The sequence below is a fragment of the Streptomyces sulfonofaciens genome, assembly GCF_014656295.1.
GTDB classification, from domain to species: domain Bacteria; phylum Actinomycetota; class Actinomycetes; order Streptomycetales; family Streptomycetaceae; genus Streptomyces; species Streptomyces sulfonofaciens.
Genome location: NZ_BNCD01000018.1, coordinates 115,344 through 169,035, shown reverse-complemented (window position 1 = coordinate 169,035; position 53,692 = coordinate 115,344). Strand labels below are relative to the sequence as shown.

Sequence of the window (53,692 nt, the reverse complement as noted above, 5' to 3'; positions counted from 1 at the left end):
GTATCAACATATCTGGCGTTGACTTTTGGCACGCTGTTGAGTTCTCAAGGAACGGACACTTCCTTCGTACTCACCGCTACCCTCCGCGGCTTTCCTCCGGGCGTTTCCCTTCGGTGTGTTTGTGACTCTATCAGACTCCCTCTCGGTGGTCTGACACCCTGTCACCGGGCTGTCCTCGCCGCTTGGAGCGGTTCGAACGAGATGAGACTTTAGCGGAACCCCTGCCTCCCGAGCCAATCGGGCGGCGCGTTCTCTCGAACGCCGATTCCTCATTCGCAAGGACACAGCAGAAAGACCGACGAGGATGTCGTCGAACTCGTGATGGGCTCTTGCGGAATGGTGTCCGGGGACCGGCCTGGACCGGCGCTCACGTCGGACAACCCGGAAAACACTACGGAGCGGCCCCGGGCGTGTCAACTTCGCGCTTCGGCTCCCCGGACGCACCCGGCTGTCGTACGGTGGTGCCATGACGACGCATACGCACACCCAGTGGTGGGCCGCCTGACGGCGGCCGGACTGACGTATGCATCCACGGCCGCCGCCTCGGCGGCCGTTCTCGTATCTCCGCTCCGGAGGTTTTGAAGCCCGGCCGGCGGGCCGCGGCGGTCCTCGACGGAAGACGGAGAGCGGAGAGATGACACGGATCTTCAGCGGGGTCAAGCCGACCGGGCACCTGACGCTGGGAAACTACCTGGGCGCGATCAGGCGCTGGACCTCGGTCGACCAGCACCGGGCGGACGCCCTGTTCTGCATCGTCGACCTGCACGCCCTGACCGTGGCGCACGACCCGGCCCGGGTGCGGCGCCTGACGCGCCAGGCGGCGACGCTGCTGCTGGCCTCGGGACTCGACCCCGAGCAGTGCACCGTCTTCGTGCAGAGCCATGTGGACGAACACGCCCGGCTCTCGTACCTGCTGGAGTGCGTCGCCACTGACGGCGAGATGCGCCGGATGATCCAGTACAAGGAGAAGTCGGCGCGTGAGGGGACCAGGGGCAGGAGCGTACGGCTCTCGTTGCTGACGTACCCGGCGCTGATGGCGGCGGACATCCTCGCGTACGGCACGGACGAGGTGCCCGTCGGGGACGACCAGGTCCAGCACGTCGAGCTGAGCCGGGATCTGGCGGTGCGGTTCAACCAGCATTACGGCCGGACGTTCGTCGTGCCGCGCGCGACGTACCCCGGTGTGGCGGCGCGGGTCATGGACCTACAGGATCCGACGTCGAAGATGGGGAAGTCGTACGAGTCCGGCGCGGGCATCGTCTACCTGCTCGACGAGCCGGACGTGGTGCGGCGCAAGGTCCTGCGGGCGGTGACCGACAGCGGGCAGGACGTCGTGTACGACCGTGCCGCGAGGCCGGGGGTCTCGAACCTGCTGGAGATCCTCTCGGCCTGCTCGGGTGACGCCCCGGAGGCACTGAGCAGCTCGTACCGGTCCTACGGGGCGTTGAAGAAGGACACCGCCGAGGCCGTGGTGGAGGTGCTCAGGCCCGTGCAGCAGAGGCATCGGGAGCTGGTGGCGGACCCGGCGTACGTGGAGAGGGTGCTGCGGTCCGGCGCGGAGCGGGCTCGGGCGGCTGCCAGACCCCGGGTGGACGCGGCCCACCGGGCGATCGGGCTGCTGCCGCCCGGCTGAAGGGGCTGGGCGAGGGCCGCGGGCTCGGCGGGGTGCGGATCAGCCGGTGCCGGAGGCGAGGGCGCGGCTGCGGTCGCGGGCGGCTTCCAGGGCCGCGAGGAGGGCCGCGCGCACGCCGTGGTTCTCCAGCTCGCGGATGGCGTTGATGGTGGTGCCGGCCGGTGAGGTCACGTTCTCGCGGAGCCTGACCGGGTGTTCACCGCTGTCGCGGAGCATCACGGCGGCGCCGATCGCGGCCTGCACGATGAGCTCGTGGGCCTTGTCCCGGGGCAGGCCGAGGAGGATGCCGGCGTCGGTCATGGCCTCGACGAGGTAGTAGAAGTAGGCCGGGCCGGAGCCGGAGAGGGCGGTGGCGGCGTCCTGCTGGGCCTCGGGGACCCGCAGGGTCTTGCCGACGGCGCCGAAGACGGCTTCGGCGCGGCTGAGGTGCTCGTCGGTGGCGTGGCTGCCGGCGGAGATGACGGACATGGCCTCGTCGACGAGGGCGGGCGTGTTCGTCATGACCCGGACCACGGGGGTGCCCTCGGCGAGGTGCTGTTCGACGAAGGAGGTGGGGATGCCCGCGGCGCCGCTGACGATCAGGCGGCCGGCGGGGGTGTGCGGGGCGAGTTCGTCCAGCAGGGCGCCCATGTCCTGCGGCTTGACCGTGAGGATCAGGGTGTCGGCGGTCTTGGCGGCCTCCGGGTTGCTGACGGGTGCGACGCCGTAGCGGGCGCGGAGTTCCTCCGCGCGCTCGGCCCGGCGGGCGGTGACCAGCAGGTCGGCCGGGGCCCAGCCGGCCCGGATCACTCCGCTGAGCAGGGCCTCGCCGATCTTTCCGGTGCCGAGAACTGCGACTTTGTGGGTCATGAGCCATGTCCTTCGCTGCGTCTTACGCCTCCATCCTCGCACCGGGCGGCGCATCGCGGCCGTGATGTCCGGTGGTCGGGACGGCGTGGCGCAGGGCGCAGGGCGCGTACCCGGGTCAGGGGGTGCGCCGGCGCAGTGTGGCGGCGCCGAGGCCCAGTACGAGGACGGCGCAGCCGGCGACGATCGCGCAGTCGCGGATGAAGGTGCCGGTGACGTCGTCGTGCCGGAGCACCTGGTTCATGCCGTCGACGGCGTAGGACATGGGCAGCACGTCGGAGATCGCTTCGAGGACCGGATGCATGGTGGAGCGCGGGGCGAAGAGGCCGCAGAGGAGGAGCTGGGGAAAGATCACCGCGGGCATGAACTGGACCGCCTGGAACTCGGAGGAGGCGAAGGCCGAGACGAAGAGGCCGAGCGCGGTGCCGAGGAGGGCGTCGAGCAGGGCGACCAGGAGCAGGAGCCAGGGCGAGCCGGTGACGTCGAGGCCGAGGCCCCACCGGGCGAGGGCGGTGGCGAGCGCCGACTGGAGCACGGCGAGGCCGCCGAAGGCGAGGGCGTAGCCGCCGATCAGGTCGGCCTTGCCGAGGGGCATGGCGAGGAGGCGTTCGAGGGTGCCCGAGGTGCGCTCGCGCAGGGTGGCGATGGAGGTGACCAGGAACATGGTGATCAGCGGGAAGATGCCCAGCAGTGAGGCGCCGATGGAGTCGAAGGCGGCCGCGTTGCCGTCGAAGACGTAGCGCAGCAGGAGGAGCATCACGCAGGGCACCAGGATCATCAGGGCGATGGACCGCGGGTCGTGGCGGAGTTGGCGCAGGACCCGGGCGGCGGTGGCGAGGGTCCGCGGGACGAGGAGCGCGGGGCCCGGGCGGGGTGGTGCGGGGGCGGTGGCCGGGACTGCGGTCATCGGAGGAGGTCCTTTCCGGGGCGGACGGGTTCGGCCGGGGCGGTGCGGCCCGCGGCCCGGTCGACCAGGTGCAGGAAGGCCGCTTCGACGCTGTCGGCGCCGGTGCTGCTGCGCAGGGCGTCCGGGGTGCCCTCGGCGAGGATCGCGCCGTCGCGCATCAGGAGGAGCCGGTGGCAGCGTTCGGCCTCGTCCATGACGTGCGAGGAGACCAGGAGGGTGGTGGCGCGCTCGGCGGCCAGGGAGTGGAAGAGGTCCCACAGGTCGCGCCGGAGCACGGGGTCGAGGCCGACGGTGGGTTCGTCGAGGACGAGGAGTTCGGGGGCGCCGAGGAGTGCGACGGCGAGCGAGACGCGGCTGAGCTGGCCGCCGGAGAGGTTGCCGGCGAGAGCGTCGGTGTGTGCGGTGAGGTCGACGTCGGCGAGGGCGCGGGTGACGTCCGTCCTGCGCCGGTCGGCGTTGGCGCGGCCCGGGGCGAGCACCGCGGCGAAGTACTCCAGGTTCTGACGTACGGTCAGATCGGTGTAGACGGACGGCGCCTGGGTGACGTAGCCGATCCGGGGCCGCAGCGCCGCGCTGCCCGCGGGGTGGCCGAGGACGTCGAGGGTGCCGGTGACCCTGTCCTGGGTGCCGACGACCGCCCGCATCAGGGTCGACTTGCCGCATCCGGAGGGCCCCAGGAGTCCGGTGATCCGACCGCGGGGCACGGTGAAGTCGAGGCCGCGCAGGACGGTGCGGGTGCCGCGCACGACCGCGAGGTTCGCGGCTCGCACGGCCGGGAGCGGGGAGGGGGCGCCGGGGGACGGGGCGTCGCCCGGCGAGTAATTCATCATGTGATGAATACTGGCGGTGGGCCGGCCCTGCGTCAAGGCGTCCGCGCGTCCCGCGGGGCAGCGGCACGGAACCGGGCCGGACCAGTTCAGCTCGGCCCATGTCAGCCCGGCTCAGGTCCGGTCAGCTCAGGCCAGCCCAGCTCAGGCCAGCCCAGCCCAGGTCCGATCAGGTCAGGTCAGCTCAGGTCAGGTCAGGTCAGGTCAGCTCAGGGACGGTGGGCGGTGAGGAGGTCGACGACGTAGGTCTCCTCGACGGTTTCGTCGGGGAACGCCGCACGGAGCAGCGCACGCTCGCGGGTGAGGAAGTCGGCCGCCGCCCCGTCCGCCTGGACCAGGAAGATCGAATGGCTCGCGAGGTTGGCGAGGTGGTCGTCGAGGGGCAGCCGGCGGCTCCAGCGCACCTGGCGGTGGGTGAAGTCCGGTCCGCCGCGTGAGCCGCGCACACGGGTGGCGGTGCCGTGGGCGCCCGCTCCCGCGCCGAACCGCTCCTGGATCCTCGCGTGCTGCTCGGCCAGCCACGCGACGTCGTGGTCGAGGACGTTCCACCAGAGCGCGAGGGTGCCGCCGGGGCGCAGGACGCGCAGGGCCTCGGGGACGGAGCGCGCCGGATCGGTCCAGTGCCAGGACTGGGCGTAGGTGACGAGGTCGGCCGAGGCGCCCGCCAGGGGCAGGGCATTGCCGTCACCGCGCACCAGCGGCACCCGGGGCAGGGTCCGGCGGAGCCGCGCCGCCATGCCCGCACCCGGTTCGACCGCGAGGACGCGGGCACCGCGGGCGGCCAGCAGCGCGGTGGAGATCCCGGTGCCCGCTCCCACGTCCACCACCCGCGCCCCCGACAACGGGCGGCCGGCGCACTCCTCCACGGCGTCCAGGAGGGCGGGCGGGTAGGACGGCCGGTGCGCGGCGTACCCGTCCGCGACCGCGTCGAAGGAGCGGGCGCGGGACGGCGGGGGCCCGTTGGCGGCCATGCCGCGCTACCCCTTCCGCTTCTTCCTGCGGGCGGCCGGGTTGCCGGTGCGGCGTGCCGTACGGCGTTCGTGCTCCTCCCGGGCCGTCTCGTACCGGGTGCGGAGCAGCCGCTCACCGGGGGCCTCGACGAGGCAGCGGGCGGCGTAGGCCAGCAGGACGCCGAGGAAGCCGATGGCCGTGAAGCCGCGCATGGACGTCTGTGCCGTGGCGTCGGGCGCGCTGGCGAACCCCGTCCAGGTGCGCCTGAAGGAGACCGCGCTGCACATCGCGAACGCCACCACGACCAGCAGGTTCACCAGCGAATCCGGCTCACCGGCGGTCAGCCCCTGGTAGGCGAGGCGGAGCACCAGGGCACCGGCGGCGGCCGCGACGAGGGCGCCCGCGGCGAGGCCGAGGCGGCGGGCCGCGTAGCCGCCGTCGTGGTCCACCCAGCTCGTGCCGAAGAACCGGAGGGGTTCCGGTTCGGGGGCGCCGGCGGGTTTCGGGGCGGCCGGGTCGGAAGCTGCCCGCGGTGCCGGGGCCCGCCCGGTGCCCGCGGTACCGGCGGCGCCGGCGGCCGAGGTTCTGGGAGTACCGGATGCGTTGCTCACACGTCGATTATCCGCCCCGCCGCCGCACGGCGCCGGGGGCCCGGGGCCCCGCACGGCCGGGCGGCGCGGCACGCGGAGCGTTCCGTACGGCGCGGGCGGCGTGGCGTCCGGGCGGGGACAGGCTAGTTTTGTCAGGGCACGACGGTACGGAACGCCCGGGGGAGGTCGACCAGAGTGCAGCTCCGTGCGGGAGATCCCGAGACGATCGGCGGCTACGCGCTGCGGGAACGTCTCGGTTCCGGTGGCATGGGCACGGTCTTCCTGGCGCGCACGCCGTCCGGGCGGCCCGTCGCGATCAAGCTCATCCACCAGCAGTTCCTCGACGACGACGAGTTCCGGACCAGGTTCCGGCAGGAGGTGGCCGCGGCCCGGCGGGTCAGCGGCGCGTTCACGGCGGCCGTCGTCGACGCCGATCCCGACGGGCCCCACCCGTGGATGGCCACCACCTACATCTCGGGGCCCACCCTCGCCCAGCGGATCACGGAGGACGGCGCGCTCGGCGGCGCGGAGCTGCGCACGCTCGCCATCGGCCTGGTGGAGGCGCTGCGCGACATCCACCGCGCGGGAGTGGTGCACCGCGACCTCAAGCCGTCGAACGTCGTGCTCTCCCCCGAGGGCCCGCGCGTGATCGACTTCGGCATCTCCCGCGCCACCGACCACCAGACGCTCACCATGACCGGCCGTGTCATCGGGACGCCGCCCTTCATGTCGCCCGAGCAGTTGCAGGCGCCGCGCGAGGTCGGGCCGGAGTCCGACGTCTTCTCGCTGGCGACCCTGCTGGTCTACGCGGCCACGGGCCAGGGGCCCTTCGACGCCGACAGCCCCTATATGACGGCGTACCAGGTGGTGCACGAGGCGCCGGTGCTCGCCCAGGTGCCCGCCCCGCTGCGGGCGGTCATCGAACCCTGCCTGGCCAAGGAGCGCGAGGGGCGGCCCAGCGCGGACGAACTGCTCGACCAGTTGCGCGCCCTGCCCGAGGAGCTGACCGTCTCGGCGGACGCCGCCGCGGCCGCCGCCGCCCGTGACGCGGACCCCGACACCCGGCTGCTGTCCCCGCAGACGCGCGAGCGGCTGCGCAGGGCGCGCAGCGGCGAGCAGGGCGCCCCGGGCGACGGCGGCCCGACGCTTTTCGGCTACTCCGTGCACCAGGCCGGTGCGGACGGCGCGGAGGACGCGGACACCCATCCGGGGCGCGGTGCGGGTGCGCTCCACGGAGACGGGACGGGCGCGGTCCACGGAGACGGTGGGGGCGCGGTCCACGGAAGCGGTGCGGGTGGCGTCCACGCAGGCGCGGGCGGTGCCCGTCCGGCAGGCGCCGCCCCGCCGCCCCCGGCCGCCGTCCACCCGGCCGCCCATGCGAAGGCTCCCCGCCACCCGGAGGGGGCCGCCCGTGCGGGGGCCGCGGACCCCTCCGCGCGCCCGGACCCCTCCGCGCGCCCGGGCACCCCGGACGTCGCGGACGTAGCGGACGTAGCCGACGTCCCGGGCACGCCGGCCGCCGCGCCGGTCCGCGCCGGAGGTCCCGCGCGTTCCCCCGGCGGCACCCGCGCCACCGGGCCCCTCCTCCGCCCGCTCTCGTCGCGCGGTCTGCGCAGCCGCTGGCGGACGGTGGTCGCCGTCGCGGCCGCGGTGGCGGCGATCAGCACCGGGGTGGCGCTGCTCGGTTCGGGCGGCGCCGAGCGGGACAGCACGGGCAGCGGCCTGGCGGACGGCGCGGACCGCGGCTCCGTCGCCGCGGTGCAGGCGCCGCCGCCCGCGGGCTTCCGGCCCTGGCACACCACCGTGCAGGGCGGGCTGAAGATCACCGACGAGCTGCGCTGCGTGGCCGGCGGCGACTCGGTCTACTGCGGTGGTGGCGGGGTGCTGGCGGCCCGGCTCAGGGCCGCGGACGGCAGCCAGGTGTGGCGGCGCACCAGCCCGGGGGTGCCCACCCAGAGCCTGTACATGGTCGGCGCCACGGGCGGCACGGTGGTCGGTTACCGGATCGCGGCGGACAGCACGGAGAAGGTCGTCGCGCTCTCCGCCCGGGACGGCGGGGAACTGTGGTCGGCGCCCCTCGCGTCGCGGTCGACGATCTTCACGGGCCGCACGCAGGACGCGGTGCTGCTCGGTTCCCGGGTGTTCACGGTCGACCCGGCCCGCACCCGGATCGAGGCACGGGAGGCGGGCTCCGGCGCGCGGAGCTGGGCCACGGACTTTCCCGCCGGGGACGAGTGCAGCCCGATCGCCGCGGGAACGCGCCTGTACGCGATGTGCGCGCCGCGTGCCGAGGTCGCCGCGATCGACATCACCCATCCCGACGTCCGCACCGTCGATCCGGCCACCGGCGCGCTGGGCAGGCCGGTCGCGGTACGCGGGGACGTGTGGCCGGTGGGCGGGGCCGACGGCGCGCTCGTGCTGCTGAGGCGGCATCTGGTGGGTCCCGCCTTCGACGGCTACACCGATGTGCTGTGCCTCGACCCGGCCACCGGCGAGGTCACCTCGTCACCGCTTCGCCACGGCACCGGGACGACGGCGGAACTGGCGGGCGGCACGCTCTACCTCACCAACGCCGACGGGCAGATCAGGGCCGTCGACCCCGCGACCGGCCGGGCGCGCTGGTCGGCCCGGACCAGCCTGGAGGCGGCCTCCGGCCCCGTGCTCTCGCACGGAGTGCTGTACTTCAGCTCCGCGAGCGGCCGGGTCCTGGCCCTGGACGAACGCACCGGCCGGCAGTTGTGGAGCACGCTGCCGCGCACCGACAGCGCCTTCGGCGAGACCAACGCGGCACCGCGCGTCACCCTGTCCGGCGGCGCACTGATCGCGACGGCAAGCCACAACACGGTCTTCGCCTTCGCCACGTCCAGGCCGCCGAAGGCGCCCTGAGCCTTCAGGAGCCCTCAGAGAAAGGGGCGCGGACGGTGACACCGCGCCGCGCCCTCCCCGCCCCCGCCCGGCGGGCGCCGGCGCCGCCGGTGCCCGCCGTCCCGCTCCCCCGGCGGGTGCTCCGGCAGATGTCTCAGCAGCGGGGTGCCACGTATCCGTCGCTTCCGGTGCGGACATAGGTGTCGGACACATAGCGGCCGCTGCCGATGCGGTCCCAGACGTTCGAGGTGCCGAGCGGGCCGACGACGGTCTGGCCCGGGGTCTGGCAGCCGATGGTGACCATGCTGCCGGCCGCGAGGGTGCCCACCTTCGCGTACGACGTGCCCGGGCCCGAGCGGACGTTCACTTGGGCGACCACCGGATAGCTGACCGCGGCCAGGGCGAGCACCGCGGCCTCGGTGGCCGTCGTGTCCTGCGTGCCGTCGTCTCTCGTGTCGCGCGTCGTGATGCTGTCGGTCATGCGTCCTCCCCCGGCACGGCGCTCCGGCGCTCGGGTGAGCGCCGTGCCGTGCCTCCACATTGGACCTGTTTTCTGGCTTGTTCGCCACAGATAAAGACGCCCCCCGCGGCGCGACAGTTGCACCGAGGGGGGCGTCGAAAGGTGAGGGAGGGTCAGGGGATCCCCGGCCGGGGTGTCAGCCGAGCTTGGACACGTCGCGGACTGCGCCCTTGTCGGCGCTGGTCGCCATCGCGGCGTAGGCCCGCAGGGCGGTCGGCACGTGCCGGTCGCGGTTCGCCGCGACGTAGTCCCCGCCGATCGCGGCGCGGCGGGCCTCCAGGGTGGCGTCGTCCACCAGGACGTCGATCGTGCGCCCGGGGATGTCGATGCGGATCGGGTCGCCGTCCTCGACGAGCGCGATGGTGCCGCCGGACGCCGCCTCGGGCGAGACGTGGCCGATGGACAGACCCGAGGTGCCGCCGGAGAAGCGGCCGTCGGTCACCAGGGCGCACACCTTGCCCAGGCCACGGCCCTTCAGGTACGAGGTCGGGTACAGCATCTCCTGCATACCGGGCCCGCCCCTGGGGCCCTCGTAGCGGATGACGACGACGTCGCCCTCCGTGATCTCCTTGCGCAGGATCTTCTCGACGGCCTCCTCCTGCGACTCGCAGACCACCGCGGGACCCTCGAACGTCCAGATCGACTCGTCGACGCCCGCGGTCTTCACCACGCAGCCGTCGACGGCCAGGTTGCCCCTCAGCACGGCCAGGCCGCCGTCCTTGGAGTAGGCGTGGGCGACGTCGCGGATGCAGCCGGAGGCGGCGTCCACGTCCAGGCTCTCCCAGCGCTCCGACTGCGAGAACGCCTCAGCGGAGCGCTTGCAGCCCGGTGCCGCGTGCCACAGCTCCACGGCCTCGTCGGACGGCGAGCCCCCGCGCACGTCCCAGGTCTCCAGCCATGCCTTGACCGAGGGCGAGTGGACCGTGTGCACGTCCTCGTTGAGCAGGCCGCCGCGGTACAGCTCGCCGAGGATCGCCGGGATGCCGCCCGCGCGGTGCACGTCCTCCATGTAGTACGTGGTGGTGGGCGCGGTGTTGGGGGCGACCTTGGCCAGGCAGGGCACCCGGCGCGAGACGGCGTCGATGTCGGACAGGTCGTAGCCGACGCCGGCCTCCTGGGCGGCGGCGAGCAGGTGCAGGATCGTGTTGGTGGAGCCGCCCATGGCGATGTCGAGCGCCATGGCGTTCTCGAAGGCGGCGTGCGTGGCGATGCTGCGCGGCAGCACGGACGTGTCGTCCTGCTCGTAGTACCGCCGGGTCAGCTCGACGAGGGTGGTGGCGGCCCGCTCGTAGAGGGCGCGGCGGGCGGTGTGGGTGGCGAGCACCGAGCCGTTGCCGGGCAGGGCGAGGCCGATGGCCTCGGTGAGGCAGTTCATCGAGTTGGCGGTGAACATGCCGGAACACGAGCCGCAGGTCGGGCAGGCGTTCTCCTCGATGCGCAGCATGTCGGCGTCGGAGACGGACTCGTTCACGGCGTCGGACATGGCGTTGATCAGGTCGAGCTTGCGGACCGTGCCGTCGACGAGGGTGGCGCGGCCGGCCTCCATGGGGCCGCCGGAGACGAAGATCGTGGGGATGTCGAGCCGCAGGGCGGCCATCAGCATGCCCGGGGTGATCTTGTCGCAGTTGGAGATGCAGATCAGGGCGTCCGCGCGGTGCGCCTCGACCATGTACTCGACCGAGTCGGCGATCAGGTCGCGGGACGGCAGGGAGTAGAGCATGCCGCCGTGGCCCATGGCGATGCCGTCGTCGACGGCGATGGTGTTGAACTCGCGCGGCACCGCGCCGGCCGCCTTCACGGCCTCGCTCACGATCCGGCCGACCGGCTGGAGGTGGGTGTGGCCGGGCACGAACTCCGTGAAGGAGTTGGCGACCGCGACGATCGGCTTGCCGATGTCCTCGCTCGCTACACCGGAGGCGCGCATCAGGGCGCGGGCGCCCGCCATGTTGCGGCCGTGTGTGACTGTGCGGGACCTCAGCTCGGGCATCGTCGCTCGCTCCTTCTCAGGGGTGACTCCCCGCCGAGCCTACGCCGCCGCTCCAGGATTCGGACAGGGAGTCCGGGATACGGGATGCAGATCTCGTCCGCGGGCCGCCGGCGGGGCCCCGGGCGGGATGTCCGGGTGGGATGTGCCGGGTGGTGCGGGAAGGCCGGGTGCGGGGCGTGCCCGCGCGGGGGGCTCAGGGCTTCGTGCCGGGGGCGCCGTCGCCGAAGCCGGTCAGGTGCCCCTGCACCACGGGGGCGACGCGCGCGATGATCTCCTCCGCGGTCACGGACGCCAGCGGCTCGACCTTGATCACGTAACGGAGCATGGCGATGCCGACCAACTGGGCCGCCGCGAGTTCGGCCCGCAACTCCGCGTCCGGCAGGTCGAGCTGCCGGACGATCCTGCCCAGCAACTGGGCGGCGACGAGCCGGCGGAAGACGGCCGCGGCGGTCTCGTAGCTCACCGCGGAGCGGACGATCGCCAGCAGCGGCGCACGGGTCGCCGGGTTCTCCCAGATGCCGAGGATGAACCTGGTCAGCCGTTCGCCGACGGCCTCCGGCGGCCCCGCGGCCAGGGCGTCGGCGCCGGTCAGCGCGGGCGCGAAGGCGTCGGTGATCGCGGCTTCGAAGACCTGCTCCTTGGTGCCGAAGTAGTGGTGGACGAGCGCCGGGTCGACCCCCGCGGACTTGGCGATGCCGCGCACGGACACCTTCGCGTAGCCGCGCTCGGAGAACTCCTCGCGGGCCGCCTCCAGGATGCGGTCACGGGTGCCGGGGCCCTGTGCCGCCCCGGCGCGGGGCGGGCGCCCGCGGCGGCGGGGCGCGGGATCCGTCATGAACGGGCGGCGTCCTGCGCGCCGCGCGGGGAGGCGAGGTGCAGCCGAGTGAAGGCCAGGGCCTCGGCGAGGTCGGCCTCGCGCTCGGCGCCCGACATGGCACGGCGGGTGTTGACCTCCACCACGATGTGCCCGTCGAAGCCGCTGCCCGCCAGGCGCTCCAGCAGCTCGGCGCAGGGCTGGGTGCCGCGGCCCGGCACCAGGTGCTCGTCCTTGCCGGAGCCCTGGCCGTCGGCGAGGTGGACGTGGCCGAGCCGGTCGCCCATGCGGTCGATCATCTTCAGGGCGTCGGTGCGGGCGGTCGCGGTGTGCGAGAGGTCGACGGTGAAGTGGCGGTAGTCGTGCTTGGTGACGTCCCAGTCGGGCGCGTAGGCGAGCATCTCGCGGTCGCGGTAGCGCCAGGGGTACATGTTCTCGACGGCGAACCGGACGTCCGTCTCGTTCGCCATCCGCCATATGCCGTCGACGAAGTCGCGCGCGTACTGCCGCTGCCAGCGGAACGGCGGATGGACGACGACGGTGCCCGCGCCCAGCCGCTCGGCGGCGGACCTGGCGCGCTGCAGCTTGGTCCACGGGTCGGTGGACCACACCCGCTGGGTGACGAGCAGGCAGGGGGCGTGGATGGCGAGGACCGGGATGCGGTGGTAGTCGGCGAGGCGGCGCAGGGCCTCGATGTCCTGGCTGACGGGGTCGGTCCAGACCATGACCTCCACACCGTCGTAGCCGAGGCGTGCGGCCATGTCGAAGGCCGTTGCCGTCGACTCCGGGTAGACGGAGGCCGTCGACAGGGCGACCTTCGCGTCCGGGACGCGTACGACGGTTTCTGCCACGGGGACCAGGTTACGGGGGCGTTGGGGGTGGTGGAGTGTGGGGCTCTTCACGTCCGGGGGTCCGGGGGCCCGTCCGCCGCCCTCAGGACCGCGGCCGGGCCGGCGCGAGGCTGTCGAGGCGGCGCAGGATGACCCCCTCGCGCAGCGCCCACGGGCATATCTCCAGCGTCTGCACCCCGAACAGGTCCATCGCCCCCTCGGCGACCACCGCCCCCGCGAGCAGTTGCCCGGCCCGGCCCTCGGAGACGCCGGGCAGCTCGGAGCGCTGCCGCGCGGTCATCGCGGCGAGCCGCGGCACCCAGTCCTCCAGGGACTTCCGCTTCAGCTCCCGCTGCACGTACAGCCCCTCGGCCGAGCGCGCGGCCCCCGCGATCCTGGCGAGCTGCCGGAACGTCTTTGAGGTGGCGACCACGTGGTCGGGCCTTCCGAACCGGCTGAACTCCCCCACGACCTGCGCGATCCTCGCACGTGCGTGCTTGCGCAGCGCCCGGACGTCCGCGGGGTCCGGCGGGTCGCCGGGCAGCCGGCCCGCGGTCAGCCGGCCCGCGCCGAGCGGCAGCGACGCGGCGGCGTCCGGCTCCTCGTCGATGCCGAACGCGATCTCCAGCGAGCCGCCGCCGATGTCCAGGACGAGCAGCCGGCCCGCGGACCAGCCGAACCAGCGGCGGGCCGCGAGGAAGGTGAGCCGCGCCTCCTCGTCGCCGGCCAGCACCTGGAGGGCCACGCCGGTCTCCCGCCGCACGCGGGCCAGCACCTCGTCGGCGTTCCTGGCGTCGCGCACCGCGGAGGTGGCGAACGGCAGCAGGTTCTCGACGCCCTTGTCCTCCGCGATCCGGAGCGCGTCGCGGACCGTGCCGACCAGCCGCTCGACGCCCTCGGGCCCTATCGCGTCCCGTTCGTCGAGGAGCTGGACGAGGCGCAGGTCGGACTTGTGCGAGTAGGCGGGCAGGGGCCGGGCCCCGGGGTGTGCGTCCACCACCAGCAGATGCACTGTGTTCGAACCCACATCCAGGACACCGAGTCTCATGCGCGGAACGCTACTGTGCACGGTGCCGCCGACCGCCGCCAGGGCCGTGCGGGCCTGGGTGGCAGCCCCGTCGGGAGCGGTGCGGACGCATACTCTGGAAGCGTGCCAAAGACGAAAAAGGCAAAGGACCACAAGTCTGCCGACCCCGCCCACGCCGCCAAGCGGCGGCGGAAGGAGCCGAAGCAGCGGGAACAGCGTGAGCGCGACCGTGGGCCGCAGGGGCCCGGGCAGCAGAAGCTGCCCCGCGAGGCGCCGCCGCAGCGGCCCGGCGAGCCGGACGAACAGGGCCTCGACTTCGCCCGCGCCTGGGTGGAGTTCCCGGACCCGGCGGACGACGAGCAGGTCTTCCGGTGCGACCTGACCTGGCTGACCTCCCGGTGGAACTGCATCTTCGGCGCCGGCTGCCAGGGTATCGAGGCGGGGCGCGCCGCGGACGGCTGCTGCACGCTCGGCGCGCACTTCTCGGACGAGGAGGACGAACAGCGCGTCGCGTCCCATGTGGCCCGACTCACACCGGACATCTGGCAGCACCACGACGTCGGCCGTGCCACGGGGTGGGTGCAGGAGGCCGACGACGGCGAGGGCGGCCGCGAACGGCAGACCAGGCGCTGGCAGGGCACCTGCATCTTCCAGAACCGCGCCGGCTTCGACGGCGGCGCGGGCTGCGCCCTGCACATCCTCGCGCTGCGCGAGGGCCGGGAGCCGCTGGAGACCAAGCCGGACGTCTGCTGGCAACTGCCGGTGCGGCGCACCTACGACTGGGTGGACCGGCCGGACGACACCCGTGTGCTGCGGGTCTCGATCGGTGAGTACGACCGCCGCGGCTGGGGCCCCGGCGGCCACGACCTGCACTGGTGGTGCACGTCCGCGCGGTCCGCGCACGGTGCGGGGGACCCGGTGTACGTGTCGTACCGCGCCGAGCTGACCGAGCTGATGGGCGAGCAGGGGTACGGGCGGCTGGTCGAGCTCTGCGAGCAGCGGCTGGCCAGGGGCCTGCCGCTGCTCGCGGCGCACCCCGCGGATCCGGCGGCTCCGGTGGCTCCGGCGGCTCCGGCGGCTCCGGTGGCTCCGGCGGTGGACGCGGTGGGCGCCGTGGACCAGGTGGACGCCGCGGGTCCGGCGGAGACGGTCTAGGACGCCGCGAACACCGGGGGTGCCGCGGGCGTCGGGAACGCCGGGAACGCGGGCCGGCCCACCGCCGCCGATGGCGACGCCCCTGGGACGAGTGCCGGGGCACGGGCCCCGGGGCGAACGGCTCCGACACGGGTCCCTGGGCGAACGGTTCGGACGTCCTCCCTGAGGCGAACGGTTCGGACGCCCTCTCCGGAGCGAACGTTTCGGCGTCGCCCCCGGGGGCGGGGCCGTTCAGACGGCGGTGGCCCCCTGGTACACGGGTGTCGGCGGAGGTGCCGACGGCGGGATCGCGAGGTGCGGAATCTCGGTGGGCGGAATCTCGGTGGGCGGGATCACCGTGGGCGGGATCGGTGGGCCGCACGGGGTGCCGTCGCTGCCGGGGGACGCGGGGGCCGGGCCCGTGGCCGTGCGGCCCGCGGTGGCCCCGGTGGGCGCCGGGCCCACCGGTGCGCGGAGCACGCCCGCGTGCCCGCCGTCCGACGGGTGGCGCGCTCCGTGACCGTCGACCAGGAGGACGGCACCGGCCGGCGGGAAGGCGAGACGTGCGCTCCGGTGGCCTCGCGGTGCGCGGCTCCCCTCGGCGTGGACCCGCACGCCGGTGCTCTCGCCGGGGCCTGGCGCGCCCGGGGACCGGCTCGGGGGCGGCCGGTGGGCGCCTCCGGCCCCCGGCGACCCGTGCACGGGCGTGCCGCGGGCCGCGGTGAGCGCCCGGGAGCCGGTGCCACCGCCCTGCCGCGCGGTCGTACCGAGGCCGGTGGCGGGCGGCGGACCACCCGGGCCGAGCACCCCCGCCCGACCGCCGGGCGCACCACCGCCCCGGGCGGGGCCGGAGCCCGGGACACCGGGCCCCGTGGCCTCCCGGGTCCTCCCGGGGGCGGGCACGGGCCCGTCGTGCTGGATGAAGCGCTTGTCGACCGCTCCGACGGGGACGGTCGAGGCGCCGTCCCGGTCGCCGGCGGGAACGGCGTCACCGCGGTAGGCGGCCCACAGGGAGAGCAGCGGCGCGGCCAGCACCGCGGCCACGACGGTGGTGGTCACGGCCCGGGCGCGCAACCGGTGGCAGCGCCCGACGTGGTCCTTGGGCTCCACCGGGTAGCCGCGCCGGTCGAACCGCGGTCCCCTGCCACGCGCGCGCGTGGCGGCCACCATCGCGGCGTGCAGCGCCGCCCTCGGCGCCGCGACCAGCGGCAGCTTCACGGGCAGGACGCTGGTGCCGGGCCAGACGCCCTCGACCAGCCGCTCTGCGGTGCCGCGGCAGCGCGGGCAGGCGTCGACGTGCCGGACGAGCCGGCGGCACAGCACGGCGCCCAGCGGATCGCCGCCGGTGAGCCCTCCCGCCACCGGGCAGGCTCCCCCGGCCATGACGGCGAGGGCGGCGCGGGTGCGCTCCACCTCGCAGGCGGCCGAGGCGATCACTTCCCGCGCGGTGGCCGGTTCGACGCGCAGCACGGCGGCCACCTCGTCCGCGCCGAGCCGGTGCCGGGCGGTGAGCTCCAGCGCCTCCCGCTGCTCGGGGCTGGTGCCCGCGGCCTCGGGCCACGCCAGCACGGCCAGTTCCGCGCGGCGCCTGCGCCGGACCGGGTCAGGCAGGCCGGCCCGCTCGCCCCGGGCACCCGTGCGCGGCTCACCGTCCGTGCGCGGCTCACCGTCCGCGCGGCCCGCCGCGCCCGAGGTGCCGTCTCCGCGCCGCCGCGGCCCGCGGGCGGGCGCCCTGCGGTGCGGACGGCGCGGGTGCGCGAGGTGCCGGAGGCACGCCCAGCGGGCGAGCGCGTACAGCCAGGCGCGGTGCTCCTTCGGGTCCGCGGGGACGCGGGAGCGGCGGTGCTCGGCGGCGGCGAGGGCGTGGCCCAGGGCGGTCGTCGCGGCGTCGTGGTCGCGGAGGACGGACAGGCAGTACGTGAAGAGGCCGTCGAGGTGGGGACCGTGAGGCGCGGGCGGGCACCGCGGCCCGGCCTCCGGCACCGGTGGCACCGCCGGCGCCCGCGGGCTTCGGTGCGCCTGGTGTGCGCGGGTGGGGTGTGCGAACGTCTCCGACCGGCTGCTCATCACCCGTGCGACCGTAGGCGGGGCGTGGCGAATCCTTCCTCCGCTGAGGGCACTTTTAGCCCTTACGGGTGATGACATCCCCCAATAGGGGACACCGGCCGGGGGTGACGCCAAGCTCGATCGGTTGACGCCCGTCCCCCGATCGGGGCCGGCGACCACCGGCGTGCGGACGGCACGACCCGGTACACGGCACGACCCGGTGGGCGTCGCGGTGTCAGTGGCGGGCGCTAACGTTCCGTGTCATGGCTGCCCGTACGAAATCCGGCAAGGACCGGCCGTCCTACCGCTGCACCGAATGCGGCTGGCAGACGGCCAAATGGCTCGGCCGCTGCCCCGAATGCCAGGCGTGGGGCACGGTCGAGGAGTACGGAGCCCCCGCCGTGCGCACCACGGCCCCCGGCCGCGTCACCACCTCCGCGGTCCCCATCGGCCAGGTCGACGGCCGCCAGGCCACGGCCCGCAGCACCGGCGTCCCCGAGCTGGACCGGGTACTGGGCGGCGGCCTGGTACCCGGTGCGGTGGTGCTGCTGGCCGGCGAGCCCGGCGTGGGCAAGTCGACGCTCCTGCTGGACGTCGCGGCCAAGGCGGCCGACGAGGAACACCGCACGCTGTACGTCACCGGCGAGGAGTCCGCGAGCCAGGTGCGGCTGCGCGCGGACCGCATCAAGGCGATCGACGACCACCTGTACCTGGCCGCCGAGACCGACCTCTCGGCCGTGCTCGGGCACCTGGACGAGGTCAAGCCGTCCCTGCTGGTGGTGGACTCGGTGCAGACCGTGGCCTCGCCGGAGATCGAGGGCGCGCCGGGCGGCATGGCGCAGGTCCGCGAGGTGGCCGGCGCGCTGATCCGCGCGTCCAAGGAGCGCGGCATGGCCACGCTCCTGGTGGGCCACGTCACCAAGGACGGCGCCATCGCGGGCCCCCGGCTGCTGGAGCACCTGGTCGACGTCGTCCTGCACTTCGAGGGCGACCGGCACGCGCGCCTGCGCCTGGTCCGCGGCGTCAAGAACCGCTACGGCACCACGGACGAGGTCGGCTGCTTCGAGCTGCACGACGAGGGCATCATCGGCCTCGCCGACCCGTCCGGCCTCTTCCTCACCCGCCGTGACGAGCCGGTGCCGGGCACCTGTCTGACGGTCACCCTGGAGGGCCGCCGCCCGCTGGTCGCCGAGGTGCAGGCGCTGACCGTCGACTCCCAGATCCCCTCCCCGCGGCGCACCACCTCCGGCCTGGAGACCTCGCGGGTGTCGATGATGCTTGCGGTACTGGAGCAGCGCGGGCGGATCACCGCGCTCGGCAAGCGCGACATCTACTCGGCCACGGTCGGCGGCGTACGGCTCACCGAGCCCGCCGCCGACCTCGCCGTGGCGCTCGCGCTGGCCAGCGCGGCCAGCGACACCCCCCTGCCGAAGAACCTGGTGGCCATCGGCGAGGTGGGGCTGGCGGGCGAGGTGAGGAGGGTCACCGGCGTCCAGCGGAGGCTGGCGGAGGCGCACCGGCTGGGCTTCACCCACGCCCTCGTCCCGGCGGACCCCGGAAAGATACCGACCGGTATGCGGGTCACCGAAGTGGCCGATATGTCCGATGCGCTGCGCGTACTGCCGCGGAGCCGTCGGCGGGAGGCCCCGCAGGAGGCGGTGGAGCGCCGGTAGACTTTGCCCCGGTCTCGCCCATCCGTACGAATGCGGGGTACGAAAGCAGGGGCGGGCCGGACCCGCGACCGGAGGAGTGCAGTGGCAGCCAACGACCGGGCGTCAGCTCCCGGCAAGACCGGCGGGAGCTCCGGCGCCGACGGGCTGATGCGCGCCTCGCTGAGTGCGGTCGCACCGGGCACCGCGCTGCGTGACGGCCTGGAGAGAGTCCTGCGCGGCAACACCGGAGGGCTGATCGTCCTCGGCTCCGACAAGACCGTCGAGGCCATGTGCACGGGCGGCTTCGTACTGGACGTGGAGTTCACCGCGACGCGGCTGCGCGAGCTGTGCAAGCTCGACGGCGGGATCGTGCTGGACAAGGACCTCACGAAGATCCTGCGCGCCGGAGTGCAGTTGGTGCCCGATCCGACCATCCCCACCGAGGAGACCGGCACGCGGCACCGCACCGCCGACCGGGTCAGCAAGCAGGTGGGCTTCCCCGTCGTCTCCGTGTCCCAGTCGATGCGGCTGATCGCGCTGTACGTGGACGGGCAGCGGCGGGTGCTGGAGGACTCGGCGGCGATCCTGTCCCGCGCGAACCAGGCGCTGGCCACCCTGGAGCGGTACAAGCTGCGGCTCGACGAGGTGGCCGGGACGCTGTCCGCGCTGGAGATCGAGGACCTCGTGACCGTACGGGACGTCACGGCGGTGGCGCAGCGCCTGGAGATGGTGCGGCGGATCGCGACCGAGATCGCCGAGTACGTGGTCGAGCTGGGCACGGACGGGCGGCTGCTCGCGCTGCAACTGGACGAGCTGATCGCCGGGGTGGAGCCGGAGCGGGAGCTGGTGGTCCGGGACTATGTGCCGGCACCCACGGCCAAGCGGTCCCGGACGGTGGACGAGGCACTGTCCGAGTTGGATGCGCTGTCGCACGCGGAGCTGCTTGAGTTGCCCACCGTGGCCCGGGCGCTGGGGTACACCGGGGCCCCGGAGACGCTGGACTCCGCCGTGTCGCCGCGTGGCTTCCGGCTGCTGGCGAAGGTGCCCCGGCTGCCCGGGGCGATCATCGATCGGCTGGTGGAGCACTTCGGGGGGTTGCAGAAGCTGCTGGCGGCCAGCGTGGACGATCTGCAGACCGTGGACGGGGTCGGGGAGGCTCGGGCCCGGAGCGTGCGGGAGGGGCTGTCCCGGCTGGCGGAGTCCTCGATCCTGGAGCGCTACGTATAGCCCCCGGTAGCCCCGGTAGGCGCGGTAGCCCCCGGCCCGGCGGGCGTACGTGCGCACCGGGACACCGGGCTCCCGCCTGAACGGCCGGGAAGGCGCCGCGTCCGGCACGGCGCTGCCGCACCCCGACGGGGACGGCCACCGCCCTCGCCCCCGCTGCCGCGGTGGGCTCACAACGGGAAGCCGAAACCCGTGAGCTGTTCCGACCGGGTCCACAGGGCCCGGGCCTCGGCGGGATCGTCGGCTCCCGCCGGCAGCCGGACGGTGCTTGGCGTGCCGGAGGTCTGATCACGACCCGCCGGACCGATGAACTGCCCGCTGCCCGCCTTCGGACTGGTCGCCGCGTACAGCGACGGCCACGCCGCCCCAGCTCGTCGCGCCGTGACCGGGCCCCTCACCCGAGGACCGTGGCCGCGCTTCCTCGCCCGCGGCCCCGGTCAGTCCTCGTCGAGCACGAATGACGCCTGGGTCTTGGGAAATCCGGGTGTCCGGGCCTCGACGAGATAGCTGCCGGCCGCCGCCGGGGCCGAGGAGTGCCTGGCGCAGTGCGGTGCGCTGGACGCGCGGTTCCAGGTGACCGTGTGGGTGATGCTGGAACCCGCGGGCACGCGCAGGAACAGGCTGCTGCCGTCCTCGGGGCAGTCGTCGGAAGCCCAGACCCGCTTGTCCGAGTCCGCCTGAGTGACCGTCAGAACGGCGTTCCTGGGGCCGAGGTCGATCTTGCAGGCGCTCGCGGAGGAGTTCTTCGCGACGAGTTGGAAGCGGGGATCGCGGTCCGGCGCATAGGTGTTGGCGACACTGCGCAGGGTGAGCCGCACCGTGCTGTGCGAGCAGGTCGGCAGGCTCGTGCCGGCCGGGATCTCGTCCGCGGAGTCGCCGCCCACCTGGGAGCCGCCGCCCGCCGCGGAGCCCCCGCCGCCCGCGGCTCCGCCGACGCTCCCGGCGCCGCCCGCACCGGACCCCGAGCCATCCGCACCGGCCGTGTCACCGGCACCGCCCGACGATCCGCCGCCGTCCGACTCGTCACGTCCGCCGGGGCGTTGGCTGATCGCGGGGCCGGACCCGGACGGCCCCGGGGTGATGGACGGAACGGGGTTCTTGCCCTCGGCACGGCCGGTGTCCTTCTTGCCGCCCCCGCCGCCGGACGTCATGAACCAGAAGACGAGCAGCGCCGCGACCGCGAGCGTGCCCAGCATGATGGCCCTCCGTCGCCAGTAGATGGTGGAGGGAAGCGGCCCGACCGGATTGCGCAGAGATCCCACGGCCCAAACTGTACGAGAGATCCGCGCGCAGTCCTGCCGCACCCGCCGTACCCGGCCAAGTTTTGCCGATCATCATCACGGCCGGCGCCCCGAAGGCGCCCGAACTGCCCGTTCCGGCCCTGTCCTTCGGCGGGGGCCGGACCCGACGCGGGCCGGATGTGCCGGAGCGTGTCCGGTTCGTCCTGTTCCCGGCTCCGGATGGCTTCGACGCCGATCTCCACATCGGCGTCACAGACTTCGCGCACGGCGCTCCCGGCCTGCTGCGGGGGTTCGGCGAGATCTGGACGACGGCCGGACCGTGGCTGTTCTGCGGGGTGTTCGCGGGCGACGGGGGTCGGCGGGTCGGCGGGTCGGCGGGTCGGCGGGTCGGCGGGTCGGCGGGTCGGCGGGTCGGCGGGGAACCGTCGACCGGTGGCGGAAGTCGGGACCGTGGCGGAAGACGTGGACCGGTGGCGGGCGACGCGCACTTGCGGCGGGAGGCGGGAACCGGCGGCCGGCGCGGGGGGCCGGGACGGGAGTTGGCCGTCGCGCTGCCGCCGGTGCCGGTGGCCGCCGCCGTGGCGTATGCGGCGGGCGGAGTATTCAAGTCGCCGGTGGCGGACGGGAAGTGTCCGTGCCGGACGGTGACCGGGCCGGGCGTGGCCTTGTCGTGACGGTGACCGGGGCGGACGGTGACCCGGGCGGACGGTGACCGGGGCGGACGTGCCACCGGTGGCCCGTGCGGCCGGTCCGCGTCGTCCGGCACCGCGGCCGCCGCTCCGCCCGCGGTGGCCGGTTGCCCGGATGCCGCCGGAAGCGGTCGGCCGGGCGCGGGCGGCGCGGGCGGGCAGCGTGGCCCTCGGCACGATCCACGCGCCCCCGACGTCCGCCTCGCGCGCCACGGCCCCGCGGTCCGGCGACCGCCAGAACCGAAAGCCCCTAACTCCCGATCACCACCCGCACGCCCCGCACCCGCACCCGCACCCGCACCCGCACCCGCAGCGGTAGCGGTAGCAGTAACGCGAACGCGGCCGGTGCTCCGCCCTGCGCCACGGTGCACGGCTCCGCCCCACGCCCCGCACAGCGAGGCGTAGGCCACCATCCGGCAACCACGGCCGGCAGGCGGCCGCCCGGGGCCGTGCCCGGCGTGCCGCTACGCCGCCGCTCCGTCGGGGCTCGCCGTTACGCCACGGCTCCGTCAGACGGCGGACCCGGCCCGGCGCAGGCCCCCGCGCCCCCGACCGCAGGCACGCCACGTCCCCCACACCGCAGGCACGCCCCGCCGCCACACCGCGTGCGGGGCGGTCGCCGCCGCACCCAAGAGGCCCACATCCCGGCCACGTAAACCACTCGCGTCCCCACACCCGTGCGAGGATCGCTGTGTCATGACTGCGCCCACACAGAACACCGCCCCCTCCATGCCCGCGCCCGCGCCCACCCCCTCCGAGCCCGCCCCCGTGGCCCCGCGGGCCCACCAGGACCTGCACACCCCCGTCCTCGGCTGGTTCGCCCAGCACGCCCGCGACCTCCCCTGGCGCCGTCAGGAAGCCGGCCCGTGGGGTGTCATGGTCAGCGAGTTCATGCTCCAGCAGACCCCCGTCAGCCGTGTCCTACCGGTCTACGAGCAGTGGATGGCCCGCTGGCCGCGCCCCGCGGACCTCGCGGCCGAGGCGCCCGGCGAGGCGGTCCGCGCCTGGGGCCGGCTCGGCTACCCGCGGCGCGCCCTGCGCCTGCACGGTGCCGCCGTCGCCATAACGGAACGGCACGGCGGCGACGTGCCCACCCAGCACGCCCAGCTCCTCGCCCTGCCCGGCATCGGCGAGTACACCGCCGCGGCCGTGGCCAGCTTCGCCTACGGACAGCGGCACGCGGTGCTGGACACCAACGTCCGCCGGGTGCTGGCCCGCGCGGTGACCGGAGTGCAGTACCCGCCGAACGCCACCACCGCGGCCGAGCGGAAGCTGGCCCGTGCGCTGCTGCCCGAGGACCCCGGGACCGCGGCGCGCTGGGCGGCGGCCTCCATGGAACTCGGCGCGCTGGTCTGCACCGCCAAGAACGAGAACTGCGCCCGCTGCCCCGTCGCCTCGCAGTGCGCCTGGCGCCTGGCCGGCAAGCCCGAGCACGACGGCCCGGCACGCCGCGGCCAGACCTATGCGGGCACCGATCGCCAGGTCCGCGGAAAGCTGCTCGCCGTCCTGCGGGAGGCCACCGGGCCGGTGCCGCAGGCCGCGCTCGACCGGGTGTGGCACGAGCCCGTCCAGCGGGCCCGCGCCCTCGACGGCCTGGTGGCCGACGGCCTGGTCGAACCCCTCGCGCACGGCGCCTACCGCCTGCCGCTCACCTAGAGCCTGCCACCGCCCACCCGCGCCCCGGCCTCGGAATCGGGACGTCCACGACCGGTCCGGTACCGGCGCGCCGAACGCGCCGGCCCGGGCCGCCTCGTCCGTCCCCTCCGCACCTGCGTGCTGTCTCCGTCACACAACCACCTGTTACACAACCGACGGACAGCCGTGCGTCCGCCGCAGGCTGCCCCGCACGAGCCCGTGACAACACCGCCGTAGCGTCATCCCCGACGCCGTGGACCACCACCGCGCCCCGTACCGCACAACGGCGGCGGGACCGCGGAGCGCACGGCGGATCACGAGCAGGAGTGAGCGGCGCGACCACGCGAGGGGGCGTGGCGGACGGCGCGGGGACAGGCCGCGAGCGGCGCACGGCGGGGCCGGGGGAACAACACGACGGCACCGGGCGGGCCCGCCGCGAACGGCAGGCGAAGGTTTGAGCGGAGGCGGTTGGAATGGTGCACGGCGAGGTGCTTGAGTTCGAGGATTACGTACGCACCCGGCACGACGCCCTGCTGCGCAGCGCCCGTCGCCTGGTCCCCGACCCGGTCGACGCGCAGGACCTGCTGCAGACCGCGCTGGCCCGCACCTACGGCCGCTGGGAGGGCATAGCGGACAAGCGGCTCGCCGACGCCTATCTGCGCCGCGTCATGATCAACACCCGTACGGAGTGGTGGCGGGCGCGGAAGCTGGAGGAGGTCCCGACCGAGCAGCTTCCCGAGGCGACCATCGACGACTCCACCGAGCAGTACGCGAACCGCGCGCTGCTGATGGACGCCATGCAGGTGCTGGCACCCAAGCAGCGCAGTGTCGTGGTGCTGCGACACTGGGAGCAGATGTCCACGGAGGAGACGGCCGCCGCCCTCGGTATGACCGCGGGAACGGTCAAGAGCACGCTGCACCGCGCGCTGGCCCGGCTCCGCCAGGAGCTGGAGAGCCGCGCCCGCGACGCGCGCGCTCAGGACGGGGAGCGGGAGCGTTGCGCGGCCTAGGCAGACGGCACCTCGGGGCGGACGGCGTCCGCGAGCCTGCGATGACAAGCCCGACGGCACGGCGGGCGGCCCCCGCGAGAACCGCGCGCGCGGGCCGCGGAGCCACCGCGGGCGCGATCAGGGCCGCCGCCGCGCTGGCCGCGGCGACCGGGCTGGCACTCGTCGCAGGCTGTTCCACCGGCGGCACGGGCGCACGTGACGAGGGCCCCGCGCACACCGACCCGGTGGGCCACGCCGCCGCGCCCTCCCCCACCCCCAGCACCGTGCCCCTGCCGAGCCGGCAGCGGGTCAACCCGGTGAAGCTCGTGATGGGCGACCCGAAGGTGAGCGAGGAGGTCAAGAAGGGGCTGAAGCCCTGCATGACCAACGGCTACCCGGTCGACGCCTCCTACGGCAAGCTCACCGGCACGGCGGCCACCGACGTCCTGGTCAACGTACTGACCTGTGATTCGGTCGGCGTAGGGTCTTATGTGTACCGCGAGGAGAAGGGCCGGTACGAGAACGTCTTCCAGGACGAGGAGCAGCCCGTCTACGCGCAGATCGACCGCGGTGACCTGGTGGTCACGCAGAAGGTCTACGAGCGCGGCGACTCGGTCACCTACCCGTCGAGCGAGGACGTGATCACCTATCGCTGGTCGGCGTCGGCGAACCGTTTCACGGAGCAGGACCGCACGCACAACGACTACAGCAACGCGGTGGGCGGCGAGAAGACCCCCACCGCCGACAACTGAACCGTCCGCGCGGCGTCCGGGATCCCGGACGGCACCGGCGGACGGCACGGACCACAGCAGCGGCCGGCGGCGCCAAGCGGCGGCGCCCGGTCATGAGGGAGCGGCGGAAGCGGATGACGCAGCGGACGGCAGAGCCCACCCATGTCCTGTTCGTCGAGGACGACGACGTCATCCGTGAGGCCACCCAGTTGGCCCTGGAGCGCGACGGCTTCGTGGTGACCGCCATGCCGGACGGCCTGTCGGGTCTGGATGCCTTCCGTGCCGACCGCCCGGACATCGCCCTGCTCGACGTGATGCTGCCGGGCCTCGACGGTGTGAGCCTGTGCCGCAGGATCCGTGACGAGTCCACCGTCCCGGTGATCATGCTCTCGGCACGCGCCGACTCGATCGACGTCGTGCTGGGCCTGGAGGCCGGCGCCGACGACTACGTGACCAAGCCGTTCGACGGCGCGGTGCTGGTCGCCCGGATCCGCGCGGTGCTGCGGCGGTTCGGGCACGCGAGCGGTGCCGGGGCGGGCGCGCGGGCGGGGGCGGCCGCGGGCCCACCGGGGCAGGGACCGGACGGCACCGCGGACGGGCGCCGCGGCGTACTGCGGTTCGGCGACCTGTCGGTGGACACCGAGGGCATGGAGGTGCGGCGGGCCGGTGAGCAGGTGGCGCTGACGCCGACCGAGATGCGGCTGCTGCTGGAGTTCTCCACCGCGCCCGGCACGGTGCTCTCCCGCGACCGGCTGCTGCAGCGCGTCTGGGACTACGGCTGGGGCGGGGACACCCGTGTCGTCGACGTCCATGTGCAGCGGCTGCGCACCAAGATCGGCCAGGACCGGATAGAGACGGTCCGCGGTTTCGGCTACAAGTTGAAGGCATGAGCTGGGCATGCGGGATCTGACGACCTCGACCGGCTCCGAGCCGCGCGCGGCCGCGCGTACGGGCTCCGCCGGGCCGTCCCGTGCCGGGCTGCGCACCCGCCTGCTCGGCGGGCTCAGGGTGCGCACCGGTGTGCGGTGGAAGCTGAGCGCGGCGATCGCCCTGGTCGGCGCGCTGATCGCGCTGGCGCTGAGCCTGGTGGTGCACAACGCCGCGATGGTCTCGATGCTGGACAGTTCCCGTGACGTGCAGGACGAGCGCATCCAGTTCGCCCAGCGGATCTACGAGACGACGAGCCGGATGCAGTTCGGCACCACGGTGGACGACCCCAAGCTGCCGCATGTGCTGCGCCAGCGGGCGGAGCAGGGCCGGCGGGCGACGTACGTCTCGGACGGCGGCCCCGGCGGGCCCGACGTGTGGGCCGCCGTGCCGCTGAAGGACGGCCGTGTGCTGTCGCTGCACACCAAGTTCACGGAGGGCAGCGCGCGGGTGATGAAGGACCTCGACCAGGCCCTGCTCATCGGCTCGATCGCGGTGGTGCTGGGCGGCTGCGCGCTGGGCGTGCTGATCGGCGGCCAGCTCTCGCGGCGGCTGCGGAAGGCGGCAGCGGCGGCCGGCGAGGTCGCACAGGGCCAGACGGACGTCCGGGTGCGCGAGGCGATCGGCGGCATGGTGCGCGACGAGACGGACGACCTCGCGCGGGCCGTGGACGCGATGGCGGACACCCTGCGGCAGCGCCTGGAGGCCGAGCGCCGGGTGACGGCGGACATCGCGCACGAGCTGCGCACCCCGGTGACCGGCCTGCTGACGGCGGCGGAGCTGCTGCCGCCCGGGCGGCCGAGCGAACTGGTCAAGGACCGGGCGCAGGCGCTGCGCACCCTGGTCGAGGACGTCCTGGAAGTGGCCCGGCTGGACAGCGCGGCCGAGCGTGCCGAGTTGCAGGACATCATGCTGGGCGAGTTCGTCGCCCGGCGGGTGGCGCTGCTGAACGGGGACGTGCGGGTGGAGGTGCTGCACGAGTCGGAGGTCACCACCGACCCGCGTCGCCTGGAGCGCATCGTGGGCAATCTGCTGGCGAACGCCGCCCGGCACGGCAGGCCGCCCATCGAGGTGACGGTGGAGGGGCGGGTGATCCGGGTGCGGGACCACGGGCCCGGTTTTCCGGCGGAGCTGGTCGCCCGGGGGCCGAGCCGGTTCCGCACCGGCAGTGCCGACCGCGCAGGGCACGGCCACGGACTGGGGCTGACCATCGCGGCGGGCCAGGCGCGGGTGCTGGGCGCCCGGCTGACCTTCCGCAACCTCCGCCCGGCGGGCGCCCCCGACGACGCCCCCGCCGAGGGGGCGGTCGCCGTGCTCTGGCTTCCTGAGCACGCGCCGACCAGTACGGGCAGCTACCCGATGCTCCAGATCCCGCAGCAGCCGCAGGTGTGAAGGCGGGGCTGCCGGCCGGCGCTGGGCCCCGGGTCCAGCCCCGGCCCCGGCGGCCCACGCCCCCACCGCCCCCACCGGCCCCGGCGCCCCGTGCTCCCCGCCCCGCGCCTTCGCGACTCCGCGCCTTCGCGCCTTTCGCGACTGCGCGACTCGTGAGCGTCCGGGGTCGTCAGCCCCAGGTCTTCTCCGGGTCCAGCCCGCCTTCGCGGGGCTGGGTGAACGAGAACCAGTTCCCCGAGTCGTCACGGAAGAGGGCCTCGGTGCCGTAGGGGCGCTCCTGGGGTTCCTGGATGAACTCCACGCCGCGTGCCCTCAGCCGCTCGTAGTCTCCGCGGACGTCGTCGGTGGCGATCACTCCGGCGCCCAGCAGGCCCTTGCTGACCAGCTTCTTCAGCGCCTCGGCGGACTCGGGGTCCATGGCGCCCGCGCCCGGCACCATCAGGGTGAGCTGTACATCGGGCTGGTCCTTCGCGCCCACCGTGAGCCAGCGCATACCGCCCTCGCCCATGGTCATGTCCTGGCGGACCTCCAGGCCCAGCTTCTCGGTGTAGAACTCCTTGGCCCTTTCCTGGTCCAGGACCCAGACGGTGGCAATGGCGAGTCCCTTGATCATCTTGTGCTCCAGCAGGTCAGAGGGTGTGGCTTGCCCCGTCACCGTAGCCAGCGGGCGCGCCGGGCCGCTTCTTCAGAATTGCGCTGTCCCGCCGGGCCCGGCCGGGCGGCCCTCCGCCGGCCCGCCCGGGTCGGACCCCGGCTCCCGGCGGCGGGCCGGGAAGCCGCGGGCCAAGAGCATCACGTAGCAGCCGGGTACCAGGGCGCCGGCACTGCCGACGTGCTTGGCGCGGTACTCGCTCGGGGTGAGGCCGGTCTGTGCCTTGAAGCGGGACGAGAAGGTGCCGACGCTGGTGAAGCCGACCAGGTGGCAGATCTCCGTGACGGACAGGTTCGCGGTGCGCAGCAGTTCCTCGGCCCGCTCGGTCCTGCGGTAGGAGAGGTACTGGCCCGGGGTCTGCCCGTACGCCTCCTTGAAGGTGCGTACGAAGTGGTAGCGGGAGTAGCCGGCGAACGCGGCGACCGCTTCCAGGTCGAGGGCGGGGTCGGCCCAGTCACGGTCCATCGCGTCCTTGGCGAGGCGGAGCTGCCGCAGTCTGTCCACGCCCCCGATGCTGCCACGCCCCACTGACAGTGCCGCAGGACCAGCGCACGGGTGCCCGCGGCCGCGCGCCCGGACTGGTGGGAGGCGCGGTCGGAAGGGGCACGGGAGGAACGTGGCCGACGGGCCGAGCGGCCGCAAGGGGCACGGAAGGAACGTGGCCGAAGGGCCGAGCGGCCGCAGCCCGGCGGAGGGCGGCAGACGAGGGCCCCCGTCGCGCGTCACCGCGCTCCGGGGGCCCTCAGACCGAGGATGGACCTGTTCAGACGGCCTCTGCAACCGTCCGACCGTCCTGCGCGGCGTCCCCTTCCGCGCGCTCGGCCGGCTTGTCGGTGCCCGGTGCGCCCTCGGGGCCGGCGCCCCGCAGCGGCGTCTCCTTGACGAAGACCGCCCCGACGAGCGCCACGACGGCCACCACGGCGCCGAGGACGAACGCCACGTGCGTCCCCTCCGACACCGCGTGCTGGTAGGCGTCGCGGGCTGCCGCGGGCAGCTTGGCGAGGCTGGCGGCGTCGAGCTGGGCGGACTTCTCCGTGATCCTGCCGCCGAGCGAGCCGGCCCGCTCGGTCATCACGTCCTTGACCCGCGAGTTGAAGAGCGCGCCCATGACCGCGACGCCGAAGGAGGAGCCGAGGGTGCGGAAGAGCGTGGTGGAGGAGGAGGCGACGCCCATGTCCTTCATCTCCACGCTGTTCTGCGCGACCAGCATGGTGATCTGCATCAGGCAGCCCATGCCGGCGCCGAGCACCACCATGTACAGCCCGGAGGTGAGCCGCGAGGTGCCGGTGTCCATCTGGGCCATCAGGAAGAGGCCGACGATCATCAGCACGGTTCCGACGATCGGGAAGACCTTGTAGCGCCCCGTGCTGGTGGTGACACGGCCCGCGACCAGCGAGACGACCAGCATCGACAGCAGCAGCGGGAGCAGCAGCAGGCCGGAGTTGGTGGCGGAGGCGCCCTGCACGGACTGCTGGTACAGCGGCAGGAAGAGCGTCGCGCCGAACATCACGAAGCCGGTGATGAAGCCGATGACCGAGGTCAGGGTGAAGTTGCGGCTGCGGAAGATGTGCAGCGGCATGACGGGCTCGGCGGCCTTCGTCTGGACGAAGACGAAACCGATCAGCGCGGCGACGCCGATGCCGATGAGCTCCATGATGATCGCGGAGCCCCATGCGTACTCGCTGCCGCCCCAGGTGGTGACCAGCACGATCGCGGTGATGCCTAGGGCCAGCAGACCCGCGCCCAGGAAGTCGATCCGGCCCTCCACCCGCTTCCTCGGCAGGTGCAGCACGGCGCTGACGGCGAGCAGTGCGACGACGCCGAGCGGCAGGTTGATGTAGAAGGACCAGCGCCATCCGAGGTGGTCGGTGATGGCACCGCCGACCAGCGGGCCGCCGATCATGGCGACGGCCATCACGGCGGACATCATGCCCATGTACTTGCCCCGCTCCCGGGGCGGAACCAGGTCACCGATGATCGCCATGACGCCGACCATCAGACCGCCCGCGCCCAGGCCCTGGATGGCCCGGAAGCCGATGAGCTGTCCCATGTCCTGCGACATGCCGCTCAGCGCCGAACCGATGAGGAAGACCACAATGGAGGCGAGGAAGCTGCCCTTGCGGCCGTACATGTCGCCGACCTTGCCCCAGATGGGCGTGGAGGCGGCGGTGGCGAGCGTGTAGGAGGCGACCACCCAGGACAGGTGATCCAGACCGCCCAGTTCCCCTACGATCGTCGGCATCGCGGTGCCCACGATCATGTTGTCGAGCATCGCGAGCAGCATCGCGATCATCAGGGCCAGCAGGATGACGCGCACACTGCGCTGCTGTTCGCCGCCCTTGGGCACGGCATCATCCACTTGCTGAACCTGGGGCATGGTGACCAACTCCTCTGGGACATAAGGAGACGACGTGAGGGAGCCGGGCGGAATCCACATACTTACTTGCCGCCCGGCTAGCTGACTGCACGCAAGCAAGGTAATCTGAAACTAGCCGGGCGTCAAGTAAGTTCCAGAGCCATAGAGCCATGAGGAGTCACCACGATGGACGGCACCAAGCAGCACCGGCGCGGCAACACGCGCCAGCGCATCCAGGACGTGGCCCTCGAACTCTTCGCCGAGCAGGGCTACGAGAAGACCTCACTGCGTGAGATCGCCGAACGCCTCGATGTCACCAAGGCCGCGCTGTACTACCACTTCAAGACCAAGGAGGACATCCTCCTCAGCATCTTCGAGGATGTCGGCAAGCCCATGACCGAGCTGATCGACTGGGGCAAGCAGCAGCCGCACACCCTGGAGACCAAGCTCGAACTGCTGCGCCGCTACAGCGAGGCACTCGCCACCGCCTGGCCCATGCTCCGCTTCATGCAGGAGAACCAGGCGACGATCAAGGAACTCATCCCCGGTGAGATGTTCAAGCACCGGATGCTCGCGCTGTACGACCTGATGAAGGAGCCGGACGCCGACCTGACCGACCAGGTCCGCTGCATCAGCGCCATCTTCACGATGCAGGCCGGCACCTTCGCGCTCAAGGACGCGGAAGGCGACCCCGCGGACAAGCGCAGGGCCGTCCTCGAGGTCGCCATGGATCTGGTCACGCAGGCCCACCGCGGCAACCGCTAGTCACCGCGCGGTGCGACCGCGGGCCGCGGGCCGCGGGCCGACGGCCGCTCGCCGCTCGCCGCTCGCCGCTCGCCAGCTACCGGCTACCGGCTACCGGCTACCGGCCAGCGACCGGTAGCCGAACCGTGACCCGGGCGCGGCGCGCGGGTGCCGCGGTCGCGTGCCGCCGCGCCTTGGGCCGTCAGACCCGCAGACCGTGGTGGTGCAGGAAGGTGACGGGGTTCACCGCCGAGCCGTAGTTCGGCGTGGAGCGGATCTCGAAGTGCAGGTGCGGCCCGGTGGTGTTACCGGTGTTGCCGGAGAGGCCGATGCGCTGGCCCTCCTTCACCTTCTCGCCGATGTGCACGTCGATGTGCGACAGGTGCGCGTACTGCGAGTACGTACCGTGACCGTGGTTGATCACGATCGCGTTGCCGTAGGCGGGACCGTCGCCGCCGCCGTTGGGTCCGGCCTTGACGACGACTCCGCTGTGCGCGGCGCCCACGGGCGTACCGATCGGCACGGCGAAGTCCTGGCCGGAGTGCTTGTGCGACCACAGGCCGCCGGCCTGGTTGAAGGAAGCGTTCAGCTTGTAGTGGTGGACCGGCCGCGCCCAGGTCAGCTTGTGGTGCGCCGCCTTCGTGTGGTGGTGGCCGTGCTTCGCGTGGTGGTGGCCGTGCTTCGCCCGGTGCTCGTGGGCAGCATGCTCGTGGCCCTTCCCGTGCGCACCGGGCCCGTGGTGCCCCGCCGACGCGCCATGGGCTGCGGGGTCGACCTGGACGGAGGCAGCGGGCTTGGCCGGTGCGGCGTCCGCGGCGGGGCCGCCGTCCGCAGCGGCCGAGATCCCGGCCCCCAGCGCAGCCGAGGCCCCCACACCAGCGGCGACGACGGCCACGCGGGTACGGAGCCGGGATGCGGCGGGACGACGAGACAGGGCACGCTTCAGCATTCTGAATACCTCCGGATATAAACGGACCCGGCGGATATCACGCCCATCGACGTACATGCCGGGCTGGCCACCCCTTGGTAACGCGCACCCCGGCCCCCGCGTCAAAAAGCCCCGCTACGAAGCGGGGCCGTAGCGGGAGTGCCGGGAATACCCGACCCGACATCCCGTGAATACACAAGCATTACGGTCAAATATGGACTAATGCGGACACTCATCGATGCAGTTCCAGGCCGTTCGACGCCCGTCGCACAGCCCCCGCGGCCATCTCGGGCCCGGCCTCCGTGACCTCTTTCCCATCGCACCGGGACGATCGCACTATTGGGCCTAGTAGGGGCGTAGAAGGCTGTGCGGCATATCACCGGAAGGCCGTGGCATCGGCCCGGTTCATGTGACGCAGACTACTTCCGGGAATTCCGGTCGTCCTCTGCGGTTCCCGCCCCAGGGGGCGACCCGGCGCGTACGGGCGGTGCCCCGGCGTCGCGGGGTACCACCGGAAGGGCTCGCCGGTCGCGGCACGGGCCGCTCACACCACGCATACGAAGACCCCCGTTAGCCCGCGCTCGCGGCACCCGGCCCGCGCACCCTCGCCCGTTGCGCCACGTCCGCACGCCACCCGTCCACCCGCCGCCCGTCCGCGTCCCGGCCGCCGCCCGGACCCCGCGCCGTACCGGCACAGCGCCACACCGGCCCTGCGCCGCACCGGCCGGCCCGCGCACCGCCCGTCGCTGCCGCAGGGTGCCCCGCAGCGGCCGGAGGGAGGCGCCGTCAACGAGCGGCGAACCAACCGACGTGTAGCTGAGCGTGATGAATCTCGGAGAGCCTTCACCGGAGGTGTCCGGCCGGACTCGGGCATACGGCGGAGGTACGGGACGGCGGGTGGGCCGGTGTGCGCACTGCGGGGAAGGGGTCCCGGGAACATCGCTGTCGGATCGTGCGCCAAGCCGTCGACTCCCCCTGCTGGGCGGCCGGTAGAGCGACGACAACCGGCAGGGGCGGAAGACGTCCCGCAGATGACGCCCTGTCATCCGCGGCACCGCCGAACCCCGCCCGCGGCGACGTTGGCGCGGCGCTGCGCGAAGCACCCCCGTCATCGGCAGCAGGAGGGAAGCGGTGCCCGCCGTCGTCCGTCCCCGGTCCGGGAAGGCGCTGACCGCCCGGTCGGCGGCCGATGTCCTCCTCGGCTCGGGCCCGGGCAAGGTGGGAGCCGGGGCCCTCATTGGGGGCCGCGAACCGGTCCGGTGGTGCGGGACCGGCAGCCGATGTCGGGTTTCGCGAGCAGCGAGCGGGCATGCCGGGCGCGGCAAAAAAAGGGGGCTGCCCCCGGTCCGGCGATCCGGTCCGGGGGCGGCCCCACGCCTCCACGAGGCGATCGTGCGCGCGCCGCGCCAGGCGGGCGGCTACGCCTCCTTGCTCAGGTTCGGCCCGGCACCGCCGGCCGCCTGCTCCACGGGAGGCATGTCCGGCAGGGCGGTCTTCTCCTCGCCGCGGAAGGTGAAGGTCTTGGCGTCGCCCTCGCCCTCCGTGTCGACGACCACGATGTGACCGGGACGCAGCTCGCCGAAGAGGATCTTCTCGGAGAGCATGTCCTCGATCTCCCGCTGGATCGTCCGGCGCAGCGGCCGGGCGCCCAGGACGGGGTCGTAGCCCTTCTTGGCGAGCAGCGACTTCGCGGCCGCGCTGAGCTCGATGCCCATGTCGCGGTCCTTCAGCCGCTCGTCCACCTTGCTGATCATGAGGTCGACGATCTGGATGATGTCTTCCTCGGTGAGCTGGTGGAAGACCACCGTGTCGTCGACACGGTTCAGGAACTCCGGGCGGAAGTGCTGCTTCAGCTCGTCGTTGACCTTGGCCTTCATCCGCTCGTACCCGGTCTTGACGTCACCCTGGGCGGCGAAGCCCAGGTTGAAGCCCTTGGAGATGTCCCGGGTACCGAGGTTGGTGGTCATGATGATGACCGTGTTCTTGAAGTCCACGACCCGGCCCTGGGAGTCGGTCAGGCGACCGTCCTCCAGGATCTGCAACAGGGAGTTGAAGATGTCGGCGTGGGCCTTCTCGACCTCGTCGAAGAGGACCACGGAGAACGGCTTGCGGCGCACCTTCTCGGTGAGCTGGCCGCCCTCCTCGTAGCCCACGTATCCGGGCGGGGAGCCGAAGAGGCGGGAGACCGTGTGCTTCTCGCTGAACTCCGACATGTCGAGGGCGATCAGCGCGTCCTCGTCGCCGAAGAGGAACTCGGCGAGCGTCTTGGACAGCTCGGTCTTGCCCACGCCGGACGGGCCCGCGAAGATGAACGAGCCGCCGGGGCGCTTGGGGTCCTTCAGACCCGCACGCGTACGCCGGATGGCCTGGGAGAGCGCCTTGATGGCGTCCTGCTGGCCGATGACGCGCTTGTGGAGCTCGTCCTCCATGCGCAGCAGCCGGCTGGACTCCTCCTCGGTGAGCTTGAACACCGGGATGCCGGTCGCGGTCGCCAGGACCTCGGCGATCAGCTCGCCGTCGACCTCGGCGACGACGTCCATGTCGCCGGCCTTCCACTCCTTCTCCCGCTTGGCCTTGGCGGCGAGGAGCTGCTTCTCCTTGTCGCGCAGCGAGGCGGCCTTCTCGAAGTCCTGCGAGTCGATCGCGGACTCCTTGTCGCGCCGGACGCCCGCGATCTTCTCGTCGAACTCGCGCAGGTCCGGCGGCGCGGTCATCCGGCGGATCCGCATCCGGGAGCCGGCCTCGTCGATCAGGTCGATCGCCTTGTCCGGCAGGAAGCGGTCCGAGATGTACCGGTCGGCCAGGGTGGCGGCCTGGACCAGGGCCTCGTCCGTGATGGAGACGCGGTGGTGCGCCTCGTAGCGGTCGCGCAGGCCCTTCAGGATCTCGATGGTGTGCGGCAGCGACGGCTCCGCGACCTGGATGGGCTGGAAGCGGCGCTCAAGAGCGGCGTCCTTCTCCAGGTGCTTGCGGTACTCGTCGAGCGTGGTGGCACCGATGGTCTGCAGCTCGCCGCGGGCCAGCATCGGCTTGAGGATGCTCGCCGCGTCGATCGCGCCCTCCGCGGCGCCCGCGCCGACCAGGGTGTGCAGCTCGTCGATGAACAGGATGATGTCGCCGCGGGTGCGGATCTCCTTGAGCACCTTCTTCAGGCGCTCCTCGAAGTCACCGCGGTAGCGGGAGCCGGCGACCAGGGCACCGAGGTCGAGGGTGTAGAGGTGCTTGTCCTTGAGGGTCTCGGGCACCTCGCCCTTGACGATGGCCTGGGCCAGGCCCTCGACGACGGCGGTCTTGCCGACACCGGGCTCGCCGATGAGCACCGGGTTGTTCTTGGTACGGCGGGAGAGCACCTGCATGACCCGCTCGATCTCCTTCTCGCGCCCGATGACCGGGTCGAGCTTGGATTCGCGGGCGGCCTGGGTGAGATTCCGGCCGAACTGGTCGAGGACCAGGGACGTGGAGGGGGTGCCCTCGGCGGGGCCGCCGGCGGTGGCGGCCTCCTTGCCTCCCTGGTAACCGGAGAGCAACTGGATGACCTGCTGCCGCACCCGGTTGAGGTCGGCGCCCAGCTTGACCAGGACCTGGGCGGCGACGCCCTCGCCCTCACGGATCAGGCCGAGCAGGATGTGCTCCGTGCCGATGTAGTTGTGGCCCAGTTGAAGGGCCTCCCGGAGCGACAGCTCCAGGACCTTCTTGGCACGGGGGGTGAAGGGGATGTGCCCGGACGGGGCCTGCTGGCCCTGGCCGATGATCTCCTCCACCTGCTGACGGACAGCCTCAAGCGAAATCCCGAGGCTCTCCAGGGCCTTAGCGGCGACACCCTCACCCTCGTGGATCAGGCCCAGGAGGATGTGTTCGGTGCCGATGTAGTTGTGGTTGAGCATCCGGGCTTCTTCCTGAGCCAGGACGACAACCCGCCGCGCGCGGTCGGTGAACCTCTCGAACATCGTTAATCGCTCCTCAGAGCGGTCAGGCAGTAAGGGGACGCTCCCCTCCCTGTCCTTCCGCAGCTTAGTCCCGCAAGCGGGGACCGCTCATTCCAACTGCCGACATCTGTCCGGATGACCCCCGCCCAGACGGGGAAACCCGCTGCCTGACTGCCGACAATTGCTCCAACCCGATGGTGCGAGACGATGTTCCCGCAGGCCAGGCAGATACCCTTGTCTCCAGTACGCCGATGGCGAACGTGAGCCGTGCCCGTCCTGCGTGTCGCCCCTCCCCACTAGGGATGTCTTACCCGCAGGCACGGACAGTCCATGCCGCGCACACCGGTTCCCTCCGCTACGGGCGAACAACCTTGCGTGGCATTGCGCTCCGGCATGCCCCGTTCACCTGTACGCAACGCGTTCGAACGGGGACGAGGCGTGACTCCGCGGCGTTCGCGAAGCTTCCCGCAATTCTCTCCGCCCGCGCACTCGGGGCGTGTTGCCGCGCCGCGCGGCGGCCCTGGCCGCGGCCGGGCCGGAACCGGGCTCCGCCGGTCCCGGTGGGGCCGTGCGCCGATTTCCCGGTGGGTGCGACGGCTCGCAGGGGGCCGCCGTACGGGTGCGGCCCCCGAGCCCGGATACGAGGTCGAGCCGACTCCTCCTGGGCCCGCCCCGGACCGTCCGCGCATGCGGTGCCCACCCCCGTGACGGACGGGACGGCCGGGGCACGCGGTCCGGTGCGGCGCGTGAGCAAGGCGGCCCCCCGCAGCGCCACCGGCTCCGCCCGTCAGACGCCCGCGCTCAGCGGTGGGCGTCCTCGTATGCCTGGCGGATGTTCGCCGGGACGCGGCCCCGGTCGTTGACCTCGTAGCCGTTCTCCTTGGCCCAGGCACGGATCTGCGCGGTGTCCTGGCTGCTGCCGGACGCCGCCGCGGCGCGGGCCTTTCCACGGCCACCCGAGGCACGGCCTCCGGTACGGCGGCCGCCCTTCAGGTAGGGCTCCAGCAGATCACGGAGCTTGTCCGCGTTGGAGGTGGTGAGGTCGATCTCGTAGGTCTTGCCGTCCAGTGCGAACGTGACGGTCTCGTCCGCCTCGCCCCCGTCGAGGTCGTCGACAAGAAGGACCTGAACCTTCTGTGCCACCGTAATTCCTTTCATCGATAACGTGCGGGCCGGTGTCCCGCGGCTCCGGCCGCTGTTTCGCCGTCCCCTTGTTATATGCACTACTGCACTACGTCGGAAAGCAAACCGCTTTTCCCGGAAAAACACAAACCCCTGACAGCGACCAAGGACCCCAAGAGCCCTGGAAACATGCGCGTTTCGGACATAGGGCACCGGGTCGAGTGACGACGGGAATACCGTCGGCGATCACAGATGCAGAAGCATCCGGCTGTTGCCCAAGGTGTTCGGTTTCACCCGTTCGAGACCGAGGAACTCCGCAACGCCCTCGTCATAGGAACGCAGCAGCTCGCTGTAGACATCCGTGTCGACGGGCGTCTCACCGATCTCCACGAAGCCGTGGGCGGCGAAGAAGTCGACTTCGAAGGTGAGGCAGAATACGCGTCGAACACCGAGCCAGCGGGCGGTCTGCAGGAGCTTCTCCAAGAGATGGTGCCCGATCCCGGTGCCCCTGACCACGGGGTGTACGGCGAGTGTGCGCACTTCCGCGAGGTCTTCCCACATCACATGCAGCGCTCCACAGCCCACGACCTGCGCGTTGTCGTCACGCTCGGCCACCCAGAACTCCTGGATGTCCTCGTAAAGCGTCACGGTCGCTTTGTCGAGCAGGATGCCCTTGCGGACGTAGCGGTCCAGGAGGCGGCGCAGTTGCGGGACATCGCTGGTCCTGGCACGCCGGACAGTAAGGGCTTTTGCGGTGACTTCGGGCTCTGCTGGCATGCCCGGACGCTATCGCCCGGCCTCTGTGCGCAGGGACCCGGGGTTCTGCGGCGTTCCGTTCCTGGAAGGCGGGGCCTTGTGCCGTTCGCCGTTCTCGGCGGGCGCGGCGTTCTCGGGGTTCTCCCCGTTCTCGCGGTTCTCGGGCATCTCGGCGTTCCGGGGGTTCCGGGGGTTCTCGCCCCCTCCACCGGCCTCTTCACCGGCCACTTCGCGGACCCCTTCGTCGGCCACTTCGCCGATCCCTTCGGCGTTCTCCGGCTCTTCCGGCTTCTCGTCCTCTTCGGCGTTCTCGCCGGCGACCGGGCTCAGAGGCCCTTGGACGATGCGCATCGCGTCGCGGAGCGCTTCACGCTGCTGCGGCGACATCATGCCGAAGAAGGCGACGAGAGCGGCCGCGGGGTTGTCGCTGCGCGACCACGCCTCGTTCATCAGGGCGGCCGCGTAGGCGGCCCGCGTGGAGACCGCCTCATATCGATAGGCGCGGCCTTCCGCCTCTCGGCGCACCCACCCCTTCTGATGAAGATTGTCCAGGACGGTCATCACGGTGGTGTACGCGATGGTCCGCTCCCGTTGCAGATCTTCCAGGACTTCTCGAACGGTCACGGGGCGGTTCCACTTCCAGACCCGCGTCATGACCGCGTCTTCGAGTTCTCCCAGAGGCCGAGGCACACCTGAACAATAGTCCTGTAAGCACCCGAGAGCGTAACGAACGTGGCTTACGGGGTGAATAGGCGCGAAAAGGACCGAAAGAGGATGTTTTTGCCGCGCCTTCGGGGCCAGGTCCTGGCCGACTTTCAGCCCCTTTTGGAGGCCGGCGTCACAGGACGGCTGCGGGGCCGGGTGCGGAGGCCGGCGTCACAGGACGGCTGCGGGGCCGGGTGCGGAGGCCGGCTTCCGGGGTCTCCCCCCGGACGGGCTCCGGGTCGACCCCGGGCGGACCTTTGCACGCCCTCTTGGCGCCGCCTCCGGGCGTCGTCCCTTCGGCGGGTCACCGATGGCCGCGGGCCGCGGGGCCGTCACGGGAGGGCACCGCGGCGGGGCGCAGCCGTGCCAGGCGGGGCGCAGCCGTGCCAGGCGGGGCTTCGCGCCTTCGCTCGGCGAACGGGGGGCAGGCGGCGGAGGGTCCCGGTGCCGGGGTGGTAGCGGTACGGGGGTGCCGGCGGGTACCGGGGGCCGGGCGGCTCAGCCCCGGGCGTCGCCGCTGCCCGCGCCCGCGGTACCGGCAGCGCTCGCGGTGCCGGCGGCACCGGCCGCCGCGGGGCCCGTCGCGGCGGTGGCGTCGCGGCGGGCGGCGAGCGCGGCGTCGACGGCCGCGTCCTCCTTGCCCTTGTTGGCACCGCCCTGGCTCTTCACCATCGTCACGATCACGCCGATGAAGAGCGCGGCCATCACCACGGGGGGCACAAGCGCAGAAACGTATTCCATGTCCCCAGAGTAGCTACCCGGCCGCCCGCTGCTCCGGCGGGTTCGGGGGCGGCGCGGGCTTGCGCTTGGGCGGGAAGACCTCGGCGGGGGTGGGTACCGGCCGCCCCGGCTCGCCGGGCTTGCGGGGCTTGGGCTCGCCCTCGTGCTCCGGCTCGGCCGCGGGCTCCGGCTCCTCGTCGGGCCTGGCCTCGGTGTCCGGGCGTTCGGCCGGCTCCTGCGGCTCGGACGGCTCCGGCGGGTCCGCGGCGCAGAGTCCGCCGGGCAGCGCCTGCAACCGCCGCCGCGAGGCGGGGACGACGGCACTGCGGGCCGCCGGGGTACCGGGCACGTGCTCGGCGCGGGCGGTGGGGAAGGGGGCGCGATCGGCGAGCTGGACGCTCATGCTCTCCTCCAGGACGGCCCGGCACCGGTCGAGCAGCGCCGCGGCGGCGGAACTGCCGCGCAGCGCCCGCAGGGCCGCGAAGTCGTCGGGTCCCGGCCGGTACGCGGCCTCCAGCGCATCGCCCAGCAGGGCCAGATACCCGGTCGCGGTGCCCGGCAGTGCGGCACGGTAGCGGGCCAGATCGTCGAACAGGAACGCACGGAACCGGGCGCCCTCGCGCGCCGCATCGTCGACGGACTCGGCGAGACGGTGGCAGTCCTGGACGTCCTGCACGGTGGCGGAACTGGGATGGAGGGCGAGGGCGAGGGCGCGGCGGAGCACGCGCAGCTCCGCCGGGGCGAACGCCATGCCGCCGCGGGATCCGTAGGGCGTGGGCATGATGTGACGATAGGGGCTAATCCGACAAATTTGTCTTATCGGGCGTGTTACGGCGTGTACGCGGCCTCCAGGGACCGCGGGCGGTGCGGGGCACGGACAGCGGGCGGATCCCCCACTCGTCCGAGCCCCTGTCGCGGACCGACCGGACCACCCGGGACAGACCGGGACAGACCGACTGGCCGGCCCGACCGACCGGACCGCCCTGGACCGACCTGGACCGCCCCGGACAACCGGCCCGACCGCGCCGACCGCGCCGACCGCGCCGACGGAGGGCGGCTACAGCCGGGAGGCGTTCCTCTCGTACACCAACCGCAGCCCCACCAGCGTCAACCACGGCTCGTGCTCGTCGATCACCGACGCCTCCCCCAGCACCATCGGCGCCAGGCCCCCGGTGGCGATCACCGTCACATCGTCCGGATCGTCCGCCAGCTCCCGGGCCATCCGCCGCACGACCCCGTCGACCTGTCCGGCGAACCCGTAGACGATTCCCGACTGCATCGCCTCGACCGTGTTCTTCCCGATCACACTCCGCGGCCGCGCCAGCTCGATCTTCCGTAGCTGCGCCCCCCGCATCCCCAGGGCGTCCACCGAGATCTCGATCCCGGGCGCGATGACCCCGCCCGCGTACTCACCGCGCGCGGACACCGCGTCGAACGTCGTCGCCGTGCCGAAGTCGACCACGATCGCCGGCCCTCCGTAGAGGTCGACCGCCGCCACCGCGTTGATGATGCGGTCGGCGCCGACCTCCTTGGGGTTGTCCATCAGGATCGGCACACCGGTCTTGATCCCGGGTTCGACGAGCACGGCGGGCACGTCGCCGTAGTACCGGCGCGTGACCTCACGCAGCTCGTGCAGCACGGAGGGCACGGTCGAGCAGATGGAGATCCCGTCGATGCCGTCGCCCAGGTCGTCGCCGAGCAGCGGGTGCATGCCCATGAGCCCCTGGAGCAGCACGGCCAGCTCGTCTGCGGTGCGCCGCGGATCGGTGGAGATGCGCCAGTGCTCGACGATGTCCTCGCCGTCGAAGAGGCCCAGCACCGTATGGGTGTTCCCCACGTCGATCGTCAGCAGCATGACGCCTACTCCGCCCCGTCCCGGGACGCGCCCGTCCCCTCCGCCTCACCCGCAGCCGCGCTCCCCTCGGCCGCGCGCAGATCCAGCCCGATGTCGAGGATCCGCGCGGAGTGCGTGAGCGCGCCCACCGAAAGATAGTCGACGCCCGTCTCGGCGTACGCACGGGCGTCGTCGAGGGTGAGCCGCCCCGAGGACTCCAGGAACGCGCGTCCCTGGACGAGCGCCACGGCCTCCTCGGTCTCGACGACCGTGAAGTTGTCCAGCAGGATCAGGTCGGCGCCCGCGTCCAGCACCTCGCGCAGTTGGTGGAGGGTGTCGACCTCCACCTCGATGGGGAGGTCGGGGTACATCCCGCGCACGGCGGCGAACGCCTGGGCGACGCCGCCCGCGGCCACGACGTGGTTGTCCTTGACGAGGGCCGCGTCGGAGAGGGACATGCGGTGGTTGACGCCGCCGCCGCAGCGCACCGCGAACTTCTCCAGGGCGCGCAGCCCCGGCGTCGTCTTGCGGGTGTCGCGGACCTTCGCCTTCGTGCCCTCCAGTGCGTCCGCCCACGCGCGCGTGGCGGTCGCGATGCCGGAGAGCCGGCACAGGAGGTTGAGCGCGCTGCGCTCGGCGGTGAGCAGGTCCCGGGTCCGCGTGGTGACGCTCAGCAGCCGCTGCCCGGCGATGATCCGGTCGCCGTCCTCGACGTGCCGCTCGACCTCGAACTCCTCGGTGCAGACCACGGAGAGCACCGCCTCCGCGATGCGCAGGCCGGCCACGACGCCGTTCTCGCGCGCGGTGAAGTCGGCGGTGGCGACGGCGTCCTCGGGGATGGTGGCGACGGTGGTGACGTCCACGCCCTCGTCGAGGTCCTCCGCGATGGCCAGGTGCGCGACGTCCTCGACGAGCACGGGATCGAGCCCCTCGTCGGTCAGGAGCTGCGCGAGCGTGGGGTCGAGCCCGCACGCCATGGGGTCGTGCTCCTCGTCGTGCTCCCCCGCGCCGGAGCAGCCGCAGCCCCCCGGTGAGGGGTCCGCCGCGGGGACGAGGGGGAGGTCAGGGGTGCTCACGGTGGCTCACTGCTCCTGGGGGCGCTGCTGGACGGTATCGGACGGGAGAAGGACATCACGGCCCGTGTCACGGCCGGGCGCGGCGGACGGATGGCGGCGGTCCGCGGACGGGGCCGCCGCGCCACCGGGTACCGGCCCCCCGGGCGGCGGGACCGGCGCGCCCGGCCGTACCGGCGGCAGGTCCGCATCCCGGGTGGTGCGCAGCGCAAGGCCGCGGTCGGGGTTCAGTGTGACGACGATATGCCGCCGCCAGCCGGTGTCGTCCCGCTCCGGGTGGTCCAGGCGCCAGTGGCAGCCGCGGGTCTCCGAGCGCTCCCGGGCGGCGGCGACGAGGACCCGGGCGACGCACAGGAGGTTGGTCGCCTCCCAACTGTCGACGCCCGGTTCCGCGGTCTTGCCGTGCTCCCTGAAGGCGTTTCGGGCGTCCTCGTCCAGTTGCCCGAGCCGGGCGGCGGCGCGCTCCAGGGAAGCAGCGGAGCGCAGCACGCCGGCGCCCTCGGTCATGATCCGCTGGACGGCGAACCGGGCCTCCGGGGCCAGCAGCGGATGCTCCGCCGGCTCGGGCGGGGCCGTGGGGGCGGGCACGCGCGCGCGGAGTGCCCCTTCGGCGTGCAGGGCGGCGATGTCGTCGGCGATGCGCTCGGCGTAGACGAGACCTTCGAGGAGGGAGTTGGAGGCGAGGCGGTTGGCGCCGTGCACGCCTGTGCACGCGACCTCGCCGCACGCGTAGAGACCCGGCACGGTGGTGCGGCCGCGGCGGTCGGTGCGTACGCCGCCGGAGGCGTAGTGCGCGGCGGGGGCGACGGGGACGGGCTCGGTGACCGGGTCGATGCCGTGCGCCCGGCAGGCGGCGAGGATGGTGGGGAAGCGGCGCTCCCACATGGCGGCGCCGAAGTGGCGCGCGTCCAGGTACATGTGCTCGGCGCCCTGCTCCTGCATCCGCCGCGTGATCGCCTTGGCGACGATGTCACGCGGCGCCAGCTCGCCCAGCTCGTGCTGCCCGGTCATGAAGCGCACCCCGCCGGCGTCGACGAGGTGGGCGCCCTCACCGCGCACCGCCTCGGAGACCAACGGCTGCTGGCCCTCGGCGTCCGCGCCCAGGAAGAGCACCGTCGGATGGAACTGGACGAACTCGAGGTCGCTGACCTCGGCCCCGGCCCGCAGCGCGAGCGCGACGCCGTCGCCGGTGGACACGGACGGGTTGGTGGTCGCCGAGAACACCTGGCCCATGCCGCCGGTGGCCAGCACCACCGCGGGCGCGTGCACGGCGCCCACGCCGTCGTGCTGCCCCTCGCCCATGACGTGCAGGGTGACGCCCGCGGTGCGGCCCGCGCCGTCCGTCAGGAGGTCGAGGACGAGGGCGTTCCGCACGGTCGGTATGCCGCGTTCGCGCACCGCCGCGACCAGGGCACGGGAGACCTCGGCACCGGTCGCGTCGCCACCCGCATGGGCGATACGGCTCCGGTGGTGGCCACCCTCGCGGGTGAGGGCGATGGCGCCGGTGGCCGCCGAGGTGTCGAAGCGGGCGCCGGTGGCGATCAGGCGCCGCACCGCGTCGGGTCCTTCGGTGACGAGGGTGCGCACCGCGTCCCGGTCGCAGAGCCCGGCCCCGGCGACCAGGGTGTCCTCCAGGTGCTGCTCGGGGGTGTCCCCGTCGCCGAGTGCCGCCGCTATGCCGCCCTGGGCCCAGCGGGTGGAGCCCTCGTCCAGGCTCGCCTTGGTGACGACGACGGTGCGCAGCCCGGCGGCGGCGCAGCGCAGGGCGGCGGTGAGCCCGGCCACTCCGGAGCCGACCACCACCACGTCCGCGCTCTCGGACCAACCGGGGGCGGGGGCGTGCAACCGGGGGCCGGCGGCGGCCCGGGCGGCAGCCCCCGCGGGGCCTCCGGGGCCCGCGCCCGCGACCGGGTCTTCCGCGGCCGCCGGTATCGGATCCGCGGCGGCCGCCGGAGCCGGGCCCGCGGCGGTCCTCGTGCGCTTCGCGGGGCTTGGGGTGGTGCTCCGTACGGGGTGCCGGGTGCCGGTCACGTGGCGGCTCCGAAGGGTCCGAAGGTGAGCGTGATGTTGTCGATCAGCCGGGTGCGTCCCACCTTCGCGGCGACCGCGAGTACGGCGGCGCCGGTGTGGTCGTCCGGGACCTCGGTGAAGTCGGCCGGGTCGACGAGGGCCACGTAGTCGAGCTCCAGCGGGGGCGTGCGGGTGGCGGCCTCGTCCAGGACCAGCCGGGCTGCGGCGCGCACCGCGGCGGGGCCGCCGGGTATCGCGCCCGCGACGGCGTGCGCGTCGGCTGCGGCGCGGGACTCGCCGAGTGCGGTGAGGGCGTCGGCACGCGCGTGCGTGGTGGGCGCGAGCGCGGCACGGGCCCGCAGCGCCTCCTGGGCCGCGTGCCGGTCGCGGCCGGCGAAGAGCGCGCGGGAGAGCGCCAGCGCGGTACGGCGCTCGGGCGGCGACAGGTAGCGGTTGCGGCTGGAGAGGGCCAGGCCGTCGGCCTCGCGGACGGTGGGTACGGAGACGATCTCCACCGGGAAGTTCAGGTCGCGCACCATGCGCCGGACGAGGGCCAGTTGCTGGGCGTCCTTCTGGCCGAAGAGGGCGGTGTCCGGGTCGGTGAGGTGGAGCAGCTTGGCGACGACGGTGAGCATGCCGTCGAAGTGGCCGGGCCGCGAGGCGCCCTCCAGGCGCTCTCCCATGGGCCCGGCGGCGAGGGTGACCTCGGGGCGGCCGCCGGGGTAGACCTCGTCGGCGCTCGGGGCGAACACCACGTCGGCGCCGGCACCCTGCGCGATCCGCAGGTCGGCCTCCAGGGTGCGCGGGTAGCGGTCCAGGTCCTCGCCCGCCCCGAACTGCAAGGGGTTGACGAACACGGTGAGGACCACCTCGCCAGGGCCGCCCGGTGCGGCGTCGGCGAGGTCGCGGGCCGCACGGAGCAGCGTGGCGTGGCCCTCGTGCAGGGCTCCCATGGTCATCACGACGGCGCGGCGGCCGGCACGCGCGCGTGCCCTCAGGTCCGCGGCGGTGTGCAGCAGGACGGTCATCGCTCTTCCCCCTCGGTGCCCCGGCCGGCGGCGCCGTGCGCGAGGACGTCCAGCAGGTCCTCGGCGAGCTCGGGCTTGAGCAGGCCGTGGGACAGGGCGCGGTCGGCGGTGGCGCGCGCCATGGCGAGGTATCCGGCGACGGTGCCCGGGGCGTGCTTGCGCAGCTCCGCCACGTGCGCCGCGACGGTGCCCGCGTCGCCGCGGGCCACGGGGCCGGTGAGGGCGGCGTCACCGGAGCGCAGGGCGTTGTCCAGCGCGGCGCCGAGCAGGGGGCCCAGCATCCGGTCCGGTGCGGCCACGCCCGCGGAGCGCAGCACCTCCATGGCCTCGGCGACCAGGGTGACCAGGTGGTTGGCGCCGATGGCCAGTGCGGCGTGGTAGAGCGGGCGGACGGACTCCTCGATCCACTCCGGCTCGCCGCCCATCTCGATGACCAGCGCCTCCGCGGCCAGCCGCAGCTCTTCGGGCGCGGTGACGCCGAAGGAGCACCCCGCGAGCCGCTGGACGTCGACGGTGGTGCCGGTGAAGGTCATGACCGGATGCAGCGCGAGGGGCAGCGCGCCGGAGCGCAGCGCGGGGGCCAGCACATCGGTGCCGTACCGCCCCGAGGTGTGCACGAGCAGTTGGCCGGGCCGCACGGCACCGGTCTCCACGAGCCCTTCGACCAGGCCGGGCAGGGTGTCGTCGGGCACCGTCAGCAGGACCAGGTCGGCGCGCTCCAGGACCTGGGCGGGTGCTACGACCGGCACGTCGGGCAGCAGCTCCGCGGCCCGGCGCCGCGAGGCGTCGGACACCGCGGAGACGGCGACCGGACGGTGCCCGGCGAGCTGGAGCGAGGCGGCCAGCGCGGGTCCGACGCGCCCCGCTCCCACGACGCCGACGGTCAGTCGCGCCGGGCGGGCGCTGGGATCCGGTGGTGGTGTGTTCACGCGACGACGGCCTTCCGTTCCAGTCCGCTCGGGGGTACCGGACGATTTCTCGTCATGTTAACGCTATCCAGCTTCGAGGCTGTTCCGTTGTCCACAGGCTGTGCAGAACGGGCTGCTCGGCCTCCGCACGGCGGGGGCCCGCCCCGGCGCCGCGACGCGCACGGGAGCCTCCGGCGGTCCCGAGGGGCGGAAAGCCCGTACACCGGCCGCGTCCCGTAGGACATGCTCGGGGCATGAGCGAGAGCAGCGAGGGCAGGCAGGGAGCGCAGGAGGCGGCGGACGGCATACGTGCCCGCCGGATCACCGCACTGCGGGCGGTGCGGCGCCGGGTGGGCGGCAACGCCCTGCACGCGCCCGTGGGAGACCGGTTGAGGCACCTGCTGGAGCACGGGCCCGACGCGTACGACCTCGACCAGCCCGCCGACCTGTACGGCGACCGCATCGTCGAGACCCTCGAGGAGCGCGTGGCCGGCCTGCTCGGCAAGGAGGGCGCGGTCTTCTTCCCCACCGGCACCATGGCGCAGCAGGTCGCGCTGCGCTGCTGGGCGGGCCGCACGGGGAACGCGACGGTGGCCCTGCACCCGCTGTCCCACCCCGAGGTGCACGAGCGGGACGCGCTGGGAGCCGTGAGCGGCCTGCGCACCGTCCACCCGACGATGCGGCCCGGGCTGCCGAACGCGCAGGAGGTGCGGGACCTGGGCGAGCCCTTCGGGACGCTGATGCTGGAACTGCCCCTTCGGGAGGCCGGTTTCGTGCTGCCGTCCTGGCAGGAGCTGACGGAGGTGGTGGCCGCCGCGCGGGAGCGGGAGGCGGTGGTGCACTTCGACGGTGCCCGCCTGTGGGAGAGCGTGCCGCACCTGGGACATCCCCTGGACGAGGTCGCGGGCCTCGCGGACAGCGTCTACGTGTCGTTCTACAAGTCGCTCGGCGGGTTGGGCGGGGCGGTGCTCGCCGGCCCCGGGACGCTCACCGAAGAGGCGCGGATCTGGCGGCACCGGTACGGCGGGCAGATCTTCCACCAGTTCCCGACCGTGCTCTCGGCGCTCATCGGCCTGGACCGGGAGCTGCCGCGGCTGCCGTCGTACGTGGCGCACGCGCGCGTGGTGGCCGACGCGATCCGGGAGGGTTTCGCCGCGACCGGCCTGCCCTGGGCGCGGGTGCACCCGCAGGTGCCGCACACCCACCAGTTCCAGGTGTGGCTGCCGTACGAGGCGGAGCCGCTCGAGGAGGCAGCCCTGCGGCAGGCCGAGGAGGACGGCACCTGCCTCTTCTGGCACTGGACCGCCTCCGGCGCGCCAGGCACCGCCTTCACGGAGGTCACGGTGAACGCTCCCGGACTGGAGTGGACCGCGGACGACGTCAAGGAAGCGGTGGCCCGCTTCGTGGCGCGCCTGCCCGGCTGACGGCCCGGCGCCCCGTGCAGTCCGCGGGGCCGGTCCGTCCACGGCCCGGCACCCCTGCCACCCGCCTGGCCCCGTGCCGTCCCGCCCGGCGGGCCCGGTCGACGGCCCGGCGGCCCGTGCCCCGCGCCGTCGGACGCCCCGGCACCGCGGCCGGCGGGGCCCGACGGCGCGGGTCGCGCCGATTGACGCCGGCCGTCAATCGGCGGCAGCGCTGTCGGACCCGCCGGGCACCATGGACCCCATGAGCGTGCGCATCGACATCAGGGGGCTGCCCCCGGAGCGGATCGCCGTCGTGCCCTCGCCCCTCGCGGAGCTCGGCATGGCGCTGCACGCGCGTGCCGTGCCGGACCACCACCCGGGGCTCCAGTCGTGGGCCACCGCCGTCTCCGCGCGGCTCGACCCCTCGCTCGCCGACCGGCTCTGCGAGGCGGACTTCCTGTGGACCACCTCGCACTCGGACGTGTTCCTGCCCTCCGCGGGGCTGCCCGGCAGGTCGGCGCTCCCCGGCGGCACCCTCGCCGAGGAGCTCGACCTCCTGGACAGGCTCAGCGACGAGCAGTTCGTCGACGCCGCGCTGGAGTTCTCCGGCGATCCGGCCCCCGGCAGGCAGCACGCGCCCGTCCTCCGTGACCCGCGCGCCCGGCAGCACGCGCTGGACCTGGCCGCCGCCCGCGGCCCGCGGCAACTGCGCTTCACCCAACGGCTGTTCGCCGACCCGCCCGGCGTCCGCGGCTGGCTGCGCCGGCTCCTGGAGGACTGCGACGAGGCGTTCTTCGCGGACACCTGGGCGCGGGTGCGCCCCCAGCTCGCCGCCGACGCACGGCACAAGACGGAGCTGCTGCGCCGCAAGGGCCTCGCCGGGATGCTCCCCGCGGTCTCCCCGGCGCTCGTGCTCGACGAGACGGCCGGTGCGATCACCGTGGACAAGCTCGCCGTGGGCCGCTTCGGCGTCGGCGACGGCATGCTGGTCCTGGTGCCCACCAGCATGGGCTGGCCGCACCTGATGGTCCTGCACCGCCCCGGCTGGCAGCTTGTGCTGCACTACCCGGTGGCGGCGCCCGGCCCGGCCGCCTCCGGCCCGGCCGCGCCCTCCGTGGAGCAACTGACGCTCCGGATGAGGGCCCTCGCGCACCCGGTGCGGATGCGGCTGTGCCGGCACCTCGCGCGCGCCGCGCACACCACGGGCGAACTCGCGGACGCGCACGGCATGACCGCCCCGGAGATCTCCCGGCACCTCGCCGTGCTCAAGCGGGCCGGTCTGATCACCACCCGCCGCCGCGGCCGCTACGTGCAGTACCGGCTCGACCTGGGCGTGGTGGCCCGGCTGGGCAGCGAGTTCATCGAGGGCGTGCTGCGCTGAGGCGCACGGCGCCCGCAGGACGCCGGCACGGTCAGAAACCGGTGCCGCCGCCCGCCCGCACCAGCCCGGTCTCGTAGGCGAGGACGACCACCTGCACCCGGTCGCGCAGCCCCAGCTTGGTGAGGATCCGCCCGACGTGCGTCTTGACGGTGGCCTCGGAGAGCACGAGGCGGGCGGCGATCTCGCCGTTCGACAGGCCCTGCGCCACCAGCACCATGACCTCGCGCTCGCGCTCCGTCAGCCGGTGCAGCTCCTTGTGCCGCGGTTCCTCGCCCGCGGCGTTCGGCAGCATCGGCGCGAACCTGTCCAGCAGCCGCCGGGTGGTGGACGGCGCCACCACCGCGTCACCGCTGTGCACGGACCGTATCGCGGCCAGCAGGTCCGCGGGCGGCACGTCCTTCAGCATGAAGCCCGAGGCGCCCGCCTTCAGGCCGGAGAAGGCGTACTCGTCCAGGTCGAAGGTGGTCAGGATGAGCACCTTCGGAGGGTCGTCGGCGGCGCAGATCCGGCGGGTGGCCTCCACGCCGTCGAGCCGCGGCATGCGGACGTCCATCAGCACCACGTCGACCGCGGTCGCGCGCAGCACGTCGAGGGCCTCCGCACCGTCGCCGGCCTCCGCCACCACCTCCATGTCCGGCTGTGCGGCCAGCACCATGCGGAAGCCGGTGCGCAGCAGCACCTGGTCGTCGACGAGCATCACCCGGATCGGCCTGCCGGGCCCCGGCGGCTCGGGAGGCAGGGGCGGGGCGGGCGGGGTGGACGGCATCAGGGGGACATCCCTTCGTGGGCGTACGGGCGACAGCGGGGGCGGGCGCCGGGGCGGGGTCCGGTCGGGGCGGCGCGTGAGGACAGCGGGGGGCGCTCGGGGTGCGGGTGCATCAGTGTGCGGGTTTGAGCGGCAGCAGGGCACTGATACGGAAGCCTCCGCCCGGGCGCGGACCGGCGTCCAGGGTGCCGCCCACCATGCCGACGCGCTCGCGCATGCCGATCAGGCCGTGCCCCCTGCCGTCCGCGCCGCCGTCCTCGTACAGCTCGTGCGGCGCCCCCTTGCCGTCGTCCTCCACGAGCAGCCCCAGGCCGTCGTCGAAGTAGACCAGCCGCACGCTCGCCCCGACGTCGTTCCCGCCGTGCTTGCGGGTGTTGGTGAGCGCCTCCTGCACGATCCGGTAGGCAGTCAGCTCCACACCGCTGGGCAGCGGGCGCGGCGTGCCCTCCACCTTGAAGTCAACCGGCAGTCCCGCGGTGCGCACCTGCTCGATGAGTTCGTCGAGCTGGCCCACGTCGGGCTGCGGCACGTACTCCTCGCTCTCCTGCGGCTCGCCGGTGCGCAGCACGCCCAGCAGCCGGCGCATCTCCGCGAGCGCCTGCCGCCCGGTGCCCGAGATGGTCTCCAGGGCCTTCCTCGCCTGGTCCGGGGCGCTGTCCATGACGTAGGCGGCGCCGTCCGCCTGGACGACCATCACGGAGACGTTGTGGGCCACCACGTCATGGAGTTCGCGCGCGATACGGGCGCGTTCCGCGGCGACCGCGACCTTGGACTGCGCCTCGCGCTCTCGCTCCAGGCGGGCCGCGCGCTCCTCCAACTGGGCCAGGTAGGCGCGGCGGGTGCGGATGGAGTCGCCGAGCACCCAGGCGAGCGCGAACGGCACGGTCTGGAAGAGTGTGACGAGGAGCCTGCCCACGGTGCCGGCGCTGTTGGTCGCGGGCCACACCAGTTGGGCGACCGGGGCCGCGCACAGCCCGCCGACGAGCCCGAACCGCGACGCCCAGCGCCGGCCGTCCGCAGCCACCGTGTAGATGATCACCAGCATGGCGAAGTCGGCCGGCATGAGATCCACGTCGAAGGCCACCTGGGCGAGGCCGGCCACGACGGTGAGCACCAGCATCTGTTCCGGCACCCGGCGGCGCAGGGCGATCGCGACGCACAGGGCGAGCGCGATCGGGAACGCCGCGACGTGCGGCTTGTGCTCCGCCTGCCGGGAGAGGAAGCTCACCAGGCTCACGACTTCGAGACCCAGAAGGACGACGGCCCAGAAGCCGTCGACCCATGTCGGGTGTCTGCGGAGAAAGTCGTAGAGACGTTGCACGTAACCCAGCGTAGAGACGCGTGCTGCGTGCAGGAGTCAACCGGAGGGCCGATCCGTATCGCTTCCTCGTACTCCGCAAGGTGGAGGAGGTCCCGGACCGTGCCTAGCCTGGTGCCCGTGACGGACGAGGCGGACCCCGGACCCGGCGCCGGGGCGCACCCGGCCCCCGACGGCGCGCCCGGGGGCGCTCAGGACCCGGCGCGTGGCCCCGGCGGCGCGGTGTCCGGGCGACGGGACGCGGCCCTGCCCGGGCGGCGCGACGGGAGCCTGCCCGGACGGCGCGACGGCGCGGCGTCCGGTTGGCGGGAGGCGGCGGAGGCGGCGCTCTACGGGCCCGGCGGTTTCTACCGCAGGCCCGAGGGCCCGGCCGGCCACTTCCGTACGTCCGTGCACGCCTCACGGCTGTTCGCCGAGGCGGTGGCGCGGCTGCTGTGCCGGGTCGACGAGGCCCTGGGCCACCCGGCCGAGCTGGCCTTCGTGGACATGGGCGCGGGCCGGGGCGAACTGGTGAGCGGTGTCCTTGCCGCGCTGCCCGCCGAAGTGGCCGCACGCGCGCGGGGGTACGCGGTGGAGCGTGCGGGCGCGCACCCGGGAGCCGGCGCGGGGAACCGGGACGCCCCGCACGCCGCGGGAGTGGGGGCCGTCCGCGGCGCGGCGCACCCGTCTTTCGCCGAGGACGCGGGCGCGTACCGCGTCACCTGGTGCCGCACTCCTCCGCAGGGCGTGAGGGGCCTGCTCTTCGCCAACGAGTGGCTGGACAACGTGCCCCTGGACATCGTCGAGACCGGCCCCGACGGTGTGCCGCACCGTGTCCTGGTCCGCGGCGACGGCACCGAGGTCCTCGGCGGGCCGGTCGGCGAGGGGCCCGACGCCCGGTGGCTGCGACGGTGGTGGCCGCTCGCGGCGCGGCCCGGACTGCGAGCGGAGATCGGACGGACCAGGGACGAGGCATGGGCGGCTGCCGTGGGGACGCTGGAGGCCGGTTACGCGGTCGCCGCGGACTACGGGCACCGCAGGGACTCCCGGCCTCCCTACGGGACGCTCAGCGGCTTCCGGGCGGGCCGGGAGGTGGCCCCGGTGCCCGACGGCTCGTGCGACATCACCGCACACGTCGCCCTCGACGCCTGCGCGGCGGCCGGCGCGGGCCGCGCGGCCGAGGGCGCCGCCGACCACCGCAGCGACCACCCCGGCGGCCACCGGCCCGGTCGGGACGGCACGCCGCCCGGGCCCCGGCTCGTCACCCAGCGTGCGGCACTGCACACCCTGGGACTGAGCGGCGGGCGGCCCCCGCTGTCGCTCGCCACCCGCGATCCCGCGGCCTACGTACGCGCCCTGGCCGCCGCGGGCGAGGCCGCCGAGCTGACCGCACGGGACGGTCTCGGCGGCTTCGGCTGGCTGATGCAGCCGGTGCGGATGCCGCATCCGCCGGGGCTCCCGGAGGACGCCCTCCCGGCCGGCTCCCCGCCCGGCGGTCCACCTGCCGGCCCGCTCGCCGATGCCGGCGACGTCGTCCACGGCATGGGCGGCACTGACGAATATCGACGGCGACAGCACTGACGGTACCGCCGCCGCTGACAGCACTGACGGCACTACCGGCGCTGATGGCGTGGATGCCGGCGAGGGGCTACTTGTCGATGTCGCCGACGACGAAGAACAGTGACCCGAGGATCGCCACCATGTCGGCGACCAGGGTGCCGGGCAGCAGTTCGGTCAGGGCCTGGATGTTGTTGTACGAGGCCGAGCGGAGCTTCAGCCGGTACGGGGTCTTCTCGCCCTTGGAGACCAGGTAGTAGCCGTTGATGCCGAGCGGGTTCTCGGTCCAGGCGTAGGTGTGGCCCTCCGGTGCCTTGAGCACCTTGGGCAGCCGCTGGTTGACGGGGCCGGGCGGCAGGTCGGCGAGCCGGTCCAGGCAGGCGTCGGCCAGCTCCAGGGAGTTGTGCACCTGCTCCAGGAGGCACTCGAAGCGGGCCAGGCAGTCGCCCTCCTGCCGGGTGACCACACGGAGGGTGTCCTGCAGCTCGGGGTAGGCGAGGTACGGCTCGTCGCGCCGGAGGTCGAAGTCGACACCGGAGGCTCGGGCGATGGGGCCGCTCACCCCGTAGGCGTGCACCGCCTCGGGCGCGAGGACGCCCACGCCCCTGGTCCGGCCGCGGAAGATCTCGTTGCCGAGCACCAGGCGGTCGTACACGTCCATCCGGGAGCGTACGGAGGCCACCGCCACGCGCGCGCGTGCGGTCCATCCGGCGGGCAGGTCCTCCTTGAGGCCGCCCACCCGGTTGAACATGTAGTGCATCCGGCCCCCGGAGACCTCCTCCATCACGTTCTGCAGCTCCTCGCGCTCGCGGAAGGCGTGGAAGACCGGGGTGATGCCGCCGAGTTCGAGGGGATAGGAGCCCAGGAACATCAGGTGGTTCAGGGTGCGGTTGAGCTCGGCGAGCAGGGTGCGCAGCCAGACGGCGCGCTCGGGCACCTCCATGCCGAGCATCCGCTCGACGGCGAGGACGACGCCCAACTCGTTCGAGAACGCCGACAGCCAGTCGTGGCGGTTGGCGAGCACGATGATCTGGCGGTAGTCGCGGGCCTCGAACAGCTTCTCGGCGCC

General features: G+C 73.6%; 44 protein-coding genes (1 of these 44 running past the window's edge). 14 read left to right on the top strand and 30 right to left on the bottom strand.

Features of this window, described 5'->3' with window-relative positions:
• Positions 1-634 precede the first annotated feature (634 nt).
• Complete coding sequence (trpS, locus tag IE313_RS26230; protein WP_189936385.1) at positions 635-1,633, top strand: tryptophan--tRNA ligase; 999 nt, start codon at positions 635-637, stop codon at positions 1,631-1,633.
• A gap of 39 nt (positions 1,634-1,672) precedes the next feature.
• On the opposite strand, the gene proC is transcribed toward trpS, so the two are convergent.
• The 5 genes from proC to IE313_RS26205 form a co-directional block, all read right to left on the bottom strand.
• Positions 1,673-2,482: a pyrroline-5-carboxylate reductase gene (proC, locus tag IE313_RS26225; protein ID WP_189936383.1), complete on the bottom strand. Its 810-nt coding sequence runs from the start codon at positions 2,480-2,482 to the stop codon at positions 1,673-1,675.
• A 115-nt stretch (positions 2,483-2,597) separates the two neighbouring features.
• Positions 2,598-3,386 carry an ABC transporter permease gene (locus tag IE313_RS26220; protein ID WP_189936381.1) on the bottom strand — a complete coding sequence of 263 codons (789 nt, stop codon included), beginning with the start codon at positions 3,384-3,386 and terminating at the stop codon, positions 2,598-2,600.
• Complete coding sequence (locus tag IE313_RS26215; RefSeq protein ID WP_189936379.1) at positions 3,383-4,216, bottom strand: ABC transporter ATP-binding protein; 834 nt, start codon at positions 4,214-4,216, stop codon at positions 3,383-3,385. The genes IE313_RS26220 and IE313_RS26215 overlap by 4 nt, the downstream gene beginning before the upstream one ends.
• Positions 4,217-4,422: 206 nt before the next feature.
• Positions 4,423-5,184, bottom strand: a complete 762-nt coding sequence (locus IE313_RS26210; RefSeq protein WP_189936378.1) for a class I SAM-dependent methyltransferase — start codon at positions 5,182-5,184, stop codon at positions 4,423-4,425.
• 6 nt (positions 5,185-5,190) lie between these two features.
• On the bottom strand, positions 5,191-5,775 hold the full coding sequence (locus IE313_RS26205) for an EamA/RhaT family transporter (protein WP_189936376.1): 585 nt from the start codon (positions 5,773-5,775) through the stop codon (positions 5,191-5,193).
• Positions 5,776-5,949: 174 nt separating this feature from the next.
• On the opposite strand from IE313_RS26205, the gene IE313_RS26200 reads away from it, so the two are divergent.
• The gene (locus tag IE313_RS26200; protein WP_189936374.1) at positions 5,950-8,640 is read left to right on the top strand and encodes a serine/threonine-protein kinase; all 2,691 of its coding nucleotides are present in this window, start codon (positions 5,950-5,952) and stop codon (positions 8,638-8,640) included.
• Between the two features lie 133 nt (positions 8,641-8,773).
• Here the strand turns inward: IE313_RS26200 and IE313_RS26195 are convergent, their stop codons facing one another.
• The 5 genes from IE313_RS26195 to IE313_RS26175 all read right to left on the bottom strand — a co-directional run bounded on the left by IE313_RS26195 (position 8,774) and on the right by IE313_RS26175 (position 13,818).
• Entirely contained in the window at positions 8,774-9,100 is a 327-nt protein-coding gene (locus tag IE313_RS26195) for an SH3 domain-containing protein (RefSeq protein WP_189936372.1), read from the bottom strand.
• Positions 9,101-9,275: 175 nt separating this feature from the next.
• The gene (ilvD, locus tag IE313_RS26190) at positions 9,276-11,126 is read right to left on the bottom strand and encodes a dihydroxy-acid dehydratase (protein WP_189936370.1); all 1,851 of its coding nucleotides are present in this window, start codon (positions 11,124-11,126) and stop codon (positions 9,276-9,278) included.
• A 193-nt stretch (positions 11,127-11,319) separates the two neighbouring features.
• Positions 11,320-11,961: a TetR/AcrR family transcriptional regulator gene (locus IE313_RS26185; protein WP_189936368.1), complete on the bottom strand. Its 642-nt coding sequence runs from the start codon at positions 11,959-11,961 to the stop codon at positions 11,320-11,322.
• The gene (locus IE313_RS26180) at positions 11,958-12,791 is read right to left on the bottom strand and encodes a sugar phosphate isomerase/epimerase family protein (RefSeq protein WP_189936366.1); all 834 of its coding nucleotides are present in this window, start codon (positions 12,789-12,791) and stop codon (positions 11,958-11,960) included. The genes IE313_RS26185 and IE313_RS26180 overlap by 4 nt, the downstream gene beginning before the upstream one ends.
• A gap of 82 nt (positions 12,792-12,873) precedes the next feature.
• The gene (locus tag IE313_RS26175) at positions 12,874-13,818 is read right to left on the bottom strand and encodes a Ppx/GppA family phosphatase (RefSeq protein ID WP_189936364.1); all 945 of its coding nucleotides are present in this window, start codon (positions 13,816-13,818) and stop codon (positions 12,874-12,876) included.
• 102 nt (positions 13,819-13,920) lie between these two features.
• On the opposite strand from IE313_RS26175, the gene IE313_RS26170 reads away from it, so the two are divergent.
• On the top strand, positions 13,921-14,952 hold the full coding sequence (locus IE313_RS26170; RefSeq protein ID WP_373317066.1) for a DUF3109 family protein: 1,032 nt from the start codon (positions 13,921-13,923) through the stop codon (positions 14,950-14,952).
• A 231-nt stretch (positions 14,953-15,183) separates the two neighbouring features.
• Here IE313_RS26170 and IE313_RS26165 read toward each other — a convergent pair whose 3' ends face one another.
• A complete protein-coding gene (locus IE313_RS26165; protein ID WP_229924964.1) occupies positions 15,184-16,998 on the bottom strand; it encodes a hypothetical protein in 1,815 nt (604 codons plus the stop codon).
• 242 nt (positions 16,999-17,240) lie between these two features.
• On the opposite strand from IE313_RS26165, the gene radA reads away from it, so the two are divergent.
• Together radA and disA are read left to right on the top strand one after the other, a co-directional pair.
• On the top strand, positions 17,241-18,650 hold the full coding sequence (gene radA / locus IE313_RS26160; protein ID WP_189936360.1) for a DNA repair protein RadA: 1,410 nt from the start codon (positions 17,241-17,243) through the stop codon (positions 18,648-18,650).
• 81 nt (positions 18,651-18,731) lie between these two features.
• Positions 18,732-19,856, top strand: a complete 1,125-nt coding sequence (gene disA / locus IE313_RS26155; RefSeq protein ID WP_189936359.1) for a DNA integrity scanning diadenylate cyclase DisA — start codon at positions 18,732-18,734, stop codon at positions 19,854-19,856.
• A gap of 434 nt (positions 19,857-20,290) precedes the next feature.
• Here the strand turns inward: disA and IE313_RS26150 are convergent, their stop codons facing one another.
• Positions 20,291-21,115 (bottom strand): hypothetical protein, encoded by an 825-nt coding sequence (locus tag IE313_RS26150; RefSeq protein ID WP_189936356.1) that lies wholly within the window; start codon positions 21,113-21,115, stop codon positions 20,291-20,293.
• 1,364 nt (positions 21,116-22,479) lie between these two features.
• Here IE313_RS26150 and IE313_RS26145 point away from each other — a divergent pair.
• From IE313_RS26145 to cseC, 5 genes are all read left to right on the top strand, one after another.
• Positions 22,480-23,439, top strand: coding sequence for an HhH-GPD family protein (locus tag IE313_RS26145; protein ID WP_189936354.1), 960 nt, complete (start codon positions 22,480-22,482; stop codon positions 23,437-23,439).
• Between the two features lie 452 nt (positions 23,440-23,891).
• Positions 23,892-24,428: a SigE family RNA polymerase sigma factor gene (locus IE313_RS26140; protein WP_189936352.1), complete on the top strand. Its 537-nt coding sequence runs from the start codon at positions 23,892-23,894 to the stop codon at positions 24,426-24,428.
• A gap of 41 nt (positions 24,429-24,469) precedes the next feature.
• A complete protein-coding gene (locus IE313_RS26135) occupies positions 24,470-25,159 on the top strand; it encodes a hypothetical protein (protein WP_229924963.1) in 690 nt (229 codons plus the stop codon).
• Between the two features lie 113 nt (positions 25,160-25,272).
• Positions 25,273-26,028: a two-component system response regulator CseB gene (gene cseB / locus IE313_RS26130; RefSeq protein WP_189936350.1), complete on the top strand. Its 756-nt coding sequence runs from the start codon at positions 25,273-25,275 to the stop codon at positions 26,026-26,028.
• 7 nt (positions 26,029-26,035) lie between these two features.
• Positions 26,036-27,457: a two-component system sensor histidine kinase CseC gene (cseC, locus tag IE313_RS26125; RefSeq protein ID WP_189936349.1), complete on the top strand. Its 1,422-nt coding sequence runs from the start codon at positions 26,036-26,038 to the stop codon at positions 27,455-27,457.
• A gap of 169 nt (positions 27,458-27,626) precedes the next feature.
• On the opposite strand, the gene IE313_RS26120 is transcribed toward cseC, so the two are convergent.
• The 3 genes from IE313_RS26120 to IE313_RS26110 all read right to left on the bottom strand — a co-directional run bounded on the left by IE313_RS26120 (position 27,627) and on the right by IE313_RS26110 (position 30,486).
• A complete protein-coding gene (locus IE313_RS26120; RefSeq protein ID WP_189936347.1) occupies positions 27,627-28,070 on the bottom strand; it encodes a VOC family protein in 444 nt (147 codons plus the stop codon).
• 72 nt (positions 28,071-28,142) lie between these two features.
• Positions 28,143-28,574 (bottom strand): helix-turn-helix transcriptional regulator, encoded by a 432-nt coding sequence (locus IE313_RS26115; protein WP_189936417.1) that lies wholly within the window; start codon positions 28,572-28,574, stop codon positions 28,143-28,145.
• Positions 28,575-28,872: 298 nt separating this feature from the next.
• Complete coding sequence (locus IE313_RS26110; RefSeq protein WP_189936345.1) at positions 28,873-30,486, bottom strand: MDR family MFS transporter; 1,614 nt, start codon at positions 30,484-30,486, stop codon at positions 28,873-28,875.
• A gap of 165 nt (positions 30,487-30,651) precedes the next feature.
• Here IE313_RS26110 and IE313_RS26105 point away from each other — a divergent pair, with 165 nt between their 5' ends.
• Entirely contained in the window at positions 30,652-31,230 is a 579-nt protein-coding gene (locus IE313_RS26105; RefSeq protein WP_189936343.1) for a TetR/AcrR family transcriptional regulator, read from the top strand.
• A gap of 181 nt (positions 31,231-31,411) precedes the next feature.
• On the opposite strand, the gene IE313_RS26100 is transcribed toward IE313_RS26105, so the two are convergent.
• The 12 genes from IE313_RS26100 to IE313_RS26045 form a co-directional block, all read right to left on the bottom strand.
• On the bottom strand, positions 31,412-32,158 hold the full coding sequence (locus tag IE313_RS26100) for a M23 family metallopeptidase (RefSeq protein WP_189936341.1): 747 nt from the start codon (positions 32,156-32,158) through the stop codon (positions 31,412-31,414).
• Positions 32,159-33,555: 1,397 nt separating this feature from the next.
• On the bottom strand, positions 33,556-36,084 hold the full coding sequence (locus IE313_RS26095) for an ATP-dependent Clp protease ATP-binding subunit (protein WP_189936339.1): 2,529 nt from the start codon (positions 36,082-36,084) through the stop codon (positions 33,556-33,558).
• A gap of 780 nt (positions 36,085-36,864) precedes the next feature.
• On the bottom strand, positions 36,865-37,206 hold the full coding sequence (locus IE313_RS26090) for a histone-like nucleoid-structuring protein Lsr2 (RefSeq protein ID WP_189936337.1): 342 nt from the start codon (positions 37,204-37,206) through the stop codon (positions 36,865-36,867).
• Positions 37,207-37,431: 225 nt separating this feature from the next.
• Positions 37,432-37,962 (bottom strand): amino-acid N-acetyltransferase, encoded by a 531-nt coding sequence (locus IE313_RS26085; RefSeq protein WP_189936335.1) that lies wholly within the window; start codon positions 37,960-37,962, stop codon positions 37,432-37,434.
• Positions 37,963-37,971: 9 nt separating this feature from the next.
• The gene (locus IE313_RS35525) at positions 37,972-38,631 is read right to left on the bottom strand and encodes a BlaI/MecI/CopY family transcriptional regulator (RefSeq protein WP_268256748.1); all 660 of its coding nucleotides are present in this window, start codon (positions 38,629-38,631) and stop codon (positions 37,972-37,974) included.
• A 513-nt stretch (positions 38,632-39,144) separates the two neighbouring features.
• A complete protein-coding gene (locus IE313_RS26075; protein WP_189936421.1) occupies positions 39,145-39,387 on the bottom strand; it encodes a hypothetical protein in 243 nt (80 codons plus the stop codon).
• 13 nt (positions 39,388-39,400) lie between these two features.
• Positions 39,401-40,147 (bottom strand): hypothetical protein, encoded by a 747-nt coding sequence (locus IE313_RS26070; protein WP_229924961.1) that lies wholly within the window; start codon positions 40,145-40,147, stop codon positions 39,401-39,403.
• Between the two features lie 276 nt (positions 40,148-40,423).
• Entirely contained in the window at positions 40,424-41,221 is a 798-nt protein-coding gene (locus IE313_RS26065; RefSeq protein ID WP_189936333.1) for a type III pantothenate kinase, read from the bottom strand.
• 5 nt (positions 41,222-41,226) lie between these two features.
• A complete protein-coding gene (nadC, locus tag IE313_RS26060; RefSeq protein WP_189936332.1) occupies positions 41,227-42,276 on the bottom strand; it encodes a carboxylating nicotinate-nucleotide diphosphorylase in 1,050 nt (349 codons plus the stop codon).
• Between the two features lie 6 nt (positions 42,277-42,282).
• A complete protein-coding gene (locus tag IE313_RS26055; RefSeq protein WP_373317069.1) occupies positions 42,283-44,118 on the bottom strand; it encodes an L-aspartate oxidase in 1,836 nt (611 codons plus the stop codon).
• Positions 44,119-44,300: 182 nt separating this feature from the next.
• The gene (panC, locus tag IE313_RS26050; RefSeq protein WP_189936331.1) at positions 44,301-45,311 is read right to left on the bottom strand and encodes a pantoate--beta-alanine ligase; all 1,011 of its coding nucleotides are present in this window, start codon (positions 45,309-45,311) and stop codon (positions 44,301-44,303) included.
• The gene (locus tag IE313_RS26045) at positions 45,308-46,240 is read right to left on the bottom strand and encodes a Rossmann-like and DUF2520 domain-containing protein (RefSeq protein WP_189936329.1); all 933 of its coding nucleotides are present in this window, start codon (positions 46,238-46,240) and stop codon (positions 45,308-45,310) included. Before IE313_RS26045 ends, panC begins: the two co-directional genes overlap by 4 nt.
• 233 nt (positions 46,241-46,473) lie before the next feature.
• On the opposite strand from IE313_RS26045, the gene IE313_RS26040 reads away from it, so the two are divergent.
• On the top strand, positions 46,474-47,643 hold the full coding sequence (locus IE313_RS26040; protein WP_189936327.1) for a threonine aldolase family protein: 1,170 nt from the start codon (positions 46,474-46,476) through the stop codon (positions 47,641-47,643).
• Positions 47,644-47,884: 241 nt separating this feature from the next.
• Positions 47,885-49,003, top strand: coding sequence for a DUF5937 family protein (locus IE313_RS26035; RefSeq protein WP_189936325.1), 1,119 nt, complete (start codon positions 47,885-47,887; stop codon positions 49,001-49,003).
• A gap of 31 nt (positions 49,004-49,034) precedes the next feature.
• Here the strand turns inward: IE313_RS26035 and IE313_RS26030 are convergent, their stop codons facing one another.
• Both IE313_RS26030 and IE313_RS26025 read right to left on the bottom strand, forming a co-directional pair.
• Positions 49,035-49,769 (bottom strand): response regulator transcription factor, encoded by a 735-nt coding sequence (locus IE313_RS26030; RefSeq protein WP_189936323.1) that lies wholly within the window; start codon positions 49,767-49,769, stop codon positions 49,035-49,037.
• 112 nt (positions 49,770-49,881) lie between these two features.
• On the bottom strand, positions 49,882-51,090 hold the full coding sequence (locus IE313_RS26025) for a sensor histidine kinase (RefSeq protein ID WP_189936321.1): 1,209 nt from the start codon (positions 51,088-51,090) through the stop codon (positions 49,882-49,884).
• Between the two features lie 117 nt (positions 51,091-51,207).
• Here IE313_RS26025 and IE313_RS26020 point away from each other — a divergent pair, with 117 nt between their 5' ends.
• Positions 51,208-52,647 (top strand): SAM-dependent methyltransferase, encoded by a 1,440-nt coding sequence (locus IE313_RS26020; RefSeq protein WP_373317065.1) that lies wholly within the window; start codon positions 51,208-51,210, stop codon positions 52,645-52,647.
• A gap of 67 nt (positions 52,648-52,714) precedes the next feature.
• On the opposite strand, the gene IE313_RS26015 is transcribed toward IE313_RS26020, so the two are convergent.
• Positions 52,715-53,692: the 3' portion of an NADH-quinone oxidoreductase subunit D gene (locus IE313_RS26015; protein WP_189936319.1), read on the bottom strand. It continues 174 nt past the right edge of the window; the window shows 978 of its 1,152 coding nt (coding positions 175-1,152); the start codon falls outside the window, past its right edge; the stop codon is at positions 52,715-52,717.

What these genes read in the sequence shown, in the direction of transcription:
- trpS (WP_189936385.1), top strand. Translation starts at nt 635, where the DNA reads ATGACACGGATCTTCAGCGGGGTCAAGCCGACCGGGCACCTGACGCTG.
- proC (WP_189936383.1), bottom strand. Translation starts at nt 2,482, where the DNA reads ATGACCCACAAAGTCGCAGTTCTCGGCACCGGAAAGATCGGCGAGGCC.
- IE313_RS26220 (WP_189936381.1), bottom strand. Translation starts at nt 3,386, where the DNA reads ATGACCGCAGTCCCGGCCACCGCCCCCGCACCACCCCGCCCGGGCCCC.
- IE313_RS26215 (WP_189936379.1), bottom strand. Translation starts at nt 4,216, where the DNA reads ATGATGAATTACTCGCCGGGCGACGCCCCGTCCCCCGGCGCCCCCTCC.
- IE313_RS26210 (WP_189936378.1), bottom strand. Translation starts at nt 5,184, where the DNA reads ATGGCCGCCAACGGGCCCCCGCCGTCCCGCGCCCGCTCCTTCGACGCG.
- IE313_RS26195 (WP_189936372.1), bottom strand. Translation starts at nt 9,100, where the DNA reads ATGACCGACAGCATCACGACGCGCGACACGAGAGACGACGGCACGCAG.
- ilvD (WP_189936370.1), bottom strand. Translation starts at nt 11,126, where the DNA reads ATGCCCGAGCTGAGGTCCCGCACAGTCACACACGGCCGCAACATGGCG.
- IE313_RS26185 (WP_189936368.1), bottom strand. Translation starts at nt 11,961, where the DNA reads ATGACGGATCCCGCGCCCCGCCGCCGCGGGCGCCCGCCCCGCGCCGGG.
- IE313_RS26175 (WP_189936364.1), bottom strand. Translation starts at nt 13,818, where the DNA reads ATGAGACTCGGTGTCCTGGATGTGGGTTCGAACACAGTGCATCTGCTG.
- IE313_RS26165 (WP_229924964.1), bottom strand. Translation starts at nt 16,998, where the DNA reads ATGAGCAGCCGGTCGGAGACGTTCGCACACCCCACCCGCGCACACCAG.
- radA (WP_189936360.1), top strand. Translation starts at nt 17,241, where the DNA reads ATGGCTGCCCGTACGAAATCCGGCAAGGACCGGCCGTCCTACCGCTGC.
- IE313_RS26145 (WP_189936354.1), top strand. Translation starts at nt 22,480, where the DNA reads ATGACTGCGCCCACACAGAACACCGCCCCCTCCATGCCCGCGCCCGCG.
- IE313_RS26140 (WP_189936352.1), top strand. Translation starts at nt 23,892, where the DNA reads ATGGTGCACGGCGAGGTGCTTGAGTTCGAGGATTACGTACGCACCCGG.
- IE313_RS26135 (WP_229924963.1), top strand. Translation starts at nt 24,470, where the DNA reads ATGACAAGCCCGACGGCACGGCGGGCGGCCCCCGCGAGAACCGCGCGC.
- cseB (WP_189936350.1), top strand. Translation starts at nt 25,273, where the DNA reads ATGACGCAGCGGACGGCAGAGCCCACCCATGTCCTGTTCGTCGAGGAC.
- cseC (WP_189936349.1), top strand. Translation starts at nt 26,036, where the DNA reads ATGCGGGATCTGACGACCTCGACCGGCTCCGAGCCGCGCGCGGCCGCG.
- IE313_RS26120 (WP_189936347.1), bottom strand. Translation starts at nt 28,070, where the DNA reads ATGATCAAGGGACTCGCCATTGCCACCGTCTGGGTCCTGGACCAGGAA.
- IE313_RS26115 (WP_189936417.1), bottom strand. Translation starts at nt 28,574, where the DNA reads ATGGACCGTGACTGGGCCGACCCCGCCCTCGACCTGGAAGCGGTCGCC.
- IE313_RS26110 (WP_189936345.1), bottom strand. Translation starts at nt 30,486, where the DNA reads ATGCCCCAGGTTCAGCAAGTGGATGATGCCGTGCCCAAGGGCGGCGAA.
- IE313_RS26105 (WP_189936343.1), top strand. Translation starts at nt 30,652, where the DNA reads ATGGACGGCACCAAGCAGCACCGGCGCGGCAACACGCGCCAGCGCATC.
- IE313_RS26100 (WP_189936341.1), bottom strand. Translation starts at nt 32,158, where the DNA reads ATGCTGAAGCGTGCCCTGTCTCGTCGTCCCGCCGCATCCCGGCTCCGT.
- IE313_RS26095 (WP_189936339.1), bottom strand. Translation starts at nt 36,084, where the DNA reads ATGTTCGAGAGGTTCACCGACCGCGCGCGGCGGGTTGTCGTCCTGGCT.
- IE313_RS26085 (WP_189936335.1), bottom strand. Translation starts at nt 37,962, where the DNA reads ATGCCAGCAGAGCCCGAAGTCACCGCAAAAGCCCTTACTGTCCGGCGT.
- IE313_RS26075 (WP_189936421.1), bottom strand. Translation starts at nt 39,387, where the DNA reads ATGGAATACGTTTCTGCGCTTGTGCCCCCCGTGGTGATGGCCGCGCTC.
- IE313_RS26070 (WP_229924961.1), bottom strand. Translation starts at nt 40,147, where the DNA reads ATGCCCACGCCCTACGGATCCCGCGGCGGCATGGCGTTCGCCCCGGCG.
- IE313_RS26065 (WP_189936333.1), bottom strand. Translation starts at nt 41,221, where the DNA reads ATGCTGCTGACGATCGACGTGGGGAACACCCATACGGTGCTGGGCCTC.
- panC (WP_189936331.1), bottom strand. Translation starts at nt 45,311, where the DNA reads ATGACCGTCCTGCTGCACACCGCCGCGGACCTGAGGGCACGCGCGCGT.
- IE313_RS26040 (WP_189936327.1), top strand. Translation starts at nt 46,474, where the DNA reads ATGAGCGAGAGCAGCGAGGGCAGGCAGGGAGCGCAGGAGGCGGCGGAC.
- IE313_RS26035 (WP_189936325.1), top strand. Translation starts at nt 47,885, where the DNA reads ATGAGCGTGCGCATCGACATCAGGGGGCTGCCCCCGGAGCGGATCGCC.
- IE313_RS26030 (WP_189936323.1), bottom strand. Translation starts at nt 49,769, where the DNA reads ATGCCGTCCACCCCGCCCGCCCCGCCCCTGCCTCCCGAGCCGCCGGGG.